The organism is Paraburkholderia sp. LEh10 (assembly GCF_017814945.1).
In the GTDB taxonomy this organism is placed as follows: Bacteria; Pseudomonadota; Gammaproteobacteria; order Burkholderiales; family Burkholderiaceae; genus Paraburkholderia.
The window spans coordinates 46,009-102,579 of record NZ_JAGIPX010000021.1; the positions used below are offsets into that span (position 1 = coordinate 46,009).

The 56,571-nt window shown below is 63.0% G+C and carries 52 protein-coding genes, 5 tRNA genes and 1 pseudogene (1 of these 58 only partly in view); 40 read left to right on the forward strand and 18 right to left on the reverse strand.

Annotated elements, in window-relative coordinates; all coding sequences use genetic code 11:
• Position 1: 1 nt before the first annotated feature.
• The 3 genes from J8I87_RS18870 to fdxA all read right to left on the reverse strand — a co-directional run bounded on the left by J8I87_RS18870 (position 2) and on the right by fdxA (position 649).
• Positions 2-74 (reverse strand) — tRNA-Asn (locus J8I87_RS18870).
• 63 nt (positions 75-137) lie between these two features.
• Positions 138-213: transfer RNA gene (locus J8I87_RS18875), tRNA-Asn, on the reverse strand.
• Positions 214-325: 112 nt separating this feature from the next.
• Entirely contained in the window at positions 326-649 is a 324-nt protein-coding gene (fdxA, locus tag J8I87_RS18880; RefSeq protein WP_209933245.1) for a ferredoxin FdxA, read from the reverse strand.
• A gap of 339 nt (positions 650-988) precedes the next feature.
• Between fdxA and pncB the strand changes: the two genes are divergently transcribed.
• The 5 genes from pncB to J8I87_RS18905 all read left to right on the forward strand — a co-directional run bounded on the left by pncB (position 989) and on the right by J8I87_RS18905 (position 7,050).
• Complete coding sequence (pncB, locus tag J8I87_RS18885) at positions 989-2,188, forward strand: nicotinate phosphoribosyltransferase (protein ID WP_209933247.1); 1,200 nt, start codon at positions 989-991, stop codon at positions 2,186-2,188.
• Positions 2,189-2,391: 203 nt separating this feature from the next.
• On the forward strand, positions 2,392-3,054 hold the full coding sequence (locus tag J8I87_RS18890; RefSeq protein ID WP_209933248.1) for a lactate utilization protein C: 663 nt from the start codon (positions 2,392-2,394) through the stop codon (positions 3,052-3,054).
• On the forward strand, positions 3,029-4,525 hold the full coding sequence (locus J8I87_RS18895; RefSeq protein ID WP_209933249.1) for a sodium:proton antiporter: 1,497 nt from the start codon (positions 3,029-3,031) through the stop codon (positions 4,523-4,525). Before J8I87_RS18890 ends, J8I87_RS18895 begins: the two co-directional genes overlap by 26 nt.
• Before the next feature lie 54 nt (positions 4,526-4,579).
• Positions 4,580-5,569 carry a D-glycerate dehydrogenase gene (locus J8I87_RS18900; RefSeq protein ID WP_209933250.1) on the forward strand — a complete coding sequence of 330 codons (990 nt, stop codon included), beginning with the start codon at positions 4,580-4,582 and terminating at the stop codon, positions 5,567-5,569.
• Positions 5,566-7,050 carry a DNA recombination protein RmuC gene (locus tag J8I87_RS18905; protein ID WP_209933251.1) on the forward strand — a complete coding sequence of 495 codons (1,485 nt, stop codon included), beginning with the start codon at positions 5,566-5,568 and terminating at the stop codon, positions 7,048-7,050. Before J8I87_RS18900 ends, J8I87_RS18905 begins: the two co-directional genes overlap by 4 nt.
• A gap of 172 nt (positions 7,051-7,222) precedes the next feature.
• Here the strand turns inward: J8I87_RS18905 and J8I87_RS18910 are convergent, their stop codons facing one another.
• The 6 genes from J8I87_RS18910 to J8I87_RS18935 all read right to left on the reverse strand — a co-directional run bounded on the left by J8I87_RS18910 (position 7,223) and on the right by J8I87_RS18935 (position 14,575).
• Positions 7,223-7,708, reverse strand: coding sequence for a GNAT family N-acetyltransferase (locus J8I87_RS18910; protein ID WP_209933253.1), 486 nt, complete (start codon positions 7,706-7,708; stop codon positions 7,223-7,225).
• Positions 7,709-7,984, reverse strand: coding sequence for a hypothetical protein (locus J8I87_RS18915; protein ID WP_007741774.1), 276 nt, complete (start codon positions 7,982-7,984; stop codon positions 7,709-7,711). It abuts the gene before it with no gap.
• Positions 7,985-8,039: 55 nt separating this feature from the next.
• Complete coding sequence (glp, locus tag J8I87_RS18920; RefSeq protein WP_209933254.1) at positions 8,040-9,335, reverse strand: gephyrin-like molybdotransferase Glp; 1,296 nt, start codon at positions 9,333-9,335, stop codon at positions 8,040-8,042.
• Positions 9,336-9,407: 72 nt separating this feature from the next.
• Complete coding sequence (gene mobA, locus J8I87_RS18925; RefSeq protein ID WP_209933255.1) at positions 9,408-10,022, reverse strand: molybdenum cofactor guanylyltransferase MobA; 615 nt, start codon at positions 10,020-10,022, stop codon at positions 9,408-9,410.
• A 19-nt stretch (positions 10,023-10,041) separates the two neighbouring features.
• Complete coding sequence (gene moaA / locus J8I87_RS18930) at positions 10,042-11,154, reverse strand: GTP 3',8-cyclase MoaA (protein ID WP_209933256.1); 1,113 nt, start codon at positions 11,152-11,154, stop codon at positions 10,042-10,044.
• Between the two features lie 160 nt (positions 11,155-11,314).
• Positions 11,315-14,575, reverse strand: coding sequence for an Rne/Rng family ribonuclease (locus tag J8I87_RS18935; protein ID WP_209933257.1), 3,261 nt, complete (start codon positions 14,573-14,575; stop codon positions 11,315-11,317).
• Between the two features lie 941 nt (positions 14,576-15,516).
• Here J8I87_RS18935 and J8I87_RS18940 point away from each other — a divergent pair.
• From J8I87_RS18940 to J8I87_RS18955, 4 genes are read left to right on the forward strand one after another with little or no spacing between them, the layout of a single operon-like run.
• Positions 15,517-16,533, forward strand: a complete 1,017-nt coding sequence (locus J8I87_RS18940; protein WP_245254011.1) for an RluA family pseudouridine synthase — start codon at positions 15,517-15,519, stop codon at positions 16,531-16,533.
• Entirely contained in the window at positions 16,514-17,173 is a 660-nt protein-coding gene (locus J8I87_RS18945; protein WP_209933258.1) for an HAD-IA family hydrolase, read from the forward strand. Before J8I87_RS18940 ends, J8I87_RS18945 begins: the two co-directional genes overlap by 20 nt.
• The gene (locus tag J8I87_RS18950) at positions 17,170-17,559 is read left to right on the forward strand and encodes a Rieske (2Fe-2S) protein (RefSeq protein WP_209933260.1); all 390 of its coding nucleotides are present in this window, start codon (positions 17,170-17,172) and stop codon (positions 17,557-17,559) included. Before J8I87_RS18945 ends, J8I87_RS18950 begins: the two co-directional genes overlap by 4 nt.
• Positions 17,560-17,619: 60 nt before the next feature.
• Entirely contained in the window at positions 17,620-18,630 is a 1,011-nt protein-coding gene (locus J8I87_RS18955; protein ID WP_209933261.1) for a S49 family peptidase, read from the forward strand.
• A gap of 52 nt (positions 18,631-18,682) precedes the next feature.
• Here the strand turns inward: J8I87_RS18955 and J8I87_RS18960 are convergent, their stop codons facing one another.
• Together J8I87_RS18960 and J8I87_RS18965 are read right to left on the reverse strand one after the other, a co-directional pair.
• The gene (locus J8I87_RS18960; protein WP_209933262.1) at positions 18,683-19,402 is read right to left on the reverse strand and encodes an SAM-dependent methyltransferase; all 720 of its coding nucleotides are present in this window, start codon (positions 19,400-19,402) and stop codon (positions 18,683-18,685) included.
• Positions 19,399-20,016, reverse strand: coding sequence for a Maf-like protein (locus J8I87_RS18965; protein WP_209933263.1), 618 nt, complete (start codon positions 20,014-20,016; stop codon positions 19,399-19,401). Before J8I87_RS18965 ends, J8I87_RS18960 begins: the two co-directional genes overlap by 4 nt.
• Before the next feature lie 239 nt (positions 20,017-20,255).
• Between J8I87_RS18965 and J8I87_RS18970 the strand changes: the two genes are divergently transcribed.
• The 22 genes from J8I87_RS18970 to nagZ all read left to right on the forward strand — a co-directional run bounded on the left by J8I87_RS18970 (position 20,256) and on the right by nagZ (position 40,807).
• Positions 20,256-20,894 (forward strand): DUF177 domain-containing protein, encoded by a 639-nt coding sequence (locus tag J8I87_RS18970; RefSeq protein WP_209933264.1) that lies wholly within the window; start codon positions 20,256-20,258, stop codon positions 20,892-20,894.
• 113 nt (positions 20,895-21,007) lie between these two features.
• Positions 21,008-21,187: a 50S ribosomal protein L32 gene (gene rpmF / locus J8I87_RS18975; RefSeq protein WP_012400235.1), complete on the forward strand. Its 180-nt coding sequence runs from the start codon at positions 21,008-21,010 to the stop codon at positions 21,185-21,187.
• A gap of 136 nt (positions 21,188-21,323) precedes the next feature.
• The gene (gene plsX / locus J8I87_RS18980) at positions 21,324-22,454 is read left to right on the forward strand and encodes a phosphate acyltransferase PlsX (RefSeq protein ID WP_209933266.1); all 1,131 of its coding nucleotides are present in this window, start codon (positions 21,324-21,326) and stop codon (positions 22,452-22,454) included.
• The gene (locus J8I87_RS18985) at positions 22,454-23,443 is read left to right on the forward strand and encodes a beta-ketoacyl-ACP synthase III (protein WP_209933267.1); all 990 of its coding nucleotides are present in this window, start codon (positions 22,454-22,456) and stop codon (positions 23,441-23,443) included. Before plsX ends, J8I87_RS18985 begins: the two co-directional genes overlap by 1 nt.
• Positions 23,444-23,530: 87 nt before the next feature.
• Positions 23,531-24,463, forward strand: coding sequence for an ACP S-malonyltransferase (fabD, locus tag J8I87_RS18990; RefSeq protein ID WP_209933268.1), 933 nt, complete (start codon positions 23,531-23,533; stop codon positions 24,461-24,463).
• Between the two features lie 67 nt (positions 24,464-24,530).
• Entirely contained in the window at positions 24,531-25,280 is a 750-nt protein-coding gene (gene fabG / locus J8I87_RS18995) for a 3-oxoacyl-ACP reductase FabG (protein ID WP_209933337.1), read from the forward strand.
• A gap of 148 nt (positions 25,281-25,428) precedes the next feature.
• Entirely contained in the window at positions 25,429-25,668 is a 240-nt protein-coding gene (gene acpP, locus J8I87_RS19000) for an acyl carrier protein (protein ID WP_004197638.1), read from the forward strand.
• A gap of 355 nt (positions 25,669-26,023) precedes the next feature.
• A complete protein-coding gene (fabF, locus tag J8I87_RS19005; protein ID WP_209933269.1) occupies positions 26,024-27,262 on the forward strand; it encodes a beta-ketoacyl-ACP synthase II in 1,239 nt (412 codons plus the stop codon).
• A gap of 118 nt (positions 27,263-27,380) precedes the next feature.
• Positions 27,381-27,764, forward strand: a complete 384-nt coding sequence (locus tag J8I87_RS19010) for a protein YgfX (protein WP_209933270.1) — start codon at positions 27,381-27,383, stop codon at positions 27,762-27,764.
• Between the two features lie 131 nt (positions 27,765-27,895).
• Positions 27,896-28,495, forward strand: coding sequence for an RNA polymerase sigma factor RpoE (gene rpoE / locus J8I87_RS19015; RefSeq protein ID WP_012400242.1), 600 nt, complete (start codon positions 27,896-27,898; stop codon positions 28,493-28,495).
• A 99-nt stretch (positions 28,496-28,594) separates the two neighbouring features.
• Positions 28,595-29,236 (forward strand): sigma-E factor negative regulatory protein, encoded by a 642-nt coding sequence (locus J8I87_RS19020; protein ID WP_209933271.1) that lies wholly within the window; start codon positions 28,595-28,597, stop codon positions 29,234-29,236.
• Positions 29,237-29,240: 4 nt separating this feature from the next.
• Entirely contained in the window at positions 29,241-30,281 is a 1,041-nt protein-coding gene (locus J8I87_RS19025) for a MucB/RseB C-terminal domain-containing protein (protein WP_209933273.1), read from the forward strand.
• Between the two features lie 19 nt (positions 30,282-30,300).
• Positions 30,301-31,812 (forward strand): DegQ family serine endoprotease, encoded by a 1,512-nt coding sequence (locus J8I87_RS19030; protein WP_209933274.1) that lies wholly within the window; start codon positions 30,301-30,303, stop codon positions 31,810-31,812.
• A 5-nt stretch (positions 31,813-31,817) separates the two neighbouring features.
• On the forward strand, positions 31,818-32,075 hold the full coding sequence (locus J8I87_RS19035) for a glutaredoxin family protein (RefSeq protein ID WP_313065053.1): 258 nt from the start codon (positions 31,818-31,820) through the stop codon (positions 32,073-32,075).
• Positions 32,076-32,260: 185 nt separating this feature from the next.
• Positions 32,261-34,054: a translation elongation factor 4 gene (gene lepA / locus J8I87_RS19040; RefSeq protein ID WP_209933276.1), complete on the forward strand. Its 1,794-nt coding sequence runs from the start codon at positions 32,261-32,263 to the stop codon at positions 34,052-34,054.
• A gap of 19 nt (positions 34,055-34,073) precedes the next feature.
• Complete coding sequence (gene lepB / locus J8I87_RS19045) at positions 34,074-34,967, forward strand: signal peptidase I (protein WP_209933277.1); 894 nt, start codon at positions 34,074-34,076, stop codon at positions 34,965-34,967.
• 175 nt (positions 34,968-35,142) lie between these two features.
• Entirely contained in the window at positions 35,143-36,519 is a 1,377-nt protein-coding gene (rnc, locus tag J8I87_RS19050; protein WP_209933340.1) for a ribonuclease III, read from the forward strand.
• Between the two features lie 62 nt (positions 36,520-36,581).
• Positions 36,582-37,481, forward strand: coding sequence for a GTPase Era (era, locus tag J8I87_RS19055; protein WP_209933278.1), 900 nt, complete (start codon positions 36,582-36,584; stop codon positions 37,479-37,481).
• On the forward strand, positions 37,468-38,496 hold the full coding sequence (gene recO, locus J8I87_RS19060; RefSeq protein ID WP_245254012.1) for a DNA repair protein RecO: 1,029 nt from the start codon (positions 37,468-37,470) through the stop codon (positions 38,494-38,496). Before era ends, recO begins: the two co-directional genes overlap by 14 nt.
• A complete protein-coding gene (gene pdxJ, locus J8I87_RS19065) occupies positions 38,493-39,257 on the forward strand; it encodes a pyridoxine 5'-phosphate synthase (protein ID WP_209933279.1) in 765 nt (254 codons plus the stop codon). The genes recO and pdxJ overlap by 4 nt, the downstream gene beginning before the upstream one ends.
• Positions 39,258-39,304: 47 nt before the next feature.
• The gene (acpS, locus tag J8I87_RS19070) at positions 39,305-39,712 is read left to right on the forward strand and encodes a holo-ACP synthase (RefSeq protein ID WP_209933280.1); all 408 of its coding nucleotides are present in this window, start codon (positions 39,305-39,307) and stop codon (positions 39,710-39,712) included.
• 63 nt (positions 39,713-39,775) lie between these two features.
• A complete protein-coding gene (nagZ, locus tag J8I87_RS19075; RefSeq protein WP_209933282.1) occupies positions 39,776-40,807 on the forward strand; it encodes a beta-N-acetylhexosaminidase in 1,032 nt (343 codons plus the stop codon).
• Positions 40,808-40,889: 82 nt separating this feature from the next.
• On the opposite strand, the gene J8I87_RS19080 is transcribed toward nagZ, so the two are convergent.
• From J8I87_RS19080 to earP, 4 genes are all read right to left on the reverse strand, one after another.
• Positions 40,890-42,272 (reverse strand): sigma-54 dependent transcriptional regulator, encoded by a 1,383-nt coding sequence (locus J8I87_RS19080; RefSeq protein ID WP_209933283.1) that lies wholly within the window; start codon positions 42,270-42,272, stop codon positions 40,890-40,892.
• Between the two features lie 139 nt (positions 42,273-42,411).
• On the reverse strand, positions 42,412-42,618 hold the full coding sequence (locus J8I87_RS19085) for a CsbD family protein (RefSeq protein WP_209933284.1): 207 nt from the start codon (positions 42,616-42,618) through the stop codon (positions 42,412-42,414).
• A gap of 282 nt (positions 42,619-42,900) precedes the next feature.
• Positions 42,901-43,458: an elongation factor P gene (efp, locus tag J8I87_RS19090; protein ID WP_209933285.1), complete on the reverse strand. Its 558-nt coding sequence runs from the start codon at positions 43,456-43,458 to the stop codon at positions 42,901-42,903.
• 308 nt (positions 43,459-43,766) lie between these two features.
• Positions 43,767-44,948, reverse strand: a complete 1,182-nt coding sequence (gene earP, locus J8I87_RS19095; protein WP_209933286.1) for an elongation factor P maturation arginine rhamnosyltransferase EarP — start codon at positions 44,946-44,948, stop codon at positions 43,767-43,769.
• 1,194 nt (positions 44,949-46,142) lie between these two features.
• Here earP and ltrA point away from each other — a divergent pair.
• From ltrA to J8I87_RS19130, 7 genes are all read left to right on the forward strand, one after another.
• Positions 46,143-47,843, forward strand: a complete 1,701-nt coding sequence (gene ltrA, locus J8I87_RS19100) for a group II intron reverse transcriptase/maturase (RefSeq protein ID WP_209933287.1) — start codon at positions 46,143-46,145, stop codon at positions 47,841-47,843.
• A 152-nt stretch (positions 47,844-47,995) separates the two neighbouring features.
• On the forward strand, positions 47,996-50,236 hold the full coding sequence (uvrC, locus tag J8I87_RS19105; RefSeq protein WP_209933290.1) for an excinuclease ABC subunit UvrC: 2,241 nt from the start codon (positions 47,996-47,998) through the stop codon (positions 50,234-50,236).
• Between the two features lie 152 nt (positions 50,237-50,388).
• The gene (gene pgsA, locus J8I87_RS19110) at positions 50,389-50,979 is read left to right on the forward strand and encodes a CDP-diacylglycerol--glycerol-3-phosphate 3-phosphatidyltransferase (protein ID WP_209933291.1); all 591 of its coding nucleotides are present in this window, start codon (positions 50,389-50,391) and stop codon (positions 50,977-50,979) included.
• Positions 50,980-51,116: 137 nt separating this feature from the next.
• A tRNA-Gly gene (locus J8I87_RS19115) sits at positions 51,117-51,192 on the forward strand.
• Positions 51,193-51,262: 70 nt separating this feature from the next.
• A tRNA-Gly gene (locus J8I87_RS19120) sits at positions 51,263-51,338 on the forward strand.
• Positions 51,339-51,478: 140 nt separating this feature from the next.
• Positions 51,479-51,552, forward strand: a tRNA-Cys gene (locus J8I87_RS19125).
• A gap of 182 nt (positions 51,553-51,734) precedes the next feature.
• On the forward strand, positions 51,735-52,247 hold the full coding sequence (locus tag J8I87_RS19130) for a GNAT family N-acetyltransferase (protein WP_209933292.1): 513 nt from the start codon (positions 51,735-51,737) through the stop codon (positions 52,245-52,247).
• 12 nt (positions 52,248-52,259) lie between these two features.
• On the opposite strand, the pseudogene J8I87_RS19135 reads toward J8I87_RS19130, so the two are convergent.
• The 3 genes and pseudogenes from J8I87_RS19135 to J8I87_RS19145 all read right to left on the reverse strand — a co-directional run bounded on the left by J8I87_RS19135 (position 52,260) and on the right by J8I87_RS19145 (position 54,295).
• Positions 52,260-53,159 (reverse strand): annotated as a pseudogene (locus tag J8I87_RS19135) (cytochrome c oxidase assembly protein).
• Positions 53,160-53,168: 9 nt separating this feature from the next.
• The gene (locus J8I87_RS19140; RefSeq protein WP_209933293.1) at positions 53,169-53,642 is read right to left on the reverse strand and encodes a copper chaperone PCu(A)C; all 474 of its coding nucleotides are present in this window, start codon (positions 53,640-53,642) and stop codon (positions 53,169-53,171) included.
• Between the two features lie 17 nt (positions 53,643-53,659).
• Positions 53,660-54,295 (reverse strand): SCO family protein, encoded by a 636-nt coding sequence (locus tag J8I87_RS19145; protein ID WP_209933294.1) that lies wholly within the window; start codon positions 54,293-54,295, stop codon positions 53,660-53,662.
• A 414-nt stretch (positions 54,296-54,709) separates the two neighbouring features.
• On the opposite strand from J8I87_RS19145, the gene otsB reads away from it, so the two are divergent.
• Complete coding sequence (gene otsB, locus J8I87_RS19150) at positions 54,710-55,459, forward strand: trehalose-phosphatase (RefSeq protein WP_209933296.1); 750 nt, start codon at positions 54,710-54,712, stop codon at positions 55,457-55,459.
• Positions 55,460-55,514: 55 nt separating this feature from the next.
• On the forward strand, positions 55,515-56,571 hold the 5' portion of the coding sequence (otsA, locus tag J8I87_RS19155) for an alpha,alpha-trehalose-phosphate synthase (UDP-forming) (protein ID WP_209933297.1). 368 nt of this gene lie beyond the right edge of the window; only the first 1,057 of its 1,425 coding nucleotides appear in the window; its start codon is at positions 55,515-55,517; the stop codon falls past the right edge of the window.

Here is a 56,571-nt window from a genome sequence, read left to right on the forward strand (position 1 = left end):
GCTCCCCGACCTGGGCTCGAACCAGGGACCTACGGATTAACAGTCCGGCGCTCTACCGACTGAGCTATCGGGGAACAGCAGTACAACCTGTTGCTACATAAAAAAGCCCGTTGTGGTTAACGGGCCTTTGCAATTCTTGGCTCCCCGACCTGGGCTCGAACCAGGGACCTACGGATTAACAGTCCGGCGCTCTACCGACTGAGCTATCGGGGAACAACAACAGCAGAGAAGCGAAATTGTAGGAGGTGTTACAGAAGCTGTCAATACCCCTCGTTCATCTCAATTTGATTCAACTGATTCGACGAGGGCGGCAGCTTTGCGACGCTCAACGCTCGAGCAGCGCGAGCTTGTCCTTCACGTCCTTGAATTCATCCGCTTCGGGCAGCGGCGCCTTGGTCTTCGTGATGCTCGGCCATGCCTTGGCGAGCTCTGCGTTCAGTTCCGTGAAGTGCTGCTGGTCGCCGGGCACGTCTTCTTCAGCGTAGATGGCGTTCACGGGGCATTCCGCAACGCACACGGCGCAGTCGATGCATTCGTCCGGGTCGATCGCGAGGAAGTTGGGACCTTCGCGAAAGCAGTCCACCGGGCACACATCGACGCAGTCGGTATAGCGGCACTTGATGCAGCTTTCGGTCACAACATGAGTCATTCAGGCAACTCCTGCTAACGATATCTTTTGGGTAGTGGGGAGGTGGCTAGGCGCCAAAAGCGGTATTGTAGCGTAACGTCAAGTAGTGCATACGCGATCGTCCCAGGCCCGTTTATATCGTTTGGTGATTAGTTTATGGCCGTCGGGCGACGGCCGGCCGCCCGTTAGCCTTGGCGCACTGGAACAACCGCCAGCGCGCATTCGGGTAACATGCGACAGCGTCTTCGCGAGGCAGCCGGGCTTACCTGATCCCCGCGATGCTTGCGGCGCATACAAAAAGGACGATAGCGCACGAGGCCTGACGTCTTCCGTTTTTACGCAGTTCAGGTTTGCAAGATCATGATCATTACTTCGCTGCTCGATACCGACCTGTACAAGTTCACGATGATGCAAGTGGTGCTGCATCATTTCCCGGCCGCCAACGTCGAATACAAGTTCCGCTGCCGCACGCCGAACGTCGATCTCGTGCCGTACGTCGACGAGATCCGCAGCGAAGTGCGCAAGCTCTGCGAGTTGCGCTTCAAGGAAGGCGAGCTCGAATACCTGCGGCAGATGCGTTTCATCAAGGGCGATTTCATTGACTTCCTCGCTCTCTTTCATCTGAACGAGAAGTACATATCGATCAGGCCTTCGAAGAAAGGCAACGGGGAAATCGAAATAGACATCAAGGGTCCGTGGCTGCATACGATCCTCTTCGAGATCCCCGTCCTCGCGATCGTCAACGAAGTGTATTTCCGCAACACGCAGCAGCAGCCGGACTACAGCGAAGGCCGCGAGCGTCTGCACGACAAGATCCAGCTGCTCGGTGCGCGCCCCGAGTTCGCCGACTGCAAGATCGCCGACTACGGCACGCGCCGTCGCTTCTCCGGGCGCTGGCACGAAGAAGTGATCCTCACGCTGAAGGATGGCCTGCGCGAGCAGTTCGCGGGCACGAGCAACGTATTCTACGCAATGAAGCATGGCCTGACACCCCTCGGCACGATGGCGCACGAATACCTGCAGGCCTGCCAGGCGCTCGGCCCGCGCCTGCGCGATTCGCAGATATATGGCTTCGAGATGTGGGCGAAGGAGTATCGCGGCGACCTTGGTATCGCGTTGTCGGACGTGTATGGCATGAAGGCGTTCCTCCGTGATTTCGACATGTACTTCTGCAAGCTCTTCGACGGCGCACGCCACGATTCCGGCGACCCGTTCGATTGGGGCGAGCGCCTCATCGCGCACTACAAGGCGAACCGCTGCGATCCGCGCACGAAGGTCCTCGTGTTCTCCGATGCGCTCGATATCCCGAAGGTGCTGCAACTCTACGAACGCTTCCGCGGCCGCTGCATGCTGGCGTTCGGCGTCGGCACGAATCTCACCAACGATCTTGGCTACAACCCTTTGCAGATCGTGATCAAGATGGTCAAGTGCAATGGCCAGCCGGTGGCGAAGCTGTCCGATTCGCCGGGCAAGAACATGTGCGAAGACAAGGCGTATCTCGCCTATCTGCGTCAGGTGTTCGGCATCGAGCAGCCGGTGGAAGAAGAAGCGGGCAAGTGACGCGCGGTATCCTCATCGTGCGGCCGCAAGGCAACTGCGATCATTGTCGACGCTTCGCATGAGCACGGCTATATGCCGTTCGGCCAGGTGTTGGCGTGAAGGGCGGCCGGTATAATTCGTGCGTCAATGTTCGCAGTCAGGCGCGCGCAGTCAGGCCGCTCAACCAACAAGATCGAACGATCACCGGCACGAGGATATTGCACATGGATACATCGACCGCCCGCCGCAACATCCTGGCCCGCATTCGCGCGGGGCAAGGGCGCGAGCCCGAGCCGGCCGCATCCGAGCGCGAGGCGGCGCAAGCGTATCTCGCAAGCCATCCGCAAGGCCCGCGTCCGCCAATGCCCGCCGATCTCGTCGCGCATTTCATCGAACAGGCGAAGAAAATGGCGTCCACGGTCGACACGGTCGAGTCGCTTGCCGACGTGCCCGCCGCCGCGCATCGCTACCTCGCCGAGCTGAATCTTCCGACCCATGCCATCGCGTGGCAGACGCTCGAAGGGTTGCCATGGGCCGGCTCGGGCATCGACGTCGAGTTCCGCAAGCCAAGGGACGAAGACCGCGTCGGCGTCACAGGCTGCTTCTGCGCAACGGCTGAAACGGGCACGCTGGTTCTGTTGTCCGGACCACAAACCTATGCGTCGGCGGGCCTGCTGCCGGAGACGCACATCGCGATCGTGCCGGCATCGCGCATCGTCGCCGGCCATGAGGAAGCGTTCAACCTGATCCGCAGCGAGCGCGGCGAGCTGCCGCGTGCCGTCAACTTCGTGTCCGGCCCGTCGCGTACGGGCGATATCGAACAAACCATCGTGCTCGGCGCGCACGGTCCGTATCGCGTGCATGCGATTGTCGTGCGTGGCGCGTAACGCCTTGCAGTTGCACGGCGGCGCGGTACGAGCACATCGCACGGTGGGCAATCCCGGGCAGGCTTCACGAATCGTCTTCCCGGCGCTGACGGTCGCGCTGTCGGCGTGGCCGCTTGCGGCATCGGCGGCGAGTCTGGATGGCGCATCGTTGTCCGCGTGGTGGGGCGTGCCGTTCGCGGGCATCCTGATGTCGATTGCTGTGTTTCCGCTCGTCGCACCGAGGCTCTGGCATCACCACTTCGGCAAAATCGCGGCGGCCTGGTCACTCGCATTCCTCGTGCCGTTCGCGATCGGGTTCGGCGCTCCCATCGCATTCGGCACGCTGATCCACGCATTGCTCGAAGAGTACGTGCCGTTCATCGTGCTGCTGACGGCGCTTTATACCGTCGCAGGCGGCATCTGCTTGACGGGCAATCTGCATGGCTCGCCGCGCCTGAATACGGCGCTGCTCGCGCTCGGCACGGCGCTCGCCAGCGTCATGGGAACGACAGGCGCCGCGATGCTGCTGATCCGCCCGCTGCTGCGCGCAAACGACAACCGCACGCATGCCGTGCACGTCGTCGTGTTCTTCATTTTTCTGGTCGCGAATGCGGGCGGTTCGCTCTCTCCGCTGGGCGATCCGCCATTGTTTCTTGGCTTCCTGAACGGCGTCGGGTTCTTTTGGACCACCGTGCATCTCGCGCTGCCAATGCTGTTCATCTGTGCGGTGCTGCTCGCCGTTTTCTACGCGCTCGATGCGTACTATTTCAGCCGTCGCGAGGAAATACTCGCCGTCGATCCGTCGCCGGATACGTCTGCTATCGGCGTCGAAGGCAAGGTCAATTTCGTGCTGCTCGCGCTGGTGATCGCGCTGGTGCTGATGAGCGGCATCTGGAAGCCCGGCGTCACGTTAGATGTGGCAGGCACGCACGTCGCGTTGCAGAATATCGTGCGCGACGTGGCACTGATCGCGCTCACGCTGCTGTCGCTGGCCGTGACGCCGCGCGCCGCGCGCGAGGGCAACGCGTTCAACTGGGCACCCATCGAAGAAGTTGCGAAGCTGTTCGCGGGCATCTTCGTGACGATTGCGCCTGTCATCATGATGTTGCGCGCGGGCGAGTCGGGCGCGTTCAGCGGCATCGTGCATCTCGTCAACGACGCCAGCGGCCAGCCGCGCGACGAGATGTACTTCTGGGCGACGGGCCTGTTGTCGTCGTTCCTCGACAATGCGCCCACGTACCTCGTGTTCTTCAACCTCGCCGGCGGCGACGCGCAGGCGTTGATGACCACGGGTGCGTCGACGCTCGCGGCCATTTCGGCGGGCGCGGTGTTCATGGGCGCGAACAGCTATATCGGCAACGCGCCGAACTTCATGGTCAAGGCGATCGCCGAATCACGCGGCGTGCGGATGCCCGGGTTCTTCGGGTATCTCGCGTGGTCGGGCGTCGTGCTGATGCCGTTGTTCATCGCGACGTCGTGGATATTCTTTTAACGCCGCGCGTGCGCCGACAGGTGCGCGCCGCGGACTGATACTCGGAGAATGGCAATGCAAAAGGTTCTGGTTGCGCGTCCCATCTTTCCGGATGTGATCGAGCGGTTGAAGCAGTACTTCGAGGTCGACTGGAACGACGGCGACGTGCTTGGCGCCGACGAACTCCAGCGCCGCATCGCCGACAAGGACGGTGCGCTGACGGCGGGCGACCCCATCGGCGCAGCCGTGCTGGCGGCAGCGCCGCGTTTGCGCGTCGTGTCGAACATGGCGGTCGGCTACAACAACTTCGACATGGCCGCGTTCAACGCGGCGAACGTGCTGGGCACGAACACGCCCGACGTGCTCAACGAATCGACGGCGGATTTCGGCTGGGCGCTGATGATGGCGGCCGCGCGCCGCATCGCCGAGTCGGAGCACTGGCTGCGCGCGGGCAAATGGGAAAAATGGTCGTACGACGGTTTCCTCGGCTCGGACCTGTTTGGCTCGACGCTCGGCGTGATCGGCATGGGCCGCATCGGGCAGGCGCTGGCACGTCGCGCGCGCGGCTTCAGCATGAACGTGATCTATCACAACCGCTCGCGCGTCGCGCCGCAGATCGAAGCCGAACTGAACGCATCGTATGCATCGAAGGAAGACCTGTTACGCCGCGCCGATCATGTCGTGCTCGTGCTGCCCTATACGGCCGAAAACCATCACACGATCGGCGCTGCGGAACTTGCGCTGATGAAGCTGACGGCGACGCTCACGAATATCGCGCGCGGCGGCATCGTCGACGACGCGGCATTGGCCGAAGCCTTGCGCGAAAAGCGTATCGCGGCGGCCGGTCTCGACGTGTTCGAGGGCGAGCCGAAGCTGAATCCGGCGCTGCTCACCGTGCCCAATGTCGTGCTGACGCCGCACATCGCGAGCGCGACGGAAGCGACGCGCCGCGCGATGGCGAACCTTGCGGCCGACAACCTCATCTCAGCGCTGGGCGAGGGGCCGCGTGCGGGGTGTCCGCCGAATCCGATCAACCCTGACGTGATCGGGAAGGCGCGTTCATGACGATGGTTTTGATCGCAGCCGTCGCCGTGCTGGCTGTCGCGCTGGTCATTGCGCTGGTGATGTTGATGCGCGGCGGCAACGGCGCGCATCAACAGATGCTGTTCGACGAACTCGGCGAGCGACTCGGCGCCGCCGCGCTCGCGCAGACGCGTGAGTATGAGCGGCTTGAACGTGAGCTGCGCGGTGAAATTTCTGAAACCGCGCGCGTGTCGCGCACCGAGTTGAGCGGCGGCTTTTCGCAGTTCCAGCAAACGCTCGCGTCGCAGTTCACGAGCATGACGACGGTGCAGGCCGGCAAGATCGACGGCTTCGCGCAGCAACTCGTCAAGCTCACCGAAACGAATGCGCAGCAGCTCGACGCGGTGCGTCAGAGCCTGCAACAGCAGGCCCAGCAGGCGCGCGACGAGCAGGGCCTGACGCTCAAACGGTTCGGCGAGACGCTGCAGCAGCAGTTGGCGCAAATGACGCAAGCCAACGACGGGCGCTTTGCGGAAGTGCGCGCGACCATCGAGCAGCGTCTGAAAGACATCGAGGCGAACAACTCGACGAAGCTCGAAGAAATGCGCCGCACCGTCGATGAGAAGCTGCACGCGACGCTCGAGCAGCGGCTCGGCGAATCGTTCAAGCTCGTGTCCGATCGTCTGGAGCAGGTGCATCGTGGCCTCGGCGAGATGCAGACGCTTGCGGCCGGCGTAGGCGACTTGAAGAAAGTTCTAACCAACGTAAAGACGCGCGGCACGTGGGGCGAAGTACAACTCGAGGCGCTGCTGGAGCAGATACTCACATCTGACCAATACGCGAAAAACGTTGCGACAATTCCGAAGAGTAACGACCGTGTCGAGTTCGCCATCAAGCTGCCCGGGCGACAACCCACGCCTGATGCCGCGGCCACACCCGTCTGGCTGCCTATCGATGCGAAATTTCCGCGTGAGGACTATGAGCGGCTGATCGAGGCGCAGGACCGCGCGGATCCCGTGGCTGTCGAAGAAGCGTCCCGCGCACTGGAAGGGCGGATTCGCGCCGAGGCGAAGGCGATCGCCGACAAGTACGTCTCGCCGCCACACACGACAGACTTCGCGTTGTTGTTCCTGCCGACGGAAGGGCTCTACGCTGAGATCCTGCGTCGTCCGGGGCTGACGGATCTGCTGCAGCGCGACTATCGCGTGACGATCGCAGGGCCGACCACGTTGACGGCGTTGCTCAACAGTCTGCAGATGGGCTTTCGCACGCTTGCTATCGAAAAACGTTCGAGCGAAGTGTGGCAGGTGCTGGGCGCGGTGAAGACGGAGTTCGGCAAGTTCGGCGACGTGCTTGCGAAGACCAAGTCGCAACTCGAAACCGTCACGCGTTCGATCGAGGCGGCGGAAGTGCGTACCCGGCAGATGAACCGCAAGCTGCGTGACGTCGAGGCATTGCCTGAAGAGCGGGCGGCGGGATTGCTGGGAGAGTCGCTATCGGGTCTGGACGGGGAAGAGTCTTGAGGCCGTGAAGCGCGGCAGTAACGCGAGGCCGTAACGCGACGCAGTAATGCCGTGAACGGTGAGGCATCGGCAGACTTGTCTGATGCCTCGTCGGTTGAATTCTCGGGTGGGGCGGGCAGACATGACGCCGTCGCGCATCGGCAATCACGCAAACCTGCAGACGGTCGAACCGTCAGTCCGAGCTTGCTGCCAGTCGATCGAGCGCGTCGCCCGTCACGCGCACGATGCGCCAATCCGGCAACACGGTTGCACCCATCTTCTGATAGAAGTCGATCGCCGGCTGGTTCCAGTCCAGCACCGACCATTCGAAGCGGCCGCATTGCCTCTCGACGGCCAGCGCGGCCAGATAGCGCAGCATCTTCGAACCCAGACCCGTGCCACGCTCGGTGGGCTGCACGTACAGGTCTTCGAGGTACAGACCGCGGCGTCCGAGAAACGTCGAGTAGTTATGGAAGAAGAGCGCGTAGCCGATTGTCCTGCCGTCGCGTTCCGCGACGATCGCTTCCGCCGACGGCCGCGCGCCGAACAGCGCGTCGTGCAGGTTTTCCTCGGTGGCGATGAACAGGTGCGTGAGCTTTTCGAACTCGGCCAGTTCGCGCATCAGCGCGAGCATCGCGCCGACGTCGCGAGGCGTGGCCGCGCGGATCGTCGCCGGCATTTACGCTTCCTCCGGCACGTCGCTCAACTGGATCTCGATGCCGCCAAAGCGCGACGCAACCCAGTTGTAGGCGTGGCAGGCAATCCACAGCAGGATGAAGCCCAGAATCGCATTGAGCAGCAGCGCGCTGAACACGGTGCTCAGTTCCACTGAACCGTAACGGATAAACGCGACGAGCACGCCGAGCAGAACGATCGGCACGCTGAACGTCAGGTACACGAGGATCAGTGCCTTTGCCGTTTGCCCCGGTGCTATGAACGAGATCTGTTTTTTCATGTAAGTCAAACCCGTATGTCGTAGTGGATTGCGTGAAAACCTGCTGGCCGCGCGCTCAAATCAGCCCGTCGAACAGCATGATGTCGACGGCGTCGCCCGGATCGAGGTCGGCCTGTTCGTGGGCGAGCACGATAAAGCAGTTTGCTTCGCTCATCGAACTGAGCACGCCGGAGCCCTGCGAGCCCGTGGGCGTGACGTGCCAGACGCCTTGCGCGTCGCGTGCCGCGATGCCGCGCTGGAATTCCGTGCGGCCCGGCCGTTTGCGGATCGGTTCGCGGCACGAGGCGCGGAGCAAAGGCGCGGGGTGCGTCGTCGCGCCGGACATCCGCAGCAGCACTTCGCGCACGATCTGATAGAACGCCGCCATCACGGCGACGGGATTGCCGGGCAGGCCGAAGAAAATTGCCGGCTCTCCCGCGCCGGGCTTGCCGCCGGACCAGATGCGCCCAAACGCGAACGGCCGGCCGGGGCGCATCGCGAGACTCCAGTGCGCGACGTCCCCGAGCATGCGCAGCATCTGCCTCGTCAGATCAGCTTCGCCGACGGAAACGCCGCCGGAGGTTATCACGACATCGGCGCTCGCTGCTGCCGTACACAACGCGTGTTCCAGCGCGGCGGGTTCGTCAGGCACCACACCGAGATCGATTGGCTCGACGTCGAGGCGCTTGAGCATCGCGAACAGCGTGTAGCGGTTGCTGTCGTAGACGCAGCCGGCGTCGAGCGGCTGGCCGATCGAGCGCAGCTCGTCGCCCGTCGAAAAGAACGCGACGCGCAGCCGGCGACGCACAGCCACCTCGCCAATGCCGAGCGACGCCAGCAATCCGAGGTCCGAGGCTCGGACGATGCGGCCCGCCTTCAGCGCGACCGCACCGCATGCGAGGTCTTCGCCGGCGAGGCGCCGGTTCGCCCCGGCACTCAGCCCCTGCGCGGAGAATCGGATGGTGTCGCCGTCGCGCGCGACGGCCTCCTGAGGCACGACGGTGTCGCAGCCGGAAGGCATCGTCGCGCCCGTCATCACGCGCACGCATTGGGTGACCCCCGTCGTTCCGTCGAAAGGATGGCCCGCGAGCGCCTTGCCCGCGACGCTCAACGCAATGTCGCCCGACTGGCCTTCGAGTGCCGCTCCCGAGAATGCATAGCCGTCCATCGCCGAGTTGTCGTGGGCGGGCACGTCGATGGGCGACACGATGTCCTTCGCGAGCACGCGGTTCAACGCGTCACGCAGCTGGACATGCTCGACGGTCGTGACGGGCGCGGCCCACTCGCGCACGATCGCCTGTGCGGCCTGGACGGGCAAAGCTTGAGCGTCGTACTGAGCGACGCAACTCGAAGTTTCGTTCAGCGTGGTCATGAAAGGGGAGCGTCGCGACGGGATGCGGTGCGGCGGCGGCCGGGCGATCGCGGCAAATGGCGGCAGGAGCCCTCAACGTCGTTCGAGGTCGGCGAGTTCCTGCAATGAATTGATATTGTAAAACGTGCGCTCGTCGGCAAAGGCGACTTCGACCGCCCTGTGGCGTGCGTACCACGTGCGCACCTTGCGCTCGCCCGCCTGCAGAAAGCCTTCCAGATCGTCGGCCAGCGACGTGCGCAGCAGCGCGAAAACGGGGTGAATCGATGTGTTGCCCTGCGCATCCGTGGTCGTGACGGTGGCGATGTCGGCATGCTGCGCGTCGAGGGCGGCAGCGAGGCGGGCGGCGAGATCGTCCGGCAAACCGGGCGTGTCGCAAGGCGCCGAGAGCACGAACGGCGTGCGCGCCGCGCGCAGTCCCGCGAGCAATCCGGCGAGCGGGCCGGGAAAATCAGGCAGCGTATCGGCGACGACGGTGGCCCGAAACGGCGCGCCGAGCGCCGAGTAGAGGTCGGCGTGCCGGTTCGCGCTGATCAGCATCGGCCCGGCTTGCGGCGCGAGACGTCTGAGCACGTGCAGCGCGAGTGGCTCGCCGTGCAGCTTTTGCAAGCCCTTGTCGGCGCCGCCCATGCGCATGCCGCGTCCGCCGGCGAGCAGCAGGCCGGTGATGCTGTCACGGGAAATGGCCATGAGCGAAAGGGCGGCGGACTCAGCCGCCGATATACGACATCTCGACGCGCCGTTCTTCCGACGCCGTCTTCGGGGCCGCGCCCGCGCTGCCGCGCAACTGCGAATAGCGGTCGCCGCGCGCGTGCCAGATGTTGGCGATCGCGGTCGCGATGCCTGCGTCGCTCGTGCCGTTGCGCACCAGCGCGCGCAGGTCGTGTCCCGACGACGCGAACAGGCACAGATACACCTTGCCCTCCGTCGACAGCCGCGCGCGCGTGCAACTTCCGCAGAACGCCCGCGTGACGCTGGAAATCACGCCGATCTCGCCGCTGCCGTCCGCATAGCCCCAGCGCTGGGCGGTTTCAGCGGCGCTGTGCGCTTCGAGCGGCAGCAGCGGATAGTGCTCGCTGATCCGCGTGACTACTTCCGCCGATGGCAGCACTTCCTCCATGTTCCAGCCGTTCGATGTGCCGACGTCCATATATTCGATGAAGCGCAGCACCACGCCCGTGCCCCTGAAGTGGTGCGCCATCGTGACGATCTCGCCGTCGTTCGTGCCGCGCTTGACGACCATGTTCACTTTCAGCGGATCAAGACCGACCGACTGCGCGACTTCGATGCCGTCGAGCACATCGCGCACGGCGAAATCGGCATCGTTCATGCGGCGAAATAACGCATCATCGAGCGCATCGAGACTGACCGTGACGCGGCTCAGGCCGGCGTCTTTCAGGCTTTGCGCCTTGCGCGCGAGCAGCGAGCCGTTGGTGGTGAGCGTGAGATCGAGCGGTTTGCCCGTAACAGTCGTCATGCGCGCGAGCCGCTCGATCAGAAATTCGAGGTTCTTGCGCAACAGCGGCTCGCCGCCCGTCAGGCGGATTTTTTCGACGCCATGCGCGACGAAAATCGACGCGATCCGCTCGATTTCCTCAAACGTCAGCAGCGCACTGTGCGGCAGGAACGGATAGTCCTTGTCGAACACCGCGCGCGGCATGCAGTAGACGCACCGGAAGTTGCAGCGGTCCGTGACCGAAATGCGCAAATCACGCAGCGGGCGCGACAGCGTGTCGGTCAACTCCCCGCGCGGCGCCCGCACGGGACCGGCGACGTCGGGCACGGCGCTGACATCGGCAACAGGAATGATGCGTCGGGACATGATCACATATTTGGGATATCAGACTTCATTCTAGCGGAAGCCTTTTGCCGTCACAGTAGGGCGAAACGCTTGTGCCGCGTGGGCAGGACAACAAAAAGCCCGCCTTCGAGGCGGGCTTTCGGGATGCACAGCGTTGCCACTGCGCAGAGTTAGCAAACGCTTACTGCTGCTTGAGCGTTTCGACCTGCTGCATCGGCGTCGTGTCGACGGGCGGAAGCGGCTTGCGCTCACGCGGCACCCGGGCCGGCTTCACTGCCTGTGCGGCGGCGTCCTGCGCGGCCCGCAGCTTGTCGGCGTCGGTGTTGACCCACACGAGGCCGGCATTTTCCAGCATCGACTTGAGTCCATCCGCTGACGGGCCTTGTCCGGCTACGCCGTTCGTGCGGGCGACATGCGGCTCGGCGACGGCTACAGCGGGCTGCACTTCGACGATTGCCGGCTGCGGCGCAGGTTGCGCTTCTGCCACATGGCTAACGGGTTCCGCGACGGGCGCCACGGCCGGCTGAGCAACCGCCTCGGCAACGGGATGCGCCGCTGCGGGCGCTTCGGCGACGTGCTCCGCTTCGATAGCGGGTGCCGCGGGTGCTGCGGGCGCCGGCGCGACGTAAACCGCGGCCGGTTCAGCGGCACGCTCGGCGGCCGGGGCTGCCGCGACCGTTTCGACCTGCGCGGGCGCTTCGGCAGCGGGCGCGTGCGTAAGGGCTTGAGGCTCGGCTTGAGGCTCGGCTTGAGGCTCGGCTTGAGGCTCGGCGGCCGCCGGCGCGGTGGACACAGGTTCAGCCTGCTGCGCTGCGGGCGCTTCTTCAGCGGGAACGATGGCTTCCGCCGTCGCAGCCTTCTCGACGGCAAGCGTCGGCGTTTCAGCCGATGCATGCAGTTCGCTGACCACGGCCGCACCTGTCGCGACGGCTGCCACGACGACTTCGACCGGCTTCACGGCGTGCTCGGCTTCCTGCTGGACTGGCTGCGCGATTTGCGGCTGCGTTTCGTGACGGCCCGCGTGTTCCGGCGCGCGAACAGGTGCTTCCGCTGCCGCTGCCGTGTCGCCTTCGGCTTCCGCGACATCGGCTGCCGTATTCACGTTCACGCCTTCCTCGTCGCGCTCACGACGGCCGCCACGGCGGCCGCGGCGGCGGCGGCGACGCTCTTCGCCGTCACGCGCTTCCTCGCCGGGAATAGCGCCGCCTGCCAGATTGGCTTGCGCCTGAGCGGCGACATCAGTCTGAACTTCGCTCTGGTTCAGCGCATCGGCGACCTCGGGCTGCTGCTTGCGACGTTCACCGCGCTCACCGCGTTCACGGCGCTCGCCTCGATCCTGACGCTCGCCGCGCGTGGTCCCTTCGACAGCTTCCGCGCGTTCCGCACGCTCCTGGCCGCGCTCAACGCGTTCCGGCCGTGCCTCGCGTGCTTCCCGGCCTTCGCGCTGCTCGCGCCCGCCGCGCTGTTCACGGGCTTCACGCGGTTCGCGCGGTTCACGTTCTTCGCGGCGTTGCGACGGTTGGCCCTGGCGGCCTTGCGTGGCCGCGCCTTCGCCGCGAGCTGCCGCATCGCGGCCACCCGCGCCGCCACGACGGTTGCGATTGCGATCGCCGCTACGCTCGCCCGTGCGTTCACCGCGCTCGGCTCGTTCGGTGCGCGCGGGTTTCGCCACTTTCTCGACGGGTGCGGGAACGGGCGCAGGAGCGGCCGGCTGCATGCCGAACAGACCCTTCAGCCAGCCGATGAAGCCGCCTGTCGCGGGCTTGACCTCGACGGTCGCGGCAGCGGGCGCTGGCGTGCGCACGGGCGCGCTCGGCGCCGGCTTCTCAGGCGTGATGCCCTTTACGGCCGCTTCCTGCTTCGGCTTTACCTCTTCAGCGCGCTTGCTGTAGCCCGTTTCCGATTCCAGTTCGCGAGCGGCTTCTTCAGCCATCTTCCACGACGCGCGCGGATCGTCGAGGCGCGCATCGTCGTGACGCAGACGTTCAAGCTTGTAATGCGGCGTGTCGAGGTGCTTGTTCGGCACCAGCACGACGTTGACCTTGAAGCGCGACTCGATCTTGTTGATTTCCGAGCGCTTTTCGTTGAGCAGGAAGGCGGTGACTTCGACGGGCACCTGGCAGTGGATCGCCGCCGTGTTTTCCTTCATCGCTTCTTCCTGAATAATCCGCAGCACTTGCAGCGCGGACGATTCGGTATCGCGGATGTGGCCCGTGCCGTTACAGCGCGGGCAGGTCACGTGGCTGCCTTCCGACAGCGCCGGGCGCAGACGCTGACGCGACAGTTCCATCAGGCCGAAGCGCGAGATCTTGCCCATCTGGACGCGCGCTCGGTCGTGCTTCAACGCGTCCTTCAGGCGCTGCTCGACTTCCCGCTGGCTTTTCGCCGACTCCATGTCGATGAAGTCGATCACGATCAGGCCGCCCAGGTCGCGCAGACGAAGCTGGCGCGCGACTTCGTCGGCGGCTTCGAGATTTGTGCGCGTGGCCGTTTCCTCGATGTCGGCGCCCTTGGTGGCGCGCGCCGAGTTCACGTCGATCGCGACGAGCGCTTCCGTGTGGTCGATCACGATCGCGCCGCCCGACGGCAGCGGCACCGTGCGCGAGTACGCGGTTTCGATCTGGTGCTCGATCTGGAAACGCGAGAAAAGCGGCACGTCGTCGTGATACCGCTTCACCTTATTGACATTGTCCGGCATGACGATATCCATGAAGGCGCGCGCCTGGTCATGGATTTCGGTGGTGTCGATGAGGATTTCGCCGATATCGGGCTGGAAGTAGTCGCGAATCGCGCGGATGACGAGGCTCGATTCGAGGTAGATCAGCATCGGCTGACCTTGCGAGCCGCTTTGCGACGCGGCTTCGATCGCGCGCCACAGCTGCATCAGGTAGTTCAGGTCCCACTGCAGCTCTTCGGCGCTGCGGCCGATGCCCGCCGTGCGCGCGATGATGCTCATGCCTTCCGGCAGTTGCAGCTGGGACATGGTTTCGCGCAGTTCCTGACGGTCGTCGCCTTCGATCCGGCGCGACACGCCGCCGCCGCGCGGATTGTTCGGCATCAGCACGAGGTAGCGGCCGGCGAGCGAGATGAACGTGGTGAGGGCGGCGCCCTTGTTACCGCGTTCTTCTTTCTCGACCTGGACGATCAGTTCCTGGCCTTCCTTGAGGGCGTCCTGAATGCGCGCGGAGCGCATGTCGATGCCTTCGCGGAAATACTGGCGGGCGACTTCCTTGAACGGGAGAAAACCGTGGCGGTCTTCACCGTAGTTGACGAAGCAGGCTTCGAGCGACGGCTCGATGCGCGTCACGATCCCCTTGTAGATATTGCCTTTGCGCTGTTCGCGCCCGGCAGTTTCGATGTCGATGTCGATGAGTTTTTGCCCATCGACGATGGCGACGCGCAATTCTTCCTGCTGCGTCGCATTGAACAACATGCGTTTCATTGAACGGCTCCAGAGCGGCTCTGCATACCCGAGCCGACGGCGCGCGGGAGCGAACCCGGCCGGCGGCGAGGGCAGCGGCATGCCGCGCCTTATTGTGTTTTCACCAGCACGCTGGAGCAGGAAAGATGGCGGGAGAATTGCCTTGAATGGGCGCCGCCCGAAAGAAAATGGACGCGCTGCCGCAGGGCACATGCGAACACGGCTTCAAATAATGGCCCGACACGCCGCGGGTCCTGGCAGCCGACTTGCATACGCCTTCGTCCACGTGCGCCGGCGCGCCTGTTGGGCGCGCGTCCGGACGCCGGACGGTTCGAAGGCTGCGGTCTTGCCGCAGCGGAAAAGCTCGCTCACAACGCGCGCCTGTCCCGCTCGGGAGTGTCTCGCCTCATTTTGACGTCGCCATGCCCCGCACTTTCTGTGGGACGCCTCGGGCGCACGCCGTATTTTCGCCACCGGCCGCTTCGCGCTTAAAAGGGACATGAAAACTGTCCTTGCCGAAGCTCGCCAGTCAAATTCTTTTTAACCAAAATTCCGTTACCGACGGTGCCGACGATGACCGAACGTGCCTGTGGGCGCCATCCCTGCCATGTCGTGCACTGTGCGTGCAACTTGCTGCATCTCATTTTCAGGGCGAGCAACCAGCCCCCGGCACAAGTAAAATAGCGTTTTATAGCTTGCGCCTGCGCAATCCACCCGCGATTCGGTTTAATGCGCCGATCTTATATAGTCGGCCGCCGCAGACTGCTGGGCAAATTATATTCAGAATGAAAGAGTTAGGCAAAACATCCCGAAAATCGGTGACGCGCGCAGTTTCTGGCGCGGTCAGAACCGCCGCTACAGGCGCCGTTACAAACGCGACTACAAGGGGCGCGGTTACGAACGCGGCTACAAACGCGGGTAAAAACGCGGGTACGAGCGCAATCGCGGGCGATCAGGTTTCGATGATCGAAATCGATGACGGTGCGGCTGGCCAGCGGATCGATAATTTTTTGCTGCGCGTCTGCAAGGGCGTGCCGAAGAGCCATATTTATCGAATTCTGCGCAGCGGCGAGGTGCGTGTAAATAAGGGGCGGGTCGACGCGCAATATCGGCTTGCATTGGGCGATCTGGTGCGCGTGCCGCCCATCCGCGTGGCGAGGGCTGATGAAGTCCCGGCTGCGCCCGTGCCGTCTGCGCATTTCGACATTCTGTATGAGGACGACCATCTGCTCGTCATCGACAAGCCGGCGGGTGTCGCCGTGCACGGCGGCAGCGGAGTCGCGTTCGGCGTGATCGAGCAGTTGCGCGCGGCGCGTCCGCAGGCGAAATTCCTGGAACTGGTGCATCGGCTTGACCGCGAAACGTCCGGCGTGTTGATGCTCGCGAAAAAGCGCTCGGCGCTCGTCAATCTGCACGAGCAGATCCGCGGCAACGGAATGGACAAGCGTTACTACGCGTGCGTGCGAGGCGAATGGGCGAGCGACTGGGGCCGGCGGCGCGCGGTAAAGGAGCCGCTGCACAAGTACCTGCTGCCGGACGGCGAGCGGCGCGTGCGCGTCCAGCCGGACGGATTGCCGTCGCATACCATTTTCAATCTGGTCGACCGCTGGCCCGGCTACGCGCTGCTCGAGGCGGAACTGAAAACGGGGCGCACTCATCAGATTCGCGTTCACCTCGCGCATCTGGGGCTGCCGATCGTCGGCGACGCGAAATATGGCGATTTCGCACTGAACAAGGAACTGGCGCGCGCGAATGCGCGCCCAGGACTGAAACGCATGTTTCTGCACGCATATCGGCTCAAGCTGACGCACCCAGCGTCGGGCGAAACGCTGCAGTTCGAAGCGCCGCTGCCGGCAGAATGCCAGCGATTTGTCGCGCAGCTCGCTGAAATCGGCAGTGACGGGAGCCGGCAGCAACACGGTCCGCAAGGCGAACAACCACACGATGAGACGGGAACGCATGGCTCGACAGCAATTTGATCTGATCGTCTTCGATTGGGACGGCACCTTGATGGATTCCACCGTCCACATCACGCGCAGCATTCAGGCGGCATGCCGCGACCTCGGCCTGCCTGTACCTGCCGACGAGGCGGCGAGTTTCGTGATCGGCCTTGGTCTGCGCGACGCACTCCAGATCGCAGCGCCGACGCTCGATCCATCCGGCTATCCGCGTCTTGCCGAGCGCTATCGCTTTCACTATCTGGTGAAGGATCAGACCACGGAGCTTTTCACCGGCGTGCGCGAAATGCTGGCCGATCTGCGCGACCAAGGCTATCTGCTGGCGATTGCGACAGGCAAGAGCCGTGTCGGCCTGAACCGCGCGCTGGATCAGGCGCGGCTGACGAGCCTGTTCGACGGCACACGCTGCGCCGATGAAACTTTTTCGAAGCCTCATCCCGCCATGCTGCAGGAATTGACGCGTGAGCTGGGGCAGGATCCCGTGCGCACGGTGATGGTCGGCGACACCACGCACGATCTGCAGATGGCGATCAATGCGGGCGTTTCGGGCATCGGCGTGACGTACGGCGCGCACCCCGCCAATTCGCTGGCCGCGCTCGAGCCGAAATACGTCGCCGATAGCATCGCTTCGTTGTCGGACTGGCTGCGGGAGCATGCATGACGGACCCGCTCGAGGCCGTGCGCGTGTGCGCCTCTGACGAACTCGTCGACGGCGGCGCTGGCGTGCGCCGCGAGGCGACGTTCGACGGCGGTGACGCCATCGTGTTCTTCGTGCGCTATGACGGTGTCGCATACGGGTATCTGAACCGCTGCGCGCACGTGCCGATGGAACTGGACTGGAATGAGGGGCAGTTCTTCGAATCGTCCGGTTTATACTTGATGTGCGCCACGCATGGTGCGATTTACGCACCGGATACGGGCAAATGCGTCGGCGGCCCGTGCCGCGGCGGCAGGCTTCGGCCCGTGCGCGTCGACGAACGCGACACGCCCGAAGGGCGTGCGGTGTTCTGGCTTCCGGATGCCGATTTGCGACCGCTATCGGTGTGATTATCGGTCTGATTGCCCAGATAACTTTCCCAAAAACCTCGTTTTATCCGGCGGCGACGCATGTCCGATAATCTGACTCCCGATCCACAGGAACCGGCGGCATCAGGCCACCGGCCGCGTCGAGCGCCGACGGACGAGCCGAACTGGGAGCGCGGCGCACTCGAGCGAATCGCGCTCGCCGCCATCAACGAGCAACGCGCGGCGCGCCGCTGGCGAATTTTCTTCCGGTTTCTGTTCCTCGCCGTGCTGGTCGTGATCGCGTGGGCCGTGCTGGATTTCCGCGGCGAGAAGGTCGCGGGCACTGGCCGGCACACCGCGCTCGTCACGCTTGACGGCGAAATTGCGTCTGATACGAACGCCAACGCTGAAGATATCGACACGGCGCTAGCAAACGCATTCGATGACGCCGGCACCGCGGGCGTGGTCCTGCGCTGCAACAGTCCCGGCGGCAGCCCCGTTCAGGCTGGGATCATCTATCGCGAAATTCGCCGATTGCGCGCGAAACATCCTTCCATCCCGCTCTATGTCGTCGTCGGCGATATGTGCGCATCGGGCGGGTACTACGCGGCGGCGGCCGCCGACAAGATCTATGTCGACAAAGCTAGCATTGTCGGATCGATCGGCGTGCTGATGGACGGCTTCGGGTTCACGGGCCTGATGGACAAGCTCGGCATTCAGCGCAGAATGCGCACTTCCGGCGAGAACAAGGGCTTTTACGACCCGTTCTCGCCCGACACGCCGAAGATGGACGAACATGCGCAGGCGATGCTCGACGAGATCCACGCGCAGTTCATTGATGCCGTAAAGCAGGGGCGCGGCAAGCGCTTGCGGGAGAGCCCGGACATCTTCTCCGGGCTGTTCTGGACGGGCCAAAAGAGCGTCGAGCTTGGACTTGCGGACGGCTTCGGCGACACCGATTACGTCGCGCGCGAAATCATCAAGGCGCCCGACGTAGTCGATTACACCGTGAAGGAAAGCATCACGGACCGCGTCGCGCGCAAGTTCGGCGCGGCCGTCGGTGGCGGCGCGGTCCGTGCGATGGCGACCATCGGCAAGTTGAATCTGCGTTAGCGCGTTTGCCGGGCAATGCGGCGCATCGGAGCGCCACCGCCGCTTTCACGCTTCAGACAGCCAGCATCAGAAATATCGCGGGACGCTTGTGCAGATCAGGCGCTGGCTTTTTCTTCCAGTCGGCGGCTGTCCGGCTGACGATCGTTTCGCCTTCTAGTGTCAGATCGACGGCGACGCACACGAGCGTCGAAGGCGCGCAGCCCGCGATCAGCGCGTCGAGCAGCGCGCGGTTCCGGTACGGCGTTTCGATGAAAATCTGCGTCTGTTTGTTTTTGCGCGATTGCTGTTCGAGATCCCGCAGCCGTTTTGCGCGCTCATTGGCGTCGACGGGCAGATAGCCGTGAAACGCAAAGCTTTGTCCGTTCAGGCCCGACGCCATCAACGCCAGCAGGATCGAGCTCGGCCCGACGAACGGCACTACCTTGACGCCCCGCTCATGGGCGCGGCGCACGAGAAGCGCGCCCGGATCGGCGACGGCCGGGCAACCCGCCTCCGACACCAGGCCGCCATCCGTCCCCGAAAGAATGGGTGCAAGAAGCTTGTCGATTTCGCCTGGCGGCGTGTTCACATTCAGCTCGCGGATCTCGATTTCCTGGATCGGCCGCTGCGTGCCGACTTTCTTTAGGAAGGCGCGCGTCGTTTTAGCGTTTTCGCCTATGTAATAGTGCAGGGCCGAGGCACGCGCGCGGACGGGCGCCGGCAGGACGGCGTCGAGCGCGGCAGCGTCGCCGTCGCCGAGCGTGTTTGGAATCAGATAGAGCACGCCTGTCATCGCGCCCCCAGGAGCGGATAGCACGCGGCGAGCAGCATGCGCGTGAGCGCGATCAGCGGCAGGCCGATCAGCGCGGTCGGATCGTCCGATTCGATTGCGTCGAGCAGCGCGATGCCGAGACCTTCAGCTTTGGCGCTGCCGGCGCAGTCATACGGCGTTTCGGCGCGCAAATAGGCGTCGAGCGCGGCGTCGGGCAAGTCGCGAAAGCGCACGCGCGTGACGACATCGACGGTTTGCGCATCCGCCGATCGGCTGTCGAACAGGCAAATGGCGCTGTGAAACAGTACTTCGCGGCCGCGCATGCCTTGGAGTTGGGTCAGCGCCTTTTCGTGCGAGCCTGGCTTGCCGATCTGATGGCCGTCGTACGTCGCGACCTGATCCGACCCGATCACGAGCGTCCTCTCGTCTCCCGCGAGTCCGGCTGCCACTGCGCGCGCCTTCACTTCGGCGAGGCGCAGCGCCGTCATTTCCGGCGTTTCGCCGGCGCGCGGCGTTTCATCGATCGCGGGCACGATGACGTCGAACGGAACGCGCAGGCGTTCGAGCAGTTCGCGCCGATAGCGCGAACTCGACGCCAGAATCAGGCGGGGCGGGCGTTTGGAGGAGTCGGGCATGCTCAAATGAAACCTTGATGTGGATGCAAAACGGAACGTGAAAAGGCGGGGCGCGAACAGCTTCGCATGGCCGGCCTTAAGTGTTTGACTCGAAAAGACAAAACAGATATGATTTTGGGCTTTTCATCGGTATGCTTTGCCAAATGGCGCGCCGGATCTGCATGTACGTCGATCCGGCAGCAATCCAACAGGGCATAGCGAGTTACCCGGCTGAAATCCTTGCCGACGCAGGAGCGCACATGAGTCAACATCTTGGCAAACCTGCTGGTCTCGTCGACCCGCGCGAACTCGACCTGTTCGAATTTGCCCGTAGTGGACGGCAGGCCGCAGGTACCGTGCGCGTCTCGCAACTGCCGCGCATGTTAAACGAAGTCCCGGAGGAAGCGCCAGACCGCGACACCGCGTTCACATGGCAAGCCGAAGGGGCGACGCAGCCGGAATTGCAGGACGACGGCACCGAGGGTCCGCAGCCGTACCTGAGGCTCGCGATTCACGGCGCCGCATGGCTCGAATGTCAGCGTTGCCTGTCTCCGTATGAGCAGGCGTTCAACGTCGATGCGACTTACCGGATCGTCAATACCGAAGAGGAAGCTGAAGAGTTTCCTCTCGACGAGGATGAAGTCGATGTGATCGTTGGGTCACGCCAGTTCGATCTTGTCGACTTGATCGAAGAGGAATTGCTGCTCTCGTTGCCGCTCGTGCCGAAGCACGACGTCTGTCCTGAAGTGCACGAGAGCCTCAGCTCGGGCGCGAGCGGGTCGGAAGGCGAAGAGGCCGCCGCAGGCGAAGCCGACGAGGGTGAAGAATCCGCGCGGCCGAATCCTTTCGCGGCGCTCGAAAGCCTGAAGTCGGGCGGGTCCGGCGGCAAGAAGCATTGAACAGTTGCAAGGGAGCGCGATAAGGCGCGCCGGGCGCATGGTGTCAGCCATTCGGCCTATGGCGGTTGCCGTGTCGGGCTGTGTTAGAATTCGGAAAATTTTCAGGAGTTATCATGGCAGTTCAACAAAACAAGAAGTCGCCGTCGAAGCGCGGCATGCACCGCTCGCACGATTTCCTCAACGCAGCGCCGCTGGCAGTTGAGCCGAGCACGGGCGAAGTGCATCTGCGTCACCACATCAGCCCGAACGGCTACTACCGCGGCAAGAAAGTCGTCAAGACGAAGAACGACTAATCGACTTGCATTGCGCTTAATTGGGTTCAACCCATTGGCGTTACGCGTGGCGATCGGCTCGCTTGACATTTTCCCGGTTCATCAAAAAGGCGGCATTCAACTGCCGCTTTTTTGTGCCTGAAATTCGTCGCATTCCATGACTGTAAAGCTCACGATAGATTGCATGGGAGGCGACCACGGCCCGTCCGTGACCGTTCCCGCTGCTGTCAGCTTCGTTCGCTCGCACCCCGATGCGCACCTGATGCTCGTCGGCATCGAAAGCGCGATCCGTGCGCAGCTGAAAAAGCTGAAGGCGGCCGACGATCCGGCACTCACGGTCGTACCCGCATCGGAGATCGTCGCAATGGACGATCCCGTTGAAGTCGCGCTTCGTAAGAAGAAAGACTCGTCGATGCGCGTGGCGCTCAATCGCGTCAAGGACGACGAGGCGCAGGCCTGCATCTCCGCTGGCAATACCGGCGCGCTGATGGCCGTTTCCCGCTATGTTCTTAAAACGCTCCCGGGCATCGAACGTCCGGCGATCGCGTTTGCCCTGCCTAATCCGACCGGCTACACGACGATGCTCGACCTTGGCGCGAACGTCGACTGCGAGCCGCAACATCTGCTGCAGTTCGCCGAGATGGGGCATGCGCTGGTGTCGGCGGTCGAAGGCAAGGATCGCCCGAGCATCGGCCTCCTGAATGTCGGCGAAGAGGTCATCAAGGGCAACGAAACCATCAAGCGCGCGGGCGAACTCCTGCGTACCAGCACACTCAATTTCCGCGGCAATGTGGAAGGCAACGATATCTACAAAGGCACCGTCGACGTGATCGTCTGCGATGGCTTTGTCGGCAATGTTGCGCTGAAGACGTCGGAAGGTCTCGCGCAGATGCTCTCCGACATCATCAAGGAAGAATTCGGCCGCTCATGGCTGACCAAGGTGATGGCGGTGCTCGCGCTGCCCGTGCTGCTGCGTTTCAAGAAGCGCGTCGATCACCGGCAGTACAACGGCGCGGCGCTCCTCGGCCTGCGCGGGCTCGTGATCAAGAGCCACGGTTCGGCCGACGCCTATGCGTTTGAGTGGGCAATCAAACGCGGGTATGATGCCGTCAAAAATGGCGTTCTGGAACGTCTCGCCCGCGCGATGGAGGAGAACGTGGGTTCACTCGAACAGGCGGCGCGCGCGGCAGGCAGCGCGGGCTCCGCGAGCCAGATGGCGAGCCCGCTTGCCGGTCCGATTTCCGGCCAGCCGGCCGAGCCTTACGGCGCACAATCCTCGAAGGCATAATGGCTCATTCCACTACCTATTCCCGCGTGCTGGGCACGGGCAGCTATCTGCCGCCTAACCGCGTTTCCAATCAGGAACTGGCTGATCGTCTCGCGAAGCAGGGCATCGAGACGAGCGACGAATGGATCGTGGCCCGCACGGGCATTCACGCGCGTCACTTCGCCGAGCCAGATGTCACCACCAGCGACCTCGCGCTGATCGCGTCGCAACGCGCGATCGAAGCGGCCGACGTCGATCCGCAATCCATCGACCTCATCATCGTCGCCACGTCGACGCCGGACTTCGTTTTTCCAAGTACGGCGTGTCTGCTGCAGAACAAGCTGGGCATCAGGAACAACGGCGCCGCGTTCGACGTGCAGGCCGTGTGCTCAGGTTTTGCCTATGCCGTCGCGACGGCTGACAGCTTCATCCGAAGCGGGCAACATCGTACTGCGCTGGTGGTCGGTGCTGAAACGTTCTCGCGCATCCTCGACTTCAACGACCGCACCACCTGCGTGCTGTTCGGCGACGGCGCGGGCGCGGTCGTGCTGCAGGCATCGGACGAGCCGGGCGTGCTGGCGAGCGCGTTGCACGCGGACGGCAGCCACTCGAACATTCTCTGCACCCCGGGCAACGTGAATGGCGGCATCGTGCAGGGCAGCGCCTTTCTGTACATGGACGGCCAGGCGGTGTTCAAGCTCGCCGTCAACGTGCTGGAGAAGGTCGCGGTCGAGGCGCTGCAGAAGGCTGATCTGCAGCCGGAGCAGGTCGACTGGCTGATTCCGCACCAGGCCAATATCCGCATCATGCAGAGCACGTGCCGCAAGCTCGGTCTGCCGCAGGAGCGGATGGTCGTCACCGTGCACGAACATGGCAATACGTCGGCGGCATCGATCCCGCTTGCGCTCGACGTCGCCGTTCGCGACGGACGAATCCAGCGCGGCCATAACGTGCTGATCGAAGGCGTCGGCGGCGGCTTTACGTGGGGAGCGTCGGTCATCCGCTTCTGATGACTGCGCGCGGCGGCGTCGGAGCGCCGCTTTGAGCGGCTGCGCGTGCGCGCCGCCCACAACTGAACACATCGAATTGGGGACGATATGAAATTTGCGTTCGTTTTTCCGGGGCAGGGCTCGCAGTCGCTCGGCATGCTCAACGCGTTCGCCGACGATGCGATCGTTCGCGAAACCCTCCAGGAAGCGTCCGATGCACTCAGCCAGGATATCGGCAAGCTGATCGCCGAAGGCCCGGCCGAAGATCTGAATCTCACCGCCAATACGCAACCCGTCATGCTGACGGCCGCATACGCGATCTTTCGTGCGTGGCAGGCGGCAGGCGGTCCCGCGCCGGCAGTCCTCGCCGGCCACAGCCTCGGCGAATACACGGCGCTGGTCGCCGCCGGCGCGCTGAAGTTCCGCGATGCCGTGCCCTTGGTGCGCTTTCGTGCTCAGGCCATGCAGAACGCGGTGCCCGTCGGCCAGGGCGGCATGGCTGCGATTCTCGGCCTCGACGACGACGCCGTTCGTGAGGTGTGCAAGGAAGCGTCGGCGGCTGGCGTCGTCGAAGCAGTCAACTTCAATGCGCCCGCGCAGGTGGTGATCGCCGGCCATAAGGCCGCTGTCGAAAAGGCGTGCGAAGTGGCGAAGGCGAAGGGCGCGAAGCGCGCGCTTGCGCTGCCCGTGTCTGCGCCGTTCCATTCGTCGCTCCTCAAGCCCGCTTCGGATCAGCTGCGCGAGTACCTGGCGAGCGTCGAGGTGCAGGTGCCGTCCATTCCCGTCGTGAACAATGTCGACGTGGCCATCGTCAACGAACCGGCCGGCATCAAGGATGCGCTCGTCCGTCAGGCGGCGGGCGCCGTGCGCTGGGTCGAATGCGTGCAGTCGATGGGCAGGCAGGGCGTCACGCACATTGTCGAATGCGGTCCGGGCAAGGTGTTGGCGGGCTTGACCAGGCGTATCGACGGCAATCTGGGCGGCGCGGCCATCGTCGATCCCGCAACGCTCGACGAAGCGCTGAAACTCGTCGCGGCCTGAACGTCTCTTTGCAAAGCGGCAACGAATCAAACCGCCCCGCGTGTGCGGGGCAATGCGGAACCCAATGATGGAAAAGACTCTCGATAAACAGATTGCGATCGTGACGGGCGCGTCGCGCGGCATCGGCCGGGCAATCGCAATCGAACTGGCGCGTCAGGGCGCGACTGTGATCGGCACGGCAACGAGCGAAAGCGGCGCGAACGCGATTACCGAGGCGTTCAAGGCTGAGGGACTGAACGGCCGCGGCGCCGTGCTGAACGTCAACGACGCAGCCGCAGCGGAAGCGCTGATCGACGGTGCCGTGAAGGAATTCGGCGCGCTCAACGTGCTGGTGAACAACGCGGGCATCACGCAAGACCAGCTCGCGATGCGCATGAAGGACGAAGACTGGGACGTCGTCATCGACACGAACCTGAGGTCCGTTTTTCGCCTGTCGCGCGCGGTGCTGCGTCCGATGATGAAGGCGCGTGGCGGCCGCATCATCAACATCACGTCGGTGGTCGGCTCGGCGGGCAATCCGGGGCAGGCGAACTACGCGGCGGCGAAGGCTGGGGTGGCGGGCATGACACGTGCGCTCGCAAGAGAGATCGGCAGCCGCGGCATCACGGTGAACTGCGTCGCGCCGGGCTTCATCGATACCGACATGACGAAGACGCTGCCCGAAGAGCAGCAAACGGCACTGAAGGCGCAGATTCCGCTCGGCCGCCTCGGCAGTCCGGAAGATATTGCACATGCCGTCACGTTCCTTGCGTCGCCGCAGGCCGGTTATATCACCGGCACGACGTTGCACGTGAACGGCGGCATGTATATGTCGTAATCGAATTCAGTTACTATCCGCGCCTTGATGTAATTCAAAGCGCGGCCAGGACGCCTTTATAGCAACCTTGTGCGTCGCTTTTTTACAGATGCAAACCTGATAAAATGCGCGCACCTGCATTTATGAACTTTTTTCCCTTGGAGGGGTAATGGACAATATCGAACAACGCGTCAAGAAGATCGTTGCGGAACAACTCGGTGTTGCCGAAGCGGAAATCAAGAACGAAGCATCGTTCGTGAATGACCTCGGCGCTGACTCGCTCGACACGGTCGAGCTGGTGATGGCTCTCGAAGACGAATTCGGCATGGAAATTCCGGATGAAGAAGCCGAGAAGATCACGACTGTTCAGCAAGCGATCGACTACGCTCGCGCTAACGTCAAGGCCTAAGGTCATTCGCGCCCGCCTGGTTGCTTCGGCTGCTGCGAATGGCGCAGCGCCCGTCGTACCGGACGCCCTGTCGCGCCGTAGATCGGTACAAGCGGGGCAGGCGTCAATGCCGATGCGCATGCGCGCGAGCCTGACGGCGTCGTTCAAGGCACACTGGCCGATGCAGCAGATGTCGGCTCTTTCGTCATTGCGCTTACCGGTGCATTTTCTGACGTTTTTGTCAGTGCACTGGTCAGCGTATTCGACAGTGTCCGGGTCAGCGCGTTCGTCAGGTTAAACAGCCACAGGGCTCACAGGGCGCTTTCCTGTGCGCTACTGTGGCTTTTGTTTTGTCATCTATGGAAAAGGGGTTACCGTGAGCCGTCGTCGTGTTGTTGTTACAGGCCTGGGGCTGATTTCGCCTGTTGGCAATAATGTTGCCGACGGCTGGGCCAATCTGGTCGCCGGCAAGTCCGGCATCGCCAACATCACGAAGTTCGACGCGTCGAACTTCTCTACGCGTTTTGCCGGCGAAGTGAAGGGCTTCAATATCGAGGACTACATTCCCGGCAAGGAAGCGCGCCACATGGATACGTTCATCCATTACGGCGTGGCTGCGGGCATCCAGGCGATGCAGGACAGCGGCCTGGAAATCACCGAAGCAAATTCGGAGCGCGTCGGTGTGGTGGTGGGTTCGGGTATCGGCGGCCTGCCGATGATCGAAATCACGCAAACGGAGCTGCTGAACCGCGGTCCGCGCCGCATTTCGCCGTTCTTCGTGCCTGCGTCGATCATCAATATGATCTCCGGCCATCTGTCGATCAAGTTCGGCCTGAAGGGCCCGAACCTGTCGATGGTGACGGCTTGCACGACGGGCCTGCATTGCATCGGCGAAGCGTCGCGCCTGATCGAATACGGCGACGCCGACGTGATGATCGCGGGCGGCGCGGAATCGACCGTTTCGCCGCTCGGCATCGGCGGCTTCGCGGCGGCGCGCGCGCTGTCACAGCGTAACGACGATCCCGCGACGGCGAGTCGTCCATGGGACACGGACCGCGACGGCTTCGTGCTCGGCGAGGGCGCGGGCGTGATGGTGCTCGAAGAGTACGAGCATGCGAAGGCGCGTGGCGCGAAGATCTACGCTGAAGTCAGCGGCTACGGCATGAGCGGCGACGCGTATCACATGACGGCACCCCTCGAAGACGGCGATGGCGCACGTCGCTGCATGATCGCGGCGATGAAGAACGCGGGCGTCAACCCTGATTCGGTGAACTACCTGAACGCGCACGGCACGTCGACGCCGCTGGGCGACCTGGCCGAGACCACCGGCATCAAGCGCGCCTTCGGCGATCATGCGAAGAGCATCGTCGTGAACTCGACGAAGTCGATGACGGGTCACTTGCTGGGTGGCGCGGGCGGCCTGGAATCGGTATTCACGGTGCTGGCCGTGCATCATCAGGTGTCGCCGCCGACCATCAACATCTTCAACCAGGATCCGGAATGCGATCTCGACTACTGCGCGAACACCGCGCGGGAGATGAAGATCGACGTCGCGCTGAAGAACTCGTTCGGGTTCGGCGGCACGAACGGCACACTGGTTTTCAAGCGCGCGTAAGCGCTTGACGGCGGCATGCCAGTCGCCGGCCCAGCCGGCGAACATTCCCCCGAGCCTTCCCGGTATCGCACTGAACGGCGGACCCTCGCAGCGCGTTGTGCTGCGGCGGTCCGCCGGGTTGTATCTGGCGGCGGCAATTTTCGCCCTCGTTGCCGTGGCTTCCGTCTGCGCAACCATCGCGCCGCGATTCGGCACCGGCCATACGGCCGTCGCGGGGCTCGCTGTCCTTGCCGTTCTGGCGGCTGCAACCGTTCGTCATGCGTCCAATGCGCCTCGCGCCTTTAAAATCGGGCCGGAAGGACTGTCTGTCTGGAACCGGGCGGGAATATTGCACGCTCAGGCACGTATCGTTCGATGCAGCCAGTGGAGTGATTGCCTGCTGATGCTGTCACTTGAGGAAGAAAGTGGCAGATCGTATGAGATGCTGATCGCGGCCGATATGCTCGAGCGCGGCGCCTTTCATGAGCTCGCCGTGCTCGCGAGGCGCGCCGCGCACGCCTGACGCATCGGCCGGCGGGGCGAACGCTTGGACTGTAAAGACTGTAACGGCTGTTACGCGCGTAACGTGCCGCGTTGAAGGGGACGCTACAATGGTGCCCCGCCACACGCGCCAAAAGTTAACGGATTTATCAGGTGAGCGAAAAAGAAATAGATCAGGTGCTGGTTGAACGCGTCCAGAACGGCGATAAGGCCGCGTTCGAGCTTCTGGTCTCGAAATACCACCGCAAGATCATCCGGCTGATCTCGCGCCTCGTGCGGGATCCCGCCGAGGTCGAGGACGTGGCCCAGGATGCCTTCATCAAGGCATACCGGGCGCTGCCCCAATTTCGCGGTGAATCCGCTTTCTATACGTGGTTGTACCGGATTGCCGTCAACACGGCCAAGAACTACCTTGCGACCCAGGGCCGGCGCGCACCGACTTCGACGGAAGCGGATGCTGAAGAAGCTGAAACTTTCTCGGATGCTGACCAACTAAGGGATATCAACACGCCCGAGTCGATGTTGATGAGCAAACAGATCGCAGAGACGGTCAATGCTGCGATGGCGGTTTTACCGGAAGAGCTGCGCACCGCCATAACTCTTCGTGAAATTGAAGGTCTGAGCTATGAGGAAATCGCCGAAATGATGGGCTGTCCGATCGGCACCGTCAGGTCGAGAATTTTCCGCGCTCGCGAAGCCATTGCGGCAAAATTGCGTCCGCTGCTTGACACGCCCGAGGGCAAGCGCTGGTAACGGCTGTTGGTTACAGCGTCCAGCCGGCCTCGCGGACAGCGGCGCAGTATCTGGGTCAGGTGGTGTCACTACGGGGTGTCTGTAAAGATGGGGAGCATCATGGGGTCGGTTTCGATGCCAATGCAAACAAATGCGCAAGCAAGCTCGCGTGCCGAGCGACTGTCTGCTTTCGTCGACGGTGAACTGTTCGACGGCGAGCATCCGAACACAATTCTGTCCGCGCTGGATCATGAAGAGCGTGCGGCGTGGTCGTGCTATCACCTGATCGGCGACGCGCTGCGGTCGGACGATCTGGCCGTCAGCCCGGCTACGAGCAGCGCGTTTCTGAGCGGTTTCGCGGCTCGCTTCGAAGGCGAGGCGCATGTGCTGGCGCCTGCCGCCGTGCCGGCCACGCGCCGTCTGCTGGCGATGCGCCGCCGTGTGATCCCGGCGTTCGCGGTCGCTGCGGCCGCCGCCACGCTGACCTGGATCGTGATGCCGCAAATGCAGGGCGTGAATACGGGCACGGGCGCTACGCAGGTCGCGTCGGTTGCGTCGCCTTCGGACTCGATGCAGCGCGTCGCGATGGCGTCGATGCCTGCCGCGACCACGGCACAATCGAATGTGCCGGACGGCAACATCATCCGCGATGCAAGCCTCGACCAATATCTGGAAGCGCATCAGCAGTTCGGCTTGCAGCCTGTCGTATCGGGCTCGATGCCGTTGATCCGCGCGGCCTCCTTGACCACGCAGGGCCAATAGTCTGATGCCGAGTCTGCGGTTGAAAAGAACGACTATCTGGGGGCGGCTGCCGGCATTGCTGGTCTGTGCAGCCGTGATGCTGTCCGCGACGTCGCGCACCTTTGCGCAACCCGACGACGCCGCCGTCCACCACAGCGCGGCGGAACTGCTGAACCGGATCCATCAGGCCGCCCAGCAGCAGAACTACGAAGGCGCATTCGTGTATCAGCGCGGTAACTTCGTGCAGTCGTCGCGCATTTCGCATTATGCAACGCGTAACGACGGCGAGTTCGAGGCACTCGAAAGCCTGGACGGCAAGCCGCGCAAGATGCTGCGCCATAACGACGAGCTTTATACGTTCGTGCCGGAGCGGCATCTGTGCGTCGTCGAAAAGCGGCAGAACAAGGATTCGTTCCCTGCGCTGCTGTCAGCAAGCGGCGACCAGGTGCTGACCGTCTACGAGCCGAAAATGCTCGGCACGGACCGCGTCGCGGGCATCGACAGCCAGGTGATCGAGCTCGATCCGAAGGACGCGAACCGTTTCGCGTACAAGCTGTGGGCGGACACGAAAACGGGCTTGCTGCTGCGCGCGCAGACGCTCGATCCGAGCGGCCAGGTGCTGGAGCAGATGTCGTTTTCGCAGATTCGCATCGGTGTGCCCGCTGACAAGGCGCCCATCGCGACCGGCATCAAGAACACAGCGGGCTGGACGGTGGTGCACCCGCCCGTCGAGCCCGTCGACATGGAAGCGCAGGGCTGGCAGATCACATCGCCTGTCGCGGGTTTCCGCAAGATCCGGGAATTGCGCCGGCCGATGGCGGCAGCCGATCCCTCCAATCCGCCTATTCCTGTCGACCAGATGGTGTTTTCCGACGGCCTTGCCGCGCTGTCGATCTTCGTCGAGCCAGTCGAAAAAAGCACCCGCAAGGAAGGAGCGGGCAATAGCGGCGCAACGCACGTGCTGGTCAAACGGCGCGGCGATTTCTGGATCACCTTGCTCGGGGAAGTGCCTCAGACCACGTTGCAGCAATTTGCGGCTGCCATAGAATACAAGCCTTCCCGGTAATCCTTCGGTTCGCTACGACATGACGACTTTTTCGGTGCGCAAATTCTTCGCGGCCGCAGTGCTGGTGGCTTGCCTGCCGCTCATGCCGCACACGGCGTCGGCAGCGCCCGCTGCCAATCTGCCCGATTTCACCGATCTGGTCGACAAGGTCGGACCGGCGGTCGTCAATATCCGCACCACGGCGCGCGTATCCAACTCCACACGGGGCCTGCCGCCCGGCATGGATGACGGCGACATGTCGGAGTTCTTCCGTCGTTTCTTCGGCATTCCGATGCCCAATTCCCCGCAGTCGCCGCAATCGCCAGGCACGCCGAATACGCCTCGCGGCGGCAACAACGACCAGGACCAGGCGCCCGACAGCGGCGGCGGCGATAACGAACAGAACAGCGGCGTCGGCTCGGGCTTCATCCTGTCGTCGGACGGCTATGTGATGACCAACGCCCACGTGATCGACGACGCCGACACCATCTACGTCACGCTCACCGACAAGCGCGAGTTCAAGGCAAAACTGATCGGTGTCGACGACCGCACGGACGTAGCCGTCGTGAAGATCAACGCGTCGAGCCTGCCGACAGTGCAGATCGGCGATTCGAACAAGGTGCGCGTCGGCGAATGGGTCGTCGCAATCGGCTCGCCATTCGGCCTCGAAAATACGGTGACGGCGGGCATCGTCAGTGCGAAGGGGCGCGACACCGGCGACTATCTACCGTTCATCCAGACGGACGTCGCCGTGAATCCCGGCAATTCGGGCGGGCCGCTGATCAACATGCAGGGTGAAGTGATCGGCATCAACTCGCAGATCTATAGCCGTACGGGCGGATTCATGGGCATATCGTTCGCGATCCCGATCGACGAAGCGATGCGTGTGGCCGATCAGCTGAAAACGTCCGGCAAGGTCGTGCGCGGCCGCATTGCCGTCGCGATCGGCGAAGTCACCAAGGACGTCGCCGACTCGCTCGGCCTGCCGAAGGCGCAAGGCGCGCTCGTCAGCAGCGTCGAGCCTGGCGGCCCCGCAGACAAGGCCGGTGTGCAGCCGGGCGACATCATCCTGAAGTTCAACGGTCATAACGTGGACACGGCGACGGACCTGCCGCGCATGGTCGGCGATACCAAGCCGGGCACGAAGGCGACGATTACGTTGTGGCGCAAGGGCCAGACCCGCGAGGTGCCCGTGACGGTCGCCGAGATGCAGCCGGACAAGACCGCGAAGGTCGATCAAAAGAAGGCGCCCACGCCGAAGCCGCGTGCGTCGAATGCGCTGGGCGTGGCTGTCAGCGACATTCCGGCCGATCAGATGAAGTCGCTTAAGCTGCGCAACGGCGTGCAAGTGGACGCCGTCGACGGCCCCGCTGCGCGCGTCGGACTGCAGCGCGGCGACATCATCCTGCGCGTCGGCGATACGGACATTACGAGCGCCAAGCAGTTCGAGGAAGTCACCTCGCATCTCGATCCGTCGAAGATGGTCGCGCTGCTGGTCCGTCGCGGCGAGAACACGCAGTTCGTGCCCGTTCGCCCGCGCGTCGCGAAGTAGTCGACGTGACATCGCTCACCCTCTACGGGCGCACATGGTGCCACCTCTGCGACGACATGCGCGCTGCGCTCGAGCCTTTGCTCGCCGAGTTCGGCGCGCAGGTCGACGTGATCGACATCGACGCCGATCCGTCGCTCGAGGCGCGGTACAACGATTGGGTTCCCGTGCTGGTGCATGACGGCGTCGAGCTGTGCCACTACCATCTCGACGCAGCGCGCGTGCGTGCCGCGCTGAGCGGCCAGCCGGCTATGCCGCCACGCTGAACGTGGCCGGCGCACGATCAGACGGGCAAGGCGAATCCGGGAACCGGTGTGGTACGGACAGCTTCCGACGTCCGCAAGACGCGACCGCCGACCCCATTTCGGCTAAAATAGGCAAGTTTTTCACTTACTTACAAGGCGTGCTCCGCAATCGTCCGAGCGCGCCTTTTTCGCTTGATCGGCACTGAATGGATCATATTCGTAACTTCTCGATCATTGCGCACATCGACCATGGCAAGTCGACGCTCGCCGATCGCATCATCCAGATTTGCGGCGGTCTGTCGGACCGCGAAATGGAAGCACAGGTGCTCGACTCGATGGACCTCGAGCGCGAGCGCGGCATCACCATCAAGGCACAAACGGCCGCGCTGTCGTATCGTGCGCGAGACGGCAAGCTGTACAACCTGAACATGATCGACACGCCGGGGCACGTCGACTTCTCGTACGAAGTCAGCCGCTCGCTGTCCGCATGTGAAGGCGCGCTGCTGGTCGTCGATGCGAGCCAGGGCGTCGAGGCGCAGACGGTCGCGAACTGCTACACGGCCATCGAACTGGGCGTCGAAGTGGTGCCCGTGCTGAACAAGATCGACCTCCCGGCGGCCAACCCGGAAAACGCGATTGCCGAGATCGAAGACGTGATCGGCATCGACGCCGCCGATGCGACGCCTTGCAGCGCGAAGACGGGCATGGGCGTCGAGGATGTGCTCGAAGCGCTAATCGCGAAAGTGCCGCCGCCGAAGGGCAACGCGGACGAACCGCTGCAGGCGCTGATCATCGACTCGTGGTTCGACAACTATGTCGGCGTCGTGATGCTGGTGCGTATCGTCAACGGCACGCTGCGTCCGAAGGACCGCATTCGCTTGATGGCGACGGGCGCCGAATATCCCGTCGAACACGTCGGCGTGTTCACACCGAAGTCGAAGAATCTCGAAGCGCTGTCGGCGGGGCAGGTGGGATTCATTATCGCGGGCATCAAGGAACTGACGGCCGCCAAGGTTGGCGACACGGTCACGACCGTGAAGAACGCCGCGCCGGAACCGCTGCCGGGCTTCAAGGAAGTGAAGCCGCAGGTGTTCGCCGGCCTCTATCCCGTCGAAGCAAACCAGTACGACGCGCTGCGTGAATCGCTGGAAAAGCTGAAGCTCAACGACGCGTCGCTGATGTACGAACCGGAAGTGTCCCAGGCGCTCGGATTCGGCTTCCGTTGCGGCTTTCTCGGTCTGCTGCATATGGAGATCGTCCAGGAACGTCTCGAGCGCGAGTTCGATATGGACCTGATCACCACGGCGCCGACCGTGGTCTATGAAGTCGTCCAGCGCGACGGTACGACCGTGATGGTCGAGAATCCGGCGAAGATGCCGGACCCGTCGAAGATCGAAGAAGTGCGCGAGCCGATCGTCACCGTGAACCTGTACATGCCGCAGGACTACGTCGGCTCGGTGATCACGCTTTGTACGCAAAAGCGCGGTGTGCAGATCAACATGCAGTACCACGGCCGCCAGGTCCAGCTGACGTACGAAATCCCGATGGGCGAGATCGTGCTCGACTTCTTCGATCGCCTGAAGTCGGTGTCGCGCGGCTACGCGTCGATGGACTACGAGTTCAAGGAATATCGCGCATCGGACGTCGTGAAAGTCGACATGTTGATCAACGGCGACAAGGTCGACGCGCTGTCGGTGATCGTGCACCGTTCGCAGAGCCAGTATCGCGGGCGCGAAGTGGCCGCGAAAATGCGCGAGATCATTCCGCGTCAGATGTACGACGTCGCGATTCAGGCGGCGATCGGCGCCCATATCATTGCGCGTGAGAACATCAAGGCGTTGCGAAAGAACGTTCTTGCCAAGTGCTATGGCGGCGACATCACGCGTAAGAAGAAGCTGCTGGAGAAACAGAAGGAAGGCAAGAAGCGGATGAAGCAAGTCGGCTCGGTTGAGATTCCGCAAGAGGCTTTCTTGGCCATTCTGCGTGTCGAAGACAAATAAGACTAAGAACTGGAACTCTATGAATTTTGCGCTGATTCTTTTTGTGCTCGTGGTTATTACGGGCGTGGCATGGGTCGCAGACAAATTGGTTTTTCTGCCGAAAAGGCGCCGCGCGGCTGAGGCAGCCGTTGCCGAGTTCGACAATCAGCAGGCACGCATCGGCGAGCGTTTCGCCGATGAGAACGCGCCCGCCACGCGCGCCCGTTTGCGCGAGGAAAAGCTGCGTCAGCCGTGGTGGCTCGAGTACACGGCCAGCTTTTTCCCAGTGATTCTCGTCGTGTTCGTCGTGCGCTCGTTCGTTGTCGAACCGTTCAAGATTCCGTCGGGCTCGATGGTGCCGACGCTGCTGGTCGGCGACTTCATCCTCGTGAACAAATACGACTACGGCCTGCGTCTTCCCATTACCAATACGAAGATCACAGAAGGCCGTCCGTTGCAGCGTGGCGATGTCGTCGTGTTCCGCTATCCGAAGGACGAGTCGGTCGACTACATCAAACGCGTGATCGGCTTGCCGGGCGACGTCGTCTCGTACGAAGACAAGAAGCTCACGATCAACGGCAAGCCGGTGCCGGAAGCGCCGCTGCCCGATTACTTCGACGAAGAGCGCGTCGGTTACGCGAAGCAGTTCGAAGAGGACATCGACGGCCGCAAGAACAGGATTCTGAACAACCCTGTTGTGCCGCCCTTCATTGTCGGCGCGGAGGACTATCCGTTTCGCGATAACTGCAAGTACGACGCGCGCGGCGTGACGTGCAAGGTGCCGCCCGGCAACTACTTCATGATGGGCGACAACCGCGATAACAGTGCCGACAGCCGCTACTGGGGCTTCGCGCCCGACAAGAACATCGTGGGGCGCGCGTTCTTCATCTGGATGAACTTCAGCAACCTGAAACGCATCGGCGGTTTCGAGTAACTGCTTTTCGCGCGTCGGCTACCCGGTGCGCGTCAATGCCGCGCAACACGTCGCGCATTTAGCGCGGCGTGTTATCACGCTACTTTAAAAACGCGCGGTAACGTCGCTACAACACGCTTATTCGGCGCCGGGGCCGCGTTTTCGCCCTGTGATGCGCCCGCGTTATACTCTGCACATGCCCCTATCTCCGTTGGAAAGCCGTTTGCGCTATGAATTTCGCAATGCGGAATTGTTGCGCCAGGCTCTAACTCACCGAAGTCACAGTGCCACGCATAACGAGCGGCTGGAATTTCTCGGCGACTCCGTTCTGAACTGCGCGGTGGCCGCGCTTTTGTTTCAACGTTTCGGCAAGCTGGACGAGGGCGATCTGTCCCGTGTCCGGGCAAATCTGGTCAAACAGCAATCGCTGTACGAAATCGCTCAGGCCCTGAATATCTCCGAAGGTTTGCGGCTCGGTGAGGGCGAATTGCGCAGCGGCGGTTTTCGCCGTCCGTCGATTCTCGCCGACACGCTCGAGGCCATTCTCGGCGCGATTTTTCTGGATGGCGGTTTCGAGGCCGCCCAGACGGTCATCAAGCGTCTGTACGTGCCGATCCTCGATCATATTGATCCGCGCACGCTCGGCAAAGACGCCAAAACCTTGCTCCAGGAGTATCTGCAGGGCCATAAGATCCCGCTGCCGACCTATACCGTCGTGGCCACGCATGGTGCGGCGCACAATCAGCAGTTCGAAGTCGAATGCACGGTGCCCAAGCTGGACGTGAAGGTGTCCGGTTCTGGCGCGAGCCGCCGCGCCGCCGAGCAAGCCGCCGCGAAGAAGGCGCTCGATGAAGTGATGGCTGCGGCGCCCGCTGTCGTTGCGAAGCCGAAGCGCTCGAAGGGCGCACGGGCCGCCAAGCAGGCCGAGGCCGAAGTCGTGCCCGGCGTGACAGGCGTGCAGGCGGCGCTCGATTTGCGCGCGCCCGATCATCGCAAGGCGGAGCGCGCGGCGCGCGGCGAGGCGAAGCCGATGGCGCCTGAGACGCCGTCAGCGGGGCAGGCGGCTGCCGCCGCACCGCTCGCGGTCATTCGCGCGGCGCACGTCGAGTACAGCCAAGAGCCGGCTGGCGCGGAAAAGAGCGAGCGCGGCGACAAGGGCGAGCGCTCCGCACGAGCGGCCGAGAAGCCCGCAGGGGATAAAGCCACGCAGGAGAAAATGGCTGCGGATAAAACCGCTCACGACAGGCTTGCCCAGGAAAAGAGCGCTGACAGGCCCGAAACTCCGTCGCGTGTGGCCGAAAAAGCGCCTGAAAAGGGCGCTGAAAAGCCGATCGAAAGATCCGCTGACAAGCCCGTCGACAAAGCCGCGGACAAGCCCACGGAAAAGTCCGAGCCCGCGGTTCGCCCACTGGAGAAGCCGGCTGAAAAGCCCGCCGCCGACAAGCCCGACACGACGACCCGCGGCGCGGACAAATCCGCGTCTCGCGCTCGCGAGGCCGCGCCCAACGCGAGCGACCTCGAACCCGGCATCGCCGACGCGGTGCAGACCCGCGTGGCCGATGCCGGTCATTGAACGCAACTTGACGTGGACGTGCGTACTACCGCGCGCCCACACGAACCTGCCGTAGTCCGAATATGAACGCTTCCACCCCCACTGGTTTTCGCTGCGGCATGGTCGCGATCGTTGGCCGTCCGAATGTCGGCAAGTCGACGCTGATGAACGCGCTCGTCGGCCAGAAGGTCAGCATCACGTCGCGCAAGGCGCAGACGACGCGCCACCGCATCACGGGCATCAACACGATCGACGACGCGCAGTACGTCTTCGTCGATACGCCTGGCTTTCAGACACGGCACAGCGGCGCGCTGAACCGTTCGCTGAATCGCGCGGTCACGTCGACGCTCACATCCGTCGATGCCGTGCTGTTCGTAATCGAAGCCGGCCGCTTCGGTCCCGACGACCAGAAGGTGCTCGACCTGATTCCCGCTTCGGCGCCGACACTGCTGATCGCGAACAAGCTCGATCGAGTCGGCGACAAAGATTCGCTGTTCCCGTTCATGCAGCAGATGAGCGGGCTGCGCGAGTTCAAGGAAATCGTGCCGTTGTCGGCGAAGAATCCCGACGACATCAAACGTCTGCTGTCGACCGTCAAACCGTATTTGCCGGAAGGCGAGCCCATTTACGGCGAAGATGACCTGACCGATCGCAGCGAGCGCTTTCTCGCCGCTGAAATCCTGCGCGAGAAGGTGTTCCGCTGGACGGGCGACGAGTTGCCGTACACGAGCACCGTGCTGATCGACAAGTTCGAGACGGAAGGGCGTCTGCGCCGCATCTTCGCGACGATCCTCGTCGAGCGCGATACGCACAAGGCGATGATCATCGGCCAGAAGGGCGCGAAGCTGAAGCAGATCAGCACGGAAGCGCGCCTCGATATGGAGAAGCTGTTCGATGGTCCCGTGTACCTCGAAACGTTCGTCAAGGTGAAGAGTGGCTGGGCCGACAATGAAGCCGGACTCCGCGCCTATGGTTACGAGTGACGGCGCGACGGACACCCAGCCTGATGCGTGGATGACGCTGCCGAACGAAGCGAATCCGGACGCCGATCCCGACGACGTCGCGCACTTGCACCCCGAATCCGAGCCGTTTGCGCCGCATGAACGCGCGAAGCCGGCCCGCACGGCACGTTCGACCAAACGCGGCACGGGCGGCCGCGCCGCAGCGCGCAACGACAGCAGCGACAGCAGCGACAGCGACGACAGCAACGACGGCAACGACCGTGCCGAAGCGCCGCCGCGCAAGACATCGGCGCGCCGTTCATCGCCGCGTGCGCCTGCCTCCGAGTTCCGGATCACCGAGCAGCCGGCGTTCGTGCTGCACAGTTATCCCTATCGCGAGACGAGCCTGATCATCGACGTGCTGTCGCGCGATCACGGCCGCATCGCGCTCATCGCGAAGGGCGCCAAGCGTCCGCATTCGGCGCTGCGCGGCGTGTTGCAGACATTCCAGCCGCTGTCGCTCGCATGGTCGGGCAAATCGGAGATGCGCACGCTGACGGGCGCCGAGTGGGTCGGCGGGATGCTGCCGCTGACGGGCGATGCACTGCTGTGCGGGTTCTACGTCAACGAGCTGCTCGTCAAGTTTCTCGCGCGCGAAGATCCGCACCCGCAGCTGTTCCATCACTACGTCGTCACGTTGACGCGGCTTGCGCACGACGAGCCGCCCGTGCAGGTGCTGCGTTCGTTCGAGCGCGTGCTGCTGCGCGAGACGGGTTACGCGATGTCGCTCAATCGCACGGTGACGCGCAAGGCCGTGGTGCCGGACGGGCGCTACGTGTTTGATCCGGAGCGCGGCGTGCGCGAAGCGTCGGACGATCTCCCTTCGAACTGGCCCGTGATCAGCGGACAAACCTTGCTCGACATGGAACAGGACGATTACCATCGAGCGCAGACCGTCGCGCAAAGCAAGACGCTGATGCGCTTTTTGCTCAACACCTATCTGGGCGGCACGCCGCTCGCGACGCGCCAGATTCTGATCGACCTGCAGAACTTATGAGCTTCTTTCTGACTTCTCCAAATGTGATCGACCTCGGCGTGAACATCGATCACGTCGCCACGCTGCGCAATGCGCGCGGCACGTCGTATCCCGATCCGATCCGCGCTGCGCTGCAAGCGGAGGAAGCAGGCGCCGACGCCATCACGCTGCATCTGCGCGAAGACCGCCGCCATATCGTCGATGCCGATGTGCGCGCGCTGCGTCCGCAACTGAAGACGCGCATGAACCTCGAATGCGCGGTCACGCAGGAAATGCTCGATATCGCGTGCGAAGTGCAGCCGCATGACGTGTGTCTCGTGCCCGAGAAGCGCCAGGAGCTGACGACGGAAGGCGGACTCGACGTCGCCGGCCATTTCGAGGCGGTGCGCGCCGCGTGCAGTCAACTGGCGGACGCGGGCTCGCGCGTGTCGCTCTTCATCGACGCCGACGAAACGCAAATCCGCGCCGCGCACGAAGCGGGCGCGCCCGTGATCGAACTGCATACGGGCGCTTACGCGGAAGCGCACGATCCAGCCGGGCAGCAGCGCGAGTACGAGCGCATCGTGCGCGGCGTCGAGTTCGGCGCGTCGCTGGGCCTGAAGGTGAACGCGGGGCACGGCCTGCATTACACGAACGTCCAGCAGATCGCGGCGATAGAAGGGATCGTCGAACTGAATATCGGTCACGCGATCGTCGCGCATGCGATCTTCGCGGGCTGGGAGAACGCCGTGCGTGAGATGAAGGCGATCATGGTCGCCGCGCGTCTCGCGGCGCGCGCATAACTTCGCGCAACCACGAACCACGAACCACGAACAGCGACGGCACGGGTATGGCGATCTACGGCATCGGCACTGACATCGTTCAGGTCAGCCGCGTTGCAGCGGTGATGGAGCGCACGAATGGGCGCTTCGCCCAGAAGGTGCTCGGCCCTGAGGAACTGCGCGTCTACGAGGCGCGCAATGCACGCTCGAAGGCGCGCGGCCTCGCGTTTCTCGCGACGCGTTTCTCCGTCAAGGAGGCTTTTTCGAAGGCGATCGGGCTCGGCATGCGCTGGCCGATGACGTGGCGCGCGTTGCAGACGCTCAACGAGCCGAGCGGCCGCCCGGTGTGCGTCGCGTCGGGCGAGCTCGCCGAGTGGCTCGCGCAGCGCGGGATTACGTCGCGCGTGACACTGTCCGACGAACGCGACTACGCAGTGTCGTTCGTGATCGCCGAAACGCCCGATACTTCGGCCTGATTGATCCAACGCGGCGCGGCGCGAAACCGTCGCCGCGTTTTTTGCTTCTTCCTGATGGACTCGATGAAACTGACTCCTGGCCCGGTGATGCTCGACGTGGTCGGCAAGACGCTGAACGCCGACGACGAGCGCCGCCTCGCGCATCCGATGACGGGCGGCGTGATCCTGTTCGCACGGCATTTCGAAAGCCGCGCGCAGCTGATCGCGTTGACGAACGCGATCCGCGAAGTACGCGGCGATCTGCTGATCGCCGTCGATCACGAAGGCGGGCGCGTGCAGCGTTTCCGCACGGACGGCTTCACGGTGCTGCCGTCGATGGGCAAGCTTGGCGCGCTGTGGGACGCCGACGTGCTGCATGCGACCAAGGTGACGACGGCCGTCGGGTATGTGCTCGCGTCCGAGCTGCGCGCGTGCGGCATCGACATGAGCTTCACGCCCGTGCTCGATCTGAACTACGGCCACTCGCAGGTGATCGGCGACCGCGCGTTCCACCGCGATCCGCGTGTCGTGACGCTGCTCGCGAAGAGCCTCAATCATGGCCTTGCGCTCGCGGGCATGGCGAACTGCGGCAAGCACTTTCCGGGGCACGGGTTCGCGACGGCGGACTCGCACGTTGCCGTGCCCGTCGACGATCGCACGCTCGACGAGATTTTCAGCGAAGACGTCGCGCCGTATGACTGGCTGGGACTGTCGCTCGCATCGGTGCTGCCGGGGCATGTGATCTATCCGAAGATCGATAGCAAGCCGGCCGGCTTTTCGCGCGTGTGGGTTCAGGACATTCTGCGCAAGCGGCTGCGTTTCGAAGGCGCGGTGTTCAGCGACGATTTGTCGATGGAAGCGGCGCGCCAGGGCGGCACGCTGACGCAAGCGGCGACGGCCGCGCTCGAAGCCGGCGTCGACATGGTGCTGATCTGCAACCAGCCCGAAGAAGCGGGAAAGGTGCTCGATGCGCTGCGCTTCAGGCAGTCCAAGGAATCGAAGCGGCGGCTCAAGCGGATGCGCCCGCGCGGCAAGGCGTTGTCGTGGGACAAGCTTGCCGCTGAGCCGCAATATCAGCAGGCGCAGGCGCTGTTGCGGGCGGTGTTCGCGGCCTGATTTCGCGGCCTGACGGGCGCCATCTGGCGCAAGCAAAAGGACGGGCCGGCCCGTCCTTTTGCTTTGCGGCGAGCCGCGAACGTCAGTTCAGACGCATCCGCTGCAGCTTGTTGTAGAGCGTTTTCGGGCTGATGCCGAGCAGCGACGCCGCGCGATGCCGCGTGCCGCCGACGGCGTCGAGCGTCGCGCGGATCAGCATTTCCTCGACGTCCGCGAGCGGCGTGCCCACCGTCACCTGCACCCGGCCGCCGTTCAGATCGCGGCCGCCCGCGCCGCTGCCGTCGTCGGCGCGCAGCGTCTCCACCACGTCGCCGGACGCGTGATACGCGCGCCGCACGCGGTCTTGCAACTCGCGCACGTTGCCCGGCCACTCGTACGAAAGACACTCGCGGATGAAACTCGGCCCGATCAGCTTCGTCGGATCGGTGACGCCGCGCGAGCTTGCTTCGTCGTTCAGCTCGTCGATGAGCGCCTGTGCAAACAGCGCGGGATCTTCGCCGCGCTCGCGCAGCGGCGGCAGCGACAGCGCGGCCGCCTCGAGCCGCAGGCCGAGATCCTGATGCAGGCTGCCGTCGGAGACGGCGGCGCGCGGCATCTTGCGCGTCGATGCGATCAGGCGGAAGTCGGTGGCCACCTGATTCGTGCCGCCGACGCGCATGAACGTCTGCGAATCGAGCGCGCTCAGCAGCGCTTCCTGCTGCGCGCGCGGCAGCATCGTGATCTCGTCGATGAAGAGCGTGCCACCGCTCGCCTGCTCGAAGAGGCCGGGCTCGCGTTGCTCCGCGCCGCCGAACGCGCCGCGCTCGTGACCGAACAGCAGGCTTTCGAGCGGCCGCCCGCCCGCGACGGCCTGCGCCGAACGGCAATCGAGCGCGACAAACGGACCCTTTCGGCGGCGGCTCATTTCGTGCAGCGTGCGCGCGGCGACTTCCTTGCCGGTTCCGGCCTCGCCGGAGATCAGCACGGCGGCTTCAGTCGGCGCAATGTGCTCGATTGAGTCATAGATATGCTGGATCGCGCCGCTGCGGCCGATCATCGGCCCGAAGCGGCCCATGCGGCGCAGTTTGGCGCGTAGCGTCTGCACCTCTTCCGTCAGTTCGTACGGACGCGGGATGCGCGCCAGCAGGCTGCGCAGGCGCGGTATGTTGACGGGCTTGAGCAGGTAGTCCCAGATGCCGTGGCGCAAGCCTTCGATCGCGCTTTCGACCGTCGCGTTGCCCGTCATCACGATCACGGGCAACGCGCCGCCGGGCGGCTGCGCGGGCAGATGCTGGAGCAGGTCGAGCCCGCTGCCGTCCGGCAGATTCAGGTCGACGAGCACGACATCGGGGATGAAGCGTGACAGGGCTGCGCGCGCTTCGGAAAGCGTGATCGCGGTGTCGACGGAGAATCCGTCGGCCGCAAGAATCGCGGACAGGCCTGACAGGCTGTTGGGATCGTCTTCGACAATCAGGGCATGTGGCATAGCGTGCGCAACTGTTCAGATGGACGGATGCCCGACGCGCACGGGCCGCGGCGGCGGCCTCGACGCGCGGGTGCTGGATGAGTGGGCTAGCGTGGCCAATGCTCCCGGAGTGACGCAACGGGATCGGGAAGTTGCCGGGTCAGTAGTCCCGGTAACTGTCGAAGAAACGGCGCACTTCGAGTTCGGCTTCATCGCGCGTCTTCCCATAACGCTCCTGGATCAGGCCTGCCAGCTTGTCGGCGCGACCCTCCGCCTTGGTCAATTCGTCGTCCGTGAGTTCGCCCCACGCCGTTTTCGCCTTGCCGATCAACTGTTTCCACTTGCCTTCAGCGATATCGTTGTTCATGTAACACCTCCCTGTCGCCAGTGAACGAAAGCCTCATGGGCCTGAAATACTCGGGAAGCAGAAGACGTGCCAGGCAATCTCGCCGCAAAGAAGGAGGCAGAGCGCAGAAATAGGGACGCGCCGCGCGAACCGGCCTGGCAAAATTGCATGCGCGGCCGGTAAAGATTTCCACCACCATACACGGTCGCGAAAAAAAGAAAAAGCGCCACGAAGGGCGCTTTTTTATTACGAAGCCCCGTTAAGTCGGGGCTTAGGACGATTGCCGACTGGCGCGCTTCAAACTTATGCGCGGCTGCGGTATTCGTTGGTACGCGTGTCGATTTCGATCCTGTCGCCGATGTTGCAGAAGAGCGGCACTTGCAGTTCGAAACCGGTGTTCAGCTTGGCCGTCTTCAAGACCTTGCCCGACGACGTGTCGCCCTTGACAGCCGGTTCCGTGTAGATGATTTCACGGACCAGCGTGGTCGGCAGTTCAACCGAGATCGCCTTCTCGTTGTAGAACACGACTTCGCACGCCATGCCGTCTTCGAGATAGTTCAGCGCGTCGCCCATCATTTCGGCTTCGACTTCGTACTGGTTGTAGTCGGCGTCCATGAACACGTACATTGGGTCGGCGAAGTACGAGTACGTGACTTCCTTGCGATCCAGCACGACCACATCGAACTTGTCGTCCGCCTTGTAGACGGTTTCCATGCCCGCGCCCGTCAGCAGGTTCTTGAACTTCATCTTGACGACGGCGGCGTTGCGGCCCGATTTGTTGTATTCGGCCTTCTGCACGACCATCGCGTCGTTGCCAATCATCACCACGTTGCCGGTGCGGAGTTCTTGAGCGATCTTCATAAAACTGTCCTGTACGAAATAAGGTGCTTCAACTTTTTTGCTCAACGGCATACGGCGTAAGCGGGTTCGGCGCCCGGCACGCGTTCGACCCCGGAAGGTGGACCAAACTGGATTGCGATGAGCGGGGCCGGTGTTTGGGAGAACGGCGTTGAAAGGCTCCGTTCCGTGCTTCGTCCGTCTGCTTCTTTTACCCGAAGCGGGCGCGTACGCGTGTGACACTGATCGACATAGCCGTGGAGGCGGACTCATAATCCGCCACAGGCCGCGCCGTCGTGCCGCGCTTGCGTCGTCGGCCGTTGGATAACCGCTTATTTTAACTGAGTTTTTGCGAATTCGGCCAGATTTCCGGCGAGATCGCCGACCGACGCCAGTTCGTGCGCCCAAGCGGCGGCGCGTGCGTCGAGCAGCGGCCGGTGGCGTTGCAGATCCGCCCAGTCCGGCGTGCCGTTGCCGTTCCATGCATGCCAGAACCGGCTGAGCGCGGCGCGCGCGGCGGCGGGAAGGGCGTGCGCGTAATGCGCGAGCGCGGCGTCGAGCTTGGGCAGATGGGCGTCGTCGGCTTGCGGATAGATGTGCCAGACGAACGGCCGCGCGGCCCATTGCGCGCGCACGAACGAATCTTCCCCGCGCACGAAGTTGATGTCGCTAACCCACAGCAGTTCGTCATAGCCCGGCTGCTCGGTGAACGCGAGTGCGTGCGCGCGCAGGCTGCCGCGCGTCGCATGGGCGCCCGCCGCGAACGACGGGAGCCCGAAAAACCGCGCGACCGCGCCCGAGATGCGCCCTTCGGGCACGAGCAGGACGATCTCGCCGCGAGCGTCGCGCCACTGTTCGAGCAGGCTATCGACGGCTGGGTTCTCGTATGCGAATAGCGAGACAACGGTTGCGTGCTGCGTCGGCGGTGCGCTGGACGTTTTCGTTTGCCACCAGGCGGCGCGTGCGTCGGGCGACGCTTCGAAGGCCGCGCGGCGCGCGTCGAGATTGCGCTCCTTCAGTACGCCCCCCGTGCCCTTGCCGAGGCCCGGGAAGAAGAACGTTTTCATCAACGCGTGGCGCGGATGTGGCGACGGTCGCAAGTGAAAATCCGCGACCCAGTCTTCGCCGCTCAGGTATTCGAGGTTGAACCAGACGGGCGCGCGCTCGCGCCGCGCCATCGCCGCGATGTAGGCGTGCGGCAGTTCGCACGCGAACGCCTCGATCACGACGTCGGCGACTTCGAGCGTATCGCCCGCGTGCGCGGGCTCGTGCCAGTGCTCGACAACGATGTCGCCGATCGTCTGCCGGGCGTGCTTCACGTCGACGAGCGGATTGAGCTTGTGAAAAGCATGCAGATCGTCGACGAACATGCGCACCTGCCAGCCATGCTCGCCCGCGAGCTGTCGCGCGAGCCGCCAGCAGACGCCGATGTCGCCGAAGTTGTCGATCACCGCGCAGAAAATATCGCATGCGATCGCTGTGGTCTGCGCCGGTTGAGTGGGAGCGGAAGGCATGATGGCGGCGCCTGGGTTCGGGCGCGAGCGGAATGTTCTAAACTGGCGATTCTAGTGCGACACGCACGCTCGTGTCCGGGTAGCCCCAACGTAAGGGGCATCGACTAGCGGCAAAGGAGGCGTCTACATGAGCCTAACCAGTCGCGAAGATATCACGCGGAGCATCGGGAAGGGGCGCGAGTCCCTCGACGCAACTGCTCAGAAGTGGGGTATCTCTTGTAGCGAAGCGAGAGCCGGTAGAGGTTTGCCGGGTCTCGTCCATACGAGTCTCGGTGAAGCACATTCTCCGAGGGCTCGCATTGCATTGACCTGATTACCATCAGGTTCCGCCCCGTCAGCGGCTTCATCTTCGCCGACTGGGCGGGGTGGTGTATGCAATTCCTGCGCCGTCACTGGCAATGGATTCGCGAACCGATACGAGCGGAAGCTCGGTGTGTCATTGTTTGGCCTCGTCAGCTGTAGGGCGGGGATAGTGAACCTGCTGTACGACCAGCAGTAGCCTAGGAAGACATGCGTCACTGGCAACGGTGGGGTGTGAAGCTCTTCTGACAATGTAGCCTCCGGATTTTTCGGGCAGGTCATTCCCGCGAGGGATTGGTCTGGACACTCCTAGCAGCAAAGGGGTCGAGGAGCTAGGCTGGCCGATAGGGTTAACGTATGTGAACTGCTGATAAACCTCGTTACCAGTGAGGAGCCAAAGCTGCTTGAACACCGGGCTCTAACCAAAAGGTACGTGGCTGGTTAGTCCACTTAGAATTTGGGCTACGTCGTTGTTAAGCCACCGGGGGATAGGCAGAACCTACGTCGGTCGTGTGACATGCCGGGAACGTGGTAAGCCTGTATGGTTGCCAGCCGTTGTTTGGCTGGCAGGCGAACCGCAAGGGACGCTGATGATTGTGCAGGTATGGGAGGACGGAAAAAGCGAATGTCGGGCTGTAATGGCCCGGATAGGGGTTGCGACATTACCTCACGCGAAAGCGGGCAGACTTCCGTCTGGTCTACCGTCGCAAGGCGGCTGACTACCCTCAGTAACTTGGTCAGGTGCGAGCGCATTCGTTCGTACTGAGGTGTTTGTCCGAGATAGGGGCGCATGCGCTCCTGTTTAGGTGTCTGTTGTTCCCCAGCGGGGTGTATCTGCCCCTCTGGGGGAGATGCGCCTTCTGCTTGGGGACTTCTTCCAAGTAGGAGAGCAGCATGAAAGTATCTGGTCGAAAGACCGGGTCTGCGCTTTCCCATGCGCCGGACAACTGGAACGCTGTCGATTGGCGTCGGGTTGAACGGAACGTGAGAGGGATGCAGATTCGAATTGCGAAGGCGACGCGGGAAAGTGACTGGCGCAGGGTGAAAGCTCTGCAACGGATGCTGACTCGCACGTTGTCCGCGAAGCTGTATGCGGTACGACGTGTTACGCAGAACCAAGGTGCGCGAACGGCGGGAGTCGATCGCGAGCTGTGGGACTCGCCTGAAAGCCGGTGGGAGGCCATCGGTGGGTTGAAGCGGCGCGGGTACAAGCCTCTGCCATTACGGAGAGTCTTTATCCCCAAGGCCAATGGAAAGGAGCGCCCGCTGGGCATCCCGACCATGCGGGACAGGGCGATGCAAGCCCTGTATCTGCTGGCTCTGGAGCCAGTGTCGGAATCGACGAGCGACCCGAACTCTTATGGGTTCAGGATAAACCGTTCGACGGCTGATGCTATGGGTCAGGTACGTGCTTGCACGTCCCGGAAGGATTCGTCCCGATGGGTACTGGAAGCGGATATCAAAGGCTGCTTTGACCACATCAACCACGACTGGCTGGAAAACCATGTCCCCATGGACAGGGAAATTCTCCGGAAGTGGTTGAAGGCTGGCCTGATTTATAAGGGTCAGCTACAGGCGACTGAGGCCGGTACGCCGCAGGGAGGGATCATCTCCCCGACGCTGGCGAATGTGACGCTGAACGGGCTGGAACGTGAACTGGTTGCGCACCTCGGTGCGAAATTCGGGATCGTCAAGGCCAAGAAGTTGAAGGTCAATGTGGTGCGATACGCGGATGACTTCGTGATTACCGGCGACTCGCGAGAGATACTGGAAAGCGTGGTCAGGCCTTGGGTGGAAGCGTTCCTCGCTGTTCGGGGCTTGCAACTGTCTGAGGCAAAAACGCGCGTCACTCACATTGATGACGGCTTCGATTTCCTTGGGTGGAATTTCCGGAAGTACTCGGGAAAACTGCTCATCAAGCCGAGCAAGAAGAACGCGCAAGCGTTCTATCGCAAGGTGGCGGAAACGATCAGCGGCAACAAAACGGCAAAGCAGGGGGATCTAATCCAACTGCTTAACCCGATGTTGCGCGGATGGGCGCAGTATCACCGTCCGGTCTCAGCCAAGCAGACGTACAGCCGCATGGAGCATCTGATTTTTCGGAAGCTCTGGCGGTGGTCGAAGCGGAGGCACCCGCAAAAGAGCGCCGTGTGGGTGAAACAGAAGTACTTTCACTCTATCGGTGCACGGCACTGGGTGTTTGCGGTTCGTACGGAACGCGAAGACGGCAGTTGGGGGCTGAATGAGCTGTACCAGCTTAGTGGTATGGCTATCAAACGGCACACGCGGATCAAGGGCGAGTTCAACCCTTTTGATCCGAAATGGGAGCAATATGGCGAAACCTTGCGGCAGGGGCGTATGTGGGAACAAATGCGCTACCGAAAGCAGTGGGCGACGCTGTATATGTCACAAGGCGGGTTATGCGCGCATTGTGGCTGTGCGCTGACGGACGAGACGGGCTGGCACGACCATCATCTGGAATATCGGACGCATGGTGGTACCGACGCTCTGTCGAATCGGGTGCTGCTCCACCCGCACTGTCACCAGCAAGTGCACGCTGGTAAGCTGGTTGTAACTAAGCCGGTTCTGTCGTAGACAGAACTTTGTTTGTAGATTTGAGCCGTATGCGGGGAAACTCGCACGTACGGTTCTCGGGGGGCCCGGCTTTCGCAAGAAAGTCGGGCTACCCGACAAGCACACGACCCATATGACGCGCCGACTGCGCGCGGCGCCCGGCCCGATTCTGCATGACCCGATCCGATCCCTCTCAGGCATCCGCTGCCGCCACCAAGTCCAGCGCGTCCGGCGCCGGCGCCGTCGCCGAAGAATTCGACCCGAAAAAGGTGCTGCGCCAGTTGCCGCATATGCCCGGCGTCTATCGCTATTACGACGGGCAGGGTGCCGTCCTGTACGTCGGCAAGGCGCGCGACCTGAAAAAGCGCGTGTCGAGCTACTTCACGAAGACGCTGCTGTCGCCGCGCATCGCGATGATGGTCACGCGTATCGCGAAGATCGAAACGACCGTCACGCGTTCGGAAGCGGAAGCACTGTTGCTTGAGAACAATCTCATCAAGGCTTTGGCGCCGCGCTATAACATTCTGTTTCGCGACGACAAGTCATATCCGTATCTCAAACTGACAGGCCATCAGTTTCCGCGCATGGCGTATTACCGCGGCTCGGTCGATAAGAAGAACCAGTATTTCGGGCCGTTTCCGAGCGCGTGGGCGGTGCGTGAGAGCATTCAGATCCTGCAGCGTGTGTTCCAGCTGCGCACTTGCGAAGATTCCGTATTCAACAATCGCACGCGTCCTTGTCTGTTGCATCAGATCGGACGATGCACGGCGCCGTGCGTCGGCGCGATCAGCGAAGAGGATTACGCACGCGATGTGTCCAACGCATCGCGTTTCTTGCTCGGACGACAGACGGAAGTGATGAAGGAGCTCGAACAGAAGATGCATGCGTTCGCAAGCGAGTTGAAGTTCGAGCAGGCGGCGGCCGTGCGTAATCAGATGAGTTCGCTGTCGACGGTGCTGCATCAGCAGGCCATCGAAGTGGGCGGCGATAGCGACGTCGATATTCTGGCCGTCGTCGCGCTCGGCGGGCGCGTTTGCGTGAACCTCGCGATGGTGCGCGGCGGCCGGCATCTGGGCGACAAGGCTTACTTCCCCGCGCATGTCGAAAGCGCGCTGACCGCGGAAGAGGGCGGTCTCGAAGACGCCGGGCAAGCCGGCACGATACAGACGTCTTCACTGGCTGATATCGAAGCGGAGTTGAATGCGCAAACGGATGAGCCCGGGCGCGCGGACGAAATCGCCGCAGAGGAAATCGCCGCAGACGAAAGCGATGCAGACGAAGTCGCCGCAGATGAAAGCGATGCAGACGAAAGCCTCGAAGCATCGGAAGACTCCGCCGTTAGCGGCGACAAGCGGCGTGCGGCGCCCGGCATCGAAGCCGAGGTGCTCGAGGCCTTCATCGCGCAGCATTATCTCGGCAACCGTGTGCCGCCCGTGCTCGTGGTCAGCCACGCGCCCGCCAGCCGCGAACTCGTCGATCTGCTGATCGAGCAGGCGGGGCACAAGGTCACGCTGCTGCGTCAGCCGCAAGGCCAGAAGCGCGCGTGGCTCGCGATGGCCGAGCAGAACGCGAAGATTGCGCTCGCTCGTCTGTTGTCGGAGCAAGGCTCGCAGCAGTCGCGCACGCGTGCGCTCGCCGACACGCTGTCGCTCGAATGCGAAGACCTCGCGCATCTGCGCATCGAATGCTTCGACATCAGCCACACGATGGGCGAGGCGACGCAGGCGTCGTGCGTCGTCTATCACCATCACAAGATGCAGTCGTCCGAATACCGGCGCTACAACATCACGGGCATCACGCCCGGCGATGATTACGCGGCGATGCGCCAGGTGCTCACACGCCGCTACGAGAAGATGGTCGCGCAGGCCGCGGCAAACGCGAACGACGAAGCCGCCGAACTGCAACCCGAAGCGGCCGCCGACCCGGCCATGACGCCTGAAGGCGCGGAACCCGTCGCCGCGGGCGGCTTGCTGCCGAACATCGTGCTGATCGACGGCGGCAAGGGGCAGATCGAAATCGCGCGCCAGGTGTTCAACGAGCTCGGGCTGGACCTCGGCATGCTCGTCGGCGTCGCGAAGGGCGAGGGGCGCAAGGTGGGTCTCGAGACGCTGGTGTTCGCGGACGGCCGGACCCCGCTCGAACTCGGCAAGGAAAGCGCCGCGCTGATGCTCGTCGCGCAGATCCGCGATGAAGCGCACCGCTTCGCGATCACGGGCATGCGCGCGAAGCGCGGCAAGACGCGGCAGACATCGCGGCTGGAGGAACTGGAAGGCGTCGGCGCAAAACGGCGTCAGCGGCTGCTCGCGCGCTTTGGCGGCTTGCGCGGCGTGGTGGCGGCGAGCGTCGAGGATCTCGAGAGCGTCGAAGGCATTTCTCGTGCGCTGGCCGAGCAGATTTATCGACAGTTGCACTGATGCGTGGCTGAACGCCGCGCCGGCGCGTCGGAAGTCGAGGCGCGGGCGTGCGCGGTATTTGCGCCCCGCCGCCGGGAGCGTTGCTTGTGGCTCGTCCGGTGAACCGGCACAATTGCACTTCATCTCTTATTTCAGAACGTAGCGCCTGCCCCATGCCGTTTAATTTTCCGATCTTTCTGACATGGCTGCGGATCGTGTTGATACCGCTTGTCGTGGGCGTGTTCTATCTGCCGGACATGATGCTCAGCCCGGCGCACCGCAATCTGGCCGCCGCGACGATTTTCATCCTCGCCGCGTTGACGGACTGGTTCGACGGCTTTCTGGCGCGCAAATGGAATCAGACGTCTGCGTTCGGTGCATTCCTCGATCCTGTCGCCGACAAGCTGATGGTGACGGCCGCGCTGCTCGTGCTCGTGCAACTGACGCGGCTCGATTCGGCGATTGCGCTCGTGATCGTCGGCCGCGAGATCGCTATCTCGGCGCTGCGCGAATGGATGGCGCAGATCGGCGCATCGAAGAGCGTCGCTGTGAATTCGCTCGGCAAGTTCAAGACGGCCTGCCAGATGATCGCGATTCCGATGCTGCTGTTTTATGGCCCGCTGTCGCTCGGCGCGTTTTCGATCGATACGCGCGTGTGGGGTCTCTGGCTCATCTACCTCGCTGCGTTCCTCACGATCTGGTCGATGCTGTACTACATGAAGCTTGCGTGGCCACAGATTCGCGAGCGCGGCGGCATGGCGTGAAGGAACGGTATCAGCAGATTTTTCGTTCTCTCGTACAAAAAGAGTTGACACGATTCGGAAGCTTCTACATAATCTCGTTTCTCCGGTGCACGCACTAACAAGCAGCGCGAAACACTGGGGAAAAGCAGAAGCAAAACGCGGGAGTAGCTCAGTTGGTAGAGCGCAACCTTGCCAAGGTTGAGGTCGCGAGTTCGAGACTCGTCTCCCGCTCCAGATTTTGAAGCAGCGTTTTGTGGCAGGCAGTAAGCGCGACGCTGTTGCGGTAGTAGTGCAGCAGATTCATGCGGGAGTAGCTCAGTTGGTAGAGCGCAACCTTGCCAAGGTTGAGGTCGCGAGTTCGAGACTCGTCTCCCGCTCCAGACACAGGGGGAAGCAGTGCTTCCCTTTTTGTTTGATGCTCCGGTAGGGGCAGCGAAGAAAAGACTGGCCATAAGGCCAGCGCACACAAATCTGCGAACCGTTGCAGATGCAACTGAATGCGGTTCAGCAGTCCGCTTTCGGCGCGATAGCAAAGCGGTTATGCAGCGGCCTGCAAAGCCGTTTAGACCGGTTCGACTCCGGTTCGCGCCTCCAGAAGCAAAGAAAAGCCCCGACATGTCGGGGCTTTTCTTTTTTCGGCTACGCGCGTTCGCGCATGATGCGTCGTCTCGCTTCAGTCGACGAACACGCCGCGTGCCCCTCTCGTCATCGTCCGATCGTCGCGGCATAATCGACCGGATGGTTTTCATCGCACCTTCTTTCTTGTCGAATACGTCATGACCGAGCAGCAACAAACCGTCAGCAAAGAGACTCCGCATATCGACTGGCACTGGAAGGCGTTCGGCGATCTGACGAACGTCGAGGTCTACGACATGCTCGCGGCTCGCGCGGCCGTGTTCGTGATCGAGCAGAATTGTCTGTATGGCGATGTCGACGGACTGGATACGGAAGCATGGCATCTGCTCGCTTATGGCGCGCACGAATCCGGCATGCGTCCGGCACTGGCCGGCTATCTGCGCGTGCTGCTGCCCGATGCCGGCGATACCGACATCCGTATCGGCCGCGTGCTGACGACAGCGGACTTCCGTGGTCAAGGGTTGGGCAATGCGATGCTCGAAAGGGCGCTGGGCCATATCGGCGCGCAGTGGCCGGGCACACCCGTGCGCCTGCATGCGCAGGCGCATCTGCAGGCATTCTATGGTTCGTTCGGCTTCGAGCCGATTGGGGAAGTGCACGAAGAGGACGGCATCCCGCATATCTGGATGCGTTCTGCCCGAGGCGCTGGCTGATCTAACGCCGTCTCAATGCTGGTTCGCGTGCAGCGCACGCGATGATGATGCTTGAGCCTGAACGAACGCTGTCGCCATCTCGCGCTTTTCATCGCGAAGGCGCGCACGCGAAGAGAGTCTCATCCAGTGTCTTAGTGCGAGCACTGCGCGGATCACGCTCATCATCGAACCAGGAATCCACAGCAATAGCCCCCGATCTGCTGATCGCGCATCGGACTGAGCCACGTGAACGCACGCCCGCAAATCGAATAGACGGGATACAGCTCACGCGGCGAAAAAAAGATGAACGCCCCGAGCACGATCTGCGAAGGAATGGCGGCGACGACCATCAGAATGCGGCGCCCCGGCGACAGCCGCGCGGGCGGCGCGGGCCGCGAATCGAGCACGAGCCACCAGAACATCAGAACATCAGTCCGTCGATCACGATGCTCCAGTTCATCACGCGATACAGCCGCCAGTCGAGCATCGCGACGAAGTGAACCGGCGAGAGCAGCCAGAAATAGATCAGCCCAACGAACAGAACGACGGCGACGACGGGATGAAACAGCACGTCCAGCGTTCGGCGCTCCCAGCGCGTTTGCAACGCGGGCCGTAGAAAGCGCTGCCGCCATTCGAACGGAATGCCCGCGCGCATGGCCGCGCCCGGATACGACAGCGCGATGAAGAACGGCCCGAGATGATGCAGCACCAGATGCTGCGCGCGATGCATGCAGAACTCATGCTCGAAGAAATAGTCAAGCCGTGTATGCAGCGCGACGTAGAGCGCCACCAGCCCGAACCAGAACGACAGTTGCCGCGCGGCCGATACCTTCGCCTTGTGCGCGCCGCGCACGAACAGCGGCGCGGCGGCCAGGATCACGATCACGACAGTCGGCGACGCTCCCATGGTTCGAGCCAGTGGAGCAGGTTCATTGCACGGCGCTACTTGCCCTGGGCAGGGGACTTGACGGCGAACGGCGCGTCGAGTGTTTCGCCGTCGGAAAATTGCAGCTTCAGATGGACGGTGTCGCCGGGCGCGATCTTGTGCTTCGCGTCTTCGAGCATCACGTGATAGCCGCCTGGTGCAATCGAGACCTGGCCATGCGCGGGCACGGTCAGCTTGTCGACCATCACCATCTTTTGCGTCGAGCCGTTGGACACGGTCTGGTGCAGCATCGCGCTGCCGTAGTCGGTGCTCGACACGTCGACGAGATCGATCGGCTTGTCACTCGAGTTGGTCAGCGTCACGTAGGCGGCTGCGGGCAGGTTGTTCGGCAACCAGCGGACCCACGCGTTTTGCACGGCAACGGCGGACTTGCTGTCAGCTGCACGCGCGCCGATGCTGCCCGTGGCGACGAAAGCAAAAGCGGCGGCGCAAGCGACGATTTTCGAAAGCGTTTTGAATTGTTGTGTCATGGCGAACCTGTGAGAAATCAGGAGTGGTTTTCAATGATACGTCGCACGTCTTCGGCGATGACGTCGGGCGTATCGTGGTCGGTGGCGAGCAGCCGCGCGTGATTCCGCACGTCGAAGATATAGACGGCGGAGCTATGCGTCACTTCATAGTTGCCGTTCGGATCGCGCTTCTCCATCTGATATGCGACGCGGTAGTGCCTCGCCAACTGCTCGATCTGCGCATCTGTGCCCGTCAGGCCGCGCGCATGCTGAGAATCGAATGCGCCGGCGTAGTCATGCAAGGCTTTCGGCGTATCGCGTGCGGGATCGACGCTGACGAACAGGATGCGCACATTCTGCGCATCCGGCCCGAGCTTGCCGATGACTTGCATCAGGCGTCCCATCGTTTCCGGGCAAACGTCCGGGCAATGCGTATAGCCGAAGTAAACCAGCGACGCGCGCCCCTTGAGCGTATCGGCCGTAACGAGGCGGCCGTCGTCGCCCGTCAGCGTGAAATCGAGGTCCGGCAGATGGCCGCTCACGTCCGTCAACTGCCACGGGCCGCCTCGATGCGAACAGCCCGCGATGCCGAGCCCCGCGCACAGCGCGACGCCCAGCGCCACGAAGCGCCGTCGCATAGGAACGTATGAGGCAACGAGAGGCAAGAGGACCATCCGTGCTGTCGGGAACAAAGGCGGTTGCGACGACTCGATCCAATGCGAGACTCGAACTGATACGCGAACCAATGCACGAACCAATACGAAAACTGCGCCGCGCTCGGCGTTACACGTTGGTGAGCAACGTTATTCCACGACGGGCGCCGTCGCGACTCTATCGCAATTTTATGCGGGCCGTTGTACCGTGGACCTACGAGGGATGTGCAGAGGTGGAAAGCGAGTCAATATGCCGCAAGGCGTGAAAGGCGGCTGAAGCCGGATTGTGCGGGATTTGAATCCGTCGGTTCGCTGGACGGCCAGGTTGCCCGTGCGCGCGCGGCACAGAAACTTCCTTTCTCGAAAAAATGACCGATGCGCGGTAAGATGCGCACACTTTTCCGGCTGCAAGCGGCTGAGAGGCTATGTAAACCGATGCAAGCACTTCCGGCATTTTTGTCTCCGACGGAGACGGCATTTTTCTTCGACTTCGACGGCACGCTCGTCGATCTGGCGCCGACGCCCGATGGCGTGCTGGTCCAACCCCAGGCCATCGCCTTGCTCGACGAACTGCGGCGGCTGACGGGCGGCGCGGTGGCGATCGTGTCGGGGCGCGGCATTGAGAGCATCGACCAGTTTCTCGGCATGCCCGATCTGCCCATTGCGGGCCTGCACGGCGCGGAGCGGCGCGACGCGAATGGCGACACGCAGCGCATCGGTTTTAACGACGAGCGCCTGTTGCGCATGGAGCAGGTGCTTGCCGACATCGTCAATGCGAACCCCGGCACGCTGCTGGAGATCAAGGGCGCGGCGCTTGCATTGCACTATCGCAACGCGCCCGATCGCGAGCCGGTTGCGCGCGAAGCGACGAGCCGGCTCGTGGCCGACTTCCCGGACGCCTATGTGTTGCAGCCGGGCAAGATGGTCTACGAAATCAAGCCGAAGGATGTCGACAAGGGCCGCGCGCTGCGCGCGTTTCTCGACGAGCCGCCGTTCGCGGGCCGCACGCCCGTATTCGCCGGCGACGATCTCACCGATGAAAAGGGCTTCGCCGTCGTCAACGAACACGGTGGGCTGTCGATCAAGGTAGGCGCCGGCGACACGATCGCGGGCGCGCGCATCGGCTCGGTGAGCGCGCTGCTCGCGTGGCTGGCGGAAATCGTCACAGCGGCGCGCAACGTATGATGACGCCCGCTCATCATTGCAAGCGGCTTTTTGTCCGGACGGGGAAGGTCGCATCATGAGCCGCCTGATCATCGTATCGAACCGTGTCGCGCCGATCTCGGAAGGCGGTCCGGCGGCGGGCGGCCTTGCTGTCGGCGTCTACGACGCGCTGAAGGAAACGGGCGGCATGTGGTTCGGCTGGAGCGGCGACGTGCTCGGCTCGGGCCAGCCGCAGATCAAGCTCGAGGAGCGCGGGCCCGTGACGTTCGCGACCATTGGTCTCGTGCGCCGCGACTACGACCAGTACTACCGCGGCTTTTCGAACGCGACGCTATGGCCTGCGTTTCACTATCGTCCGGATCTGCTGCAGTTCGACCGGCATGATTTCGAGGGCTATTGCCGCGTGAACCGGTGGCTCGCGCAACAACTCGTGCCGTTGTTGCGCGAAGACGATGTGATCTGGGTTCACGACTATCATCTGATTCCGTTCGCACAGGCTTTGCGCGCGGCGGGCGTGCAAAACCGCATCGGGTTTTTTCTACACATTCCGTTTCCGGCCGCGCAAGTGCTGCTTGCCGTGCCGCCGCATCGTGCACTCGTCGAGGCGCTTTGCTCATTCGATCTGCTGGGCTTCCAGACGGGACCCGATTTGCGCGCGTTTTGCGACTACATCGTCAGCGAGGCAGGCGGCTCCATCGATGCATCGGCGCAAGGGCCAAGTGTCGTCCGCGCATTTGGCCGCACGCTGCGCGCCGCTGCGTATCCGATCGGCGTGTATCCGGACGAGATCGCCGAGCTCGCGAGGGCCGGCGAGGGCGACAAGCCGGTGCGCACAATCGAGGCGACACTGCATGCGCGCAAGCTGATCATGAGCGTCGACCGGCTCGATTATTCGAAGGGGCTGGTCGAGCGTTTCCGCGCGTTCGAGCGGCTGCTCGAGCATGTGCCCGCGTATCGCGACAAGGTGTCGTTCCTGCAGATCGCACCGCCGACGCGTTCCGATCTGCACGCCTATCAGGAAATCCGTTTGCAGCTGGAAGGCGAGTCGGGGCGCATCAATGGGCGTTTCGCCGAACTCGACTGGACGCCGATCCGCTACATCCATCGACAGTACGAGCGGCCCGTGCTCGCGG

Excerpts from the sequence above, each read along its gene's own strand:
- J8I87_RS19145 (WP_209933294.1), bottom strand. The coding sequence starts at position 54,295 with ATGGTCCTCTTGCCTCTCGTTGCCTCATACGTTCCTATGCGACGGCGC.
- pncB (WP_209933247.1), top strand. The coding sequence starts at position 989 with ATGATCATTACTTCGCTGCTCGATACCGACCTGTACAAGTTCACGATG.
- J8I87_RS18970 (WP_209933264.1), top strand. The coding sequence starts at position 20,256 with ATGAGTCAACATCTTGGCAAACCTGCTGGTCTCGTCGACCCGCGCGAA.
- glp (WP_209933254.1), bottom strand. The coding sequence starts at position 9,335 with ATGACCACGCTGAACGAAACTTCGAGTTGCGTCGCTCAGTACGACGCT.
- fdxA (WP_209933245.1), bottom strand. The coding sequence starts at position 649 with ATGACTCATGTTGTGACCGAAAGCTGCATCAAGTGCCGCTATACCGAC.
- J8I87_RS18950 (WP_209933260.1), top strand. The coding sequence starts at position 17,170 with ATGACGGACCCGCTCGAGGCCGTGCGCGTGTGCGCCTCTGACGAACTC.
- lepB (WP_209933277.1), top strand. The coding sequence starts at position 34,074 with ATGAATTTTGCGCTGATTCTTTTTGTGCTCGTGGTTATTACGGGCGTG.
- otsB (WP_209933296.1), top strand. The coding sequence starts at position 54,710 with ATGCAAGCACTTCCGGCATTTTTGTCTCCGACGGAGACGGCATTTTTC.
- J8I87_RS19025 (WP_209933273.1), top strand. The coding sequence starts at position 29,241 with ATGCCGAGTCTGCGGTTGAAAAGAACGACTATCTGGGGGCGGCTGCCG.
- J8I87_RS19020 (WP_209933271.1), top strand. The coding sequence starts at position 28,595 with ATGGGGTCGGTTTCGATGCCAATGCAAACAAATGCGCAAGCAAGCTCG.
- J8I87_RS18915 (WP_007741774.1), bottom strand. The coding sequence starts at position 7,984 with ATGAAAAAACAGATCTCGTTCATAGCACCGGGGCAAACGGCAAAGGCA.
- J8I87_RS18960 (WP_209933262.1), bottom strand. The coding sequence starts at position 19,402 with ATGACAGGCGTGCTCTATCTGATTCCAAACACGCTCGGCGACGGCGAC.
- mobA (WP_209933255.1), bottom strand. The coding sequence starts at position 10,022 with ATGGCCATTTCCCGTGACAGCATCACCGGCCTGCTGCTCGCCGGCGGA.
- uvrC (WP_209933290.1), top strand. The coding sequence starts at position 47,996 with ATGACCCGATCCGATCCCTCTCAGGCATCCGCTGCCGCCACCAAGTCC.
- pgsA (WP_209933291.1), top strand. The coding sequence starts at position 50,389 with ATGCCGTTTAATTTTCCGATCTTTCTGACATGGCTGCGGATCGTGTTG.
- earP (WP_209933286.1), bottom strand. The coding sequence starts at position 44,948 with ATGCCTTCCGCTCCCACTCAACCGGCGCAGACCACAGCGATCGCATGC.
- plsX (WP_209933266.1), top strand. The coding sequence starts at position 21,324 with ATGACTGTAAAGCTCACGATAGATTGCATGGGAGGCGACCACGGCCCG.
- J8I87_RS19085 (WP_209933284.1), bottom strand. The coding sequence starts at position 42,618 with ATGAACAACGATATCGCTGAAGGCAAGTGGAAACAGTTGATCGGCAAG.
- era (WP_209933278.1), top strand. The coding sequence starts at position 36,582 with ATGAACGCTTCCACCCCCACTGGTTTTCGCTGCGGCATGGTCGCGATC.
- moaA (WP_209933256.1), bottom strand. The coding sequence starts at position 11,154 with ATGTCCCGACGCATCATTCCTGTTGCCGATGTCAGCGCCGTGCCCGAC.
- fabG (WP_209933337.1), top strand. The coding sequence starts at position 24,531 with ATGGAAAAGACTCTCGATAAACAGATTGCGATCGTGACGGGCGCGTCG.
- rpmF (WP_012400235.1), top strand. The coding sequence starts at position 21,008 with ATGGCAGTTCAACAAAACAAGAAGTCGCCGTCGAAGCGCGGCATGCAC.
- nagZ (WP_209933282.1), top strand. The coding sequence starts at position 39,776 with ATGAAACTGACTCCTGGCCCGGTGATGCTCGACGTGGTCGGCAAGACG.
- rnc (WP_209933340.1), top strand. The coding sequence starts at position 35,143 with ATGCCCCTATCTCCGTTGGAAAGCCGTTTGCGCTATGAATTTCGCAAT.
- J8I87_RS18900 (WP_209933250.1), top strand. The coding sequence starts at position 4,580 with ATGCAAAAGGTTCTGGTTGCGCGTCCCATCTTTCCGGATGTGATCGAG.
- J8I87_RS18905 (WP_209933251.1), top strand. The coding sequence starts at position 5,566 with ATGACGATGGTTTTGATCGCAGCCGTCGCCGTGCTGGCTGTCGCGCTG.
- efp (WP_209933285.1), bottom strand. The coding sequence starts at position 43,458 with ATGAAGATCGCTCAAGAACTCCGCACCGGCAACGTGGTGATGATTGGC.
- J8I87_RS19080 (WP_209933283.1), bottom strand. The coding sequence starts at position 42,272 with ATGCCACATGCCCTGATTGTCGAAGACGATCCCAACAGCCTGTCAGGC.
- fabD (WP_209933268.1), top strand. The coding sequence starts at position 23,531 with ATGAAATTTGCGTTCGTTTTTCCGGGGCAGGGCTCGCAGTCGCTCGGC.
- J8I87_RS18945 (WP_209933258.1), top strand. The coding sequence starts at position 16,514 with ATGGCTCGACAGCAATTTGATCTGATCGTCTTCGATTGGGACGGCACC.
- J8I87_RS18955 (WP_209933261.1), top strand. The coding sequence starts at position 17,620 with ATGTCCGATAATCTGACTCCCGATCCACAGGAACCGGCGGCATCAGGC.
- J8I87_RS19140 (WP_209933293.1), bottom strand. The coding sequence starts at position 53,642 with ATGACACAACAATTCAAAACGCTTTCGAAAATCGTCGCTTGCGCCGCC.
- ltrA (WP_209933287.1), top strand. The coding sequence starts at position 46,143 with ATGAAAGTATCTGGTCGAAAGACCGGGTCTGCGCTTTCCCATGCGCCG.
- J8I87_RS18895 (WP_209933249.1), top strand. The coding sequence starts at position 3,029 with ATGCGATTGTCGTGCGTGGCGCGTAACGCCTTGCAGTTGCACGGCGGC.
- J8I87_RS18910 (WP_209933253.1), bottom strand. The coding sequence starts at position 7,708 with ATGCCGGCGACGATCCGCGCGGCCACGCCTCGCGACGTCGGCGCGATG.
- J8I87_RS18890 (WP_209933248.1), top strand. The coding sequence starts at position 2,392 with ATGGATACATCGACCGCCCGCCGCAACATCCTGGCCCGCATTCGCGCG.
- pdxJ (WP_209933279.1), top strand. The coding sequence starts at position 38,493 with ATGAGCTTCTTTCTGACTTCTCCAAATGTGATCGACCTCGGCGTGAAC.
- J8I87_RS18965 (WP_209933263.1), bottom strand. The coding sequence starts at position 20,016 with ATGCCCGACTCCTCCAAACGCCCGCCCCGCCTGATTCTGGCGTCGAGT.
- J8I87_RS18935 (WP_209933257.1), bottom strand. The coding sequence starts at position 14,575 with ATGAAACGCATGTTGTTCAATGCGACGCAGCAGGAAGAATTGCGCGTC.
- J8I87_RS19130 (WP_209933292.1), top strand. The coding sequence starts at position 51,735 with ATGACCGAGCAGCAACAAACCGTCAGCAAAGAGACTCCGCATATCGAC.
- acpS (WP_209933280.1), top strand. The coding sequence starts at position 39,305 with ATGGCGATCTACGGCATCGGCACTGACATCGTTCAGGTCAGCCGCGTT.
- J8I87_RS18985 (WP_209933267.1), top strand. The coding sequence starts at position 22,454 with ATGGCTCATTCCACTACCTATTCCCGCGTGCTGGGCACGGGCAGCTAT.
- J8I87_RS18940 (WP_245254011.1), top strand. The coding sequence starts at position 15,517 with ATGATCGAAATCGATGACGGTGCGGCTGGCCAGCGGATCGATAATTTT.
- acpP (WP_004197638.1), top strand. The coding sequence starts at position 25,429 with ATGGACAATATCGAACAACGCGTCAAGAAGATCGTTGCGGAACAACTC.
- J8I87_RS19030 (WP_209933274.1), top strand. The coding sequence starts at position 30,301 with ATGACGACTTTTTCGGTGCGCAAATTCTTCGCGGCCGCAGTGCTGGTG.
- recO (WP_245254012.1), top strand. The coding sequence starts at position 37,468 with ATGGTTACGAGTGACGGCGCGACGGACACCCAGCCTGATGCGTGGATG.
- lepA (WP_209933276.1), top strand. The coding sequence starts at position 32,261 with ATGGATCATATTCGTAACTTCTCGATCATTGCGCACATCGACCATGGC.